This window comes from Segatella copri (assembly GCF_024330485.1).
Lineage (GTDB): Bacteria > Bacteroidota > Bacteroidia > Bacteroidales > Bacteroidaceae > Prevotella > Prevotella copri_L.
Map to the genome: position 1 here is coordinate 1 of NZ_JANDWX010000017.1, position 57,671 is coordinate 57,671.

The 57,671-nt window shown below is 47.2% G+C and carries 48 protein-coding genes and 1 pseudogene (1 of these 49 running past the window's edge); 15 read left to right on the forward strand and 34 right to left on the reverse strand.

Annotated features, from left to right (window positions below; all coding sequences use genetic code 11):
- Positions 1 to 155: 155 nt before the first annotated feature.
- The 5 genes from NNC77_RS10115 to rho form a co-directional block, all read right to left on the reverse strand.
- Positions 156 to 1,130, reverse strand: coding sequence for a site-specific integrase (locus NNC77_RS10115; RefSeq protein WP_118192640.1), 975 nt, complete (start codon positions 1,128 to 1,130; stop codon positions 156 to 158).
- A gap of 124 nt (positions 1,131 to 1,254) precedes the next feature.
- A complete protein-coding gene (locus NNC77_RS10120) occupies positions 1,255 to 2,187 on the reverse strand; it encodes a helix-turn-helix domain-containing protein (protein WP_254970774.1) in 933 nt (310 codons plus the stop codon).
- Between the two features lie 310 nt (positions 2,188 to 2,497).
- Positions 2,498 to 3,898 carry a tRNA uridine-5-carboxymethylaminomethyl(34) synthesis GTPase MnmE gene (gene mnmE, locus NNC77_RS10125; RefSeq protein WP_254970775.1) on the reverse strand — a complete coding sequence of 467 codons (1,401 nt, stop codon included), beginning with the start codon at positions 3,896 to 3,898 and terminating at the stop codon, positions 2,498 to 2,500.
- An 11-nt stretch (positions 3,899 to 3,909) separates the two neighbouring features.
- Positions 3,910 to 4,782: a nucleoside phosphorylase gene (locus NNC77_RS10130; protein ID WP_006846571.1), complete on the reverse strand. Its 873-nt coding sequence runs from the start codon at positions 4,780 to 4,782 to the stop codon at positions 3,910 to 3,912.
- A gap of 433 nt (positions 4,783 to 5,215) precedes the next feature.
- Positions 5,216 to 7,414 carry a transcription termination factor Rho gene (gene rho / locus NNC77_RS10135; RefSeq protein ID WP_254970777.1) on the reverse strand — a complete coding sequence of 733 codons (2,199 nt, stop codon included), beginning with the start codon at positions 7,412 to 7,414 and terminating at the stop codon, positions 5,216 to 5,218.
- A 150-nt stretch (positions 7,415 to 7,564) separates the two neighbouring features.
- Between rho and NNC77_RS10140 the strand changes: the two genes are divergently transcribed.
- The 6 genes from NNC77_RS10140 (at position 7,565) to NNC77_RS10165 (ending at position 13,768) form a co-directional block, all read left to right on the forward strand.
- Entirely contained in the window at positions 7,565 to 9,388 is a 1,824-nt protein-coding gene (locus NNC77_RS10140; RefSeq protein ID WP_118152428.1) for an ABC-F family ATP-binding cassette domain-containing protein, read from the forward strand.
- Between the two features lie 91 nt (positions 9,389 to 9,479).
- Positions 9,480 to 10,085: a ribosome biogenesis GTP-binding protein YihA/YsxC gene (gene yihA, locus NNC77_RS10145; RefSeq protein ID WP_022120663.1), complete on the forward strand. Its 606-nt coding sequence runs from the start codon at positions 9,480 to 9,482 to the stop codon at positions 10,083 to 10,085.
- A 29-nt stretch (positions 10,086 to 10,114) separates the two neighbouring features.
- Positions 10,115 to 11,098: a Gfo/Idh/MocA family protein gene (locus NNC77_RS10150; protein WP_118152430.1), complete on the forward strand. Its 984-nt coding sequence runs from the start codon at positions 10,115 to 10,117 to the stop codon at positions 11,096 to 11,098.
- A gap of 155 nt (positions 11,099 to 11,253) precedes the next feature.
- Complete coding sequence (locus NNC77_RS10155; protein ID WP_118152488.1) at positions 11,254 to 12,327, forward strand: DUF4421 domain-containing protein; 1,074 nt, start codon at positions 11,254 to 11,256, stop codon at positions 12,325 to 12,327.
- Between the two features lie 18 nt (positions 12,328 to 12,345).
- The gene (locus NNC77_RS10160) at positions 12,346 to 13,206 is read left to right on the forward strand and encodes an N-acetylmuramoyl-L-alanine amidase-like domain-containing protein (protein ID WP_119227526.1); all 861 of its coding nucleotides are present in this window, start codon (positions 12,346 to 12,348) and stop codon (positions 13,204 to 13,206) included.
- Between the two features lie 25 nt (positions 13,207 to 13,231).
- On the forward strand, positions 13,232 to 13,768 hold the full coding sequence (locus NNC77_RS10165) for a hypothetical protein (protein WP_117694203.1): 537 nt from the start codon (positions 13,232 to 13,234) through the stop codon (positions 13,766 to 13,768).
- A gap of 62 nt (positions 13,769 to 13,830) precedes the next feature.
- Here NNC77_RS10165 and NNC77_RS10170 read toward each other — a convergent pair whose 3' ends face one another.
- The 6 genes from NNC77_RS10170 to dnaN form a co-directional block, all read right to left on the reverse strand.
- A complete protein-coding gene (locus tag NNC77_RS10170) occupies positions 13,831 to 15,477 on the reverse strand; it encodes a tetratricopeptide repeat protein (RefSeq protein ID WP_118152434.1) in 1,647 nt (548 codons plus the stop codon).
- 4 nt (positions 15,478 to 15,481) lie between these two features.
- Positions 15,482 to 17,155 (reverse strand): DNA repair protein RecN, encoded by a 1,674-nt coding sequence (gene recN, locus NNC77_RS10175; RefSeq protein WP_254970780.1) that lies wholly within the window; start codon positions 17,153 to 17,155, stop codon positions 15,482 to 15,484.
- Positions 17,156 to 17,253: 98 nt separating this feature from the next.
- Complete coding sequence (locus NNC77_RS10180; RefSeq protein ID WP_082231212.1) at positions 17,254 to 18,183, reverse strand: DUF4835 family protein; 930 nt, start codon at positions 18,181 to 18,183, stop codon at positions 17,254 to 17,256.
- The gene (locus NNC77_RS10185; protein ID WP_153080250.1) at positions 18,119 to 19,375 is read right to left on the reverse strand and encodes a bifunctional phosphopantothenoylcysteine decarboxylase/phosphopantothenate synthase; all 1,257 of its coding nucleotides are present in this window, start codon (positions 19,373 to 19,375) and stop codon (positions 18,119 to 18,121) included. Before NNC77_RS10185 ends, NNC77_RS10180 begins: the two co-directional genes overlap by 65 nt.
- 81 nt (positions 19,376 to 19,456) lie before the next feature.
- Complete coding sequence (locus tag NNC77_RS10190) at positions 19,457 to 20,320, reverse strand: 3'-5' exonuclease (protein ID WP_022120655.1); 864 nt, start codon at positions 20,318 to 20,320, stop codon at positions 19,457 to 19,459.
- Between the two features lie 51 nt (positions 20,321 to 20,371).
- Positions 20,372 to 21,499 (reverse strand): DNA polymerase III subunit beta, encoded by a 1,128-nt coding sequence (dnaN, locus tag NNC77_RS10195; RefSeq protein ID WP_022120654.1) that lies wholly within the window; start codon positions 21,497 to 21,499, stop codon positions 20,372 to 20,374.
- Positions 21,500 to 21,709: 210 nt separating this feature from the next.
- On the opposite strand from dnaN, the gene NNC77_RS10200 reads away from it, so the two are divergent.
- Positions 21,710 to 22,156 carry a DUF3127 domain-containing protein gene (locus NNC77_RS10200; RefSeq protein ID WP_117727805.1) on the forward strand — a complete coding sequence of 149 codons (447 nt, stop codon included), beginning with the start codon at positions 21,710 to 21,712 and terminating at the stop codon, positions 22,154 to 22,156.
- A 112-nt stretch (positions 22,157 to 22,268) separates the two neighbouring features.
- Here the strand turns inward: NNC77_RS10200 and NNC77_RS10205 are convergent, their stop codons facing one another.
- From NNC77_RS10205 to NNC77_RS10215, 3 genes are all read right to left on the reverse strand, one after another.
- A complete protein-coding gene (locus NNC77_RS10205) occupies positions 22,269 to 23,444 on the reverse strand; it encodes an MFS transporter (protein WP_254986879.1) in 1,176 nt (391 codons plus the stop codon).
- Between the two features lie 44 nt (positions 23,445 to 23,488).
- Complete coding sequence (gene nudC, locus NNC77_RS10210) at positions 23,489 to 24,262, reverse strand: NAD(+) diphosphatase (RefSeq protein WP_254970784.1); 774 nt, start codon at positions 24,260 to 24,262, stop codon at positions 23,489 to 23,491.
- A gap of 72 nt (positions 24,263 to 24,334) precedes the next feature.
- On the reverse strand, positions 24,335 to 26,098 hold the full coding sequence (locus tag NNC77_RS10215) for a bifunctional metallophosphatase/5'-nucleotidase (RefSeq protein ID WP_254970785.1): 1,764 nt from the start codon (positions 26,096 to 26,098) through the stop codon (positions 24,335 to 24,337).
- Positions 26,099 to 26,246: 148 nt separating this feature from the next.
- On the opposite strand from NNC77_RS10215, the gene NNC77_RS10220 reads away from it, so the two are divergent.
- Positions 26,247 to 27,062 carry a J domain-containing protein gene (locus tag NNC77_RS10220; RefSeq protein WP_254970787.1) on the forward strand — a complete coding sequence of 272 codons (816 nt, stop codon included), beginning with the start codon at positions 26,247 to 26,249 and terminating at the stop codon, positions 27,060 to 27,062.
- Between the two features lie 157 nt (positions 27,063 to 27,219).
- Here NNC77_RS10220 and NNC77_RS10225 read toward each other — a convergent pair whose 3' ends face one another.
- The 6 genes from NNC77_RS10225 to NNC77_RS10250 all read right to left on the reverse strand — a co-directional run bounded on the left by NNC77_RS10225 (position 27,220) and on the right by NNC77_RS10250 (position 34,245).
- The gene (locus tag NNC77_RS10225) at positions 27,220 to 28,548 is read right to left on the reverse strand and encodes a zinc ribbon domain-containing protein (protein WP_254970792.1); all 1,329 of its coding nucleotides are present in this window, start codon (positions 28,546 to 28,548) and stop codon (positions 27,220 to 27,222) included.
- Positions 28,549 to 28,664: 116 nt separating this feature from the next.
- Positions 28,665 to 29,351: a GH25 family lysozyme gene (locus NNC77_RS10230; RefSeq protein WP_217326318.1), complete on the reverse strand. Its 687-nt coding sequence runs from the start codon at positions 29,349 to 29,351 to the stop codon at positions 28,665 to 28,667.
- Positions 29,352 to 29,467: 116 nt separating this feature from the next.
- Complete coding sequence (locus NNC77_RS10235; RefSeq protein WP_118080082.1) at positions 29,468 to 30,163, reverse strand: hypothetical protein; 696 nt, start codon at positions 30,161 to 30,163, stop codon at positions 29,468 to 29,470.
- Positions 30,164 to 30,263: 100 nt separating this feature from the next.
- Positions 30,264 to 31,574: a Na+/H+ antiporter NhaC family protein gene (locus NNC77_RS10240; RefSeq protein ID WP_117694173.1), complete on the reverse strand. Its 1,311-nt coding sequence runs from the start codon at positions 31,572 to 31,574 to the stop codon at positions 30,264 to 30,266.
- 19 nt (positions 31,575 to 31,593) lie between these two features.
- Positions 31,594 to 33,090 (reverse strand): UxaA family hydrolase, encoded by a 1,497-nt coding sequence (locus NNC77_RS10245; protein ID WP_254986880.1) that lies wholly within the window; start codon positions 33,088 to 33,090, stop codon positions 31,594 to 31,596.
- A gap of 90 nt (positions 33,091 to 33,180) precedes the next feature.
- Positions 33,181 to 34,245, reverse strand: coding sequence for a LacI family DNA-binding transcriptional regulator (locus NNC77_RS10250; protein WP_254970795.1), 1,065 nt, complete (start codon positions 34,243 to 34,245; stop codon positions 33,181 to 33,183).
- Positions 34,246 to 34,639: 394 nt separating this feature from the next.
- On the opposite strand from NNC77_RS10250, the gene NNC77_RS10255 reads away from it, so the two are divergent.
- The 5 genes from NNC77_RS10255 to NNC77_RS10275 all read left to right on the forward strand — a co-directional run bounded on the left by NNC77_RS10255 (position 34,640) and on the right by NNC77_RS10275 (position 41,199).
- Positions 34,640 to 35,662 (forward strand): sugar kinase, encoded by a 1,023-nt coding sequence (locus tag NNC77_RS10255; protein ID WP_118085816.1) that lies wholly within the window; start codon positions 34,640 to 34,642, stop codon positions 35,660 to 35,662.
- A 106-nt stretch (positions 35,663 to 35,768) separates the two neighbouring features.
- A complete protein-coding gene (locus NNC77_RS10260) occupies positions 35,769 to 36,440 on the forward strand; it encodes a bifunctional 4-hydroxy-2-oxoglutarate aldolase/2-dehydro-3-deoxy-phosphogluconate aldolase (protein ID WP_006846600.1) in 672 nt (223 codons plus the stop codon).
- A 23-nt stretch (positions 36,441 to 36,463) separates the two neighbouring features.
- Positions 36,464 to 39,838, forward strand: coding sequence for a sensor histidine kinase (locus NNC77_RS10265; RefSeq protein WP_254986881.1), 3,375 nt, complete (start codon positions 36,464 to 36,466; stop codon positions 39,836 to 39,838).
- 20 nt (positions 39,839 to 39,858) lie between these two features.
- The gene (locus NNC77_RS10270; protein WP_006846602.1) at positions 39,859 to 40,584 is read left to right on the forward strand and encodes a DUF5932 domain-containing protein; all 726 of its coding nucleotides are present in this window, start codon (positions 39,859 to 39,861) and stop codon (positions 40,582 to 40,584) included.
- Between the two features lie 27 nt (positions 40,585 to 40,611).
- Complete coding sequence (locus NNC77_RS10275) at positions 40,612 to 41,199, forward strand: AbgT family transporter (protein ID WP_118080090.1); 588 nt, start codon at positions 40,612 to 40,614, stop codon at positions 41,197 to 41,199.
- 95 nt (positions 41,200 to 41,294) lie between these two features.
- On the opposite strand, the gene NNC77_RS10280 is transcribed toward NNC77_RS10275, so the two are convergent.
- The 9 genes and pseudogenes from NNC77_RS10280 to NNC77_RS10325 form a co-directional block, all read right to left on the reverse strand.
- The gene (locus tag NNC77_RS10280; protein WP_254970796.1) at positions 41,295 to 41,846 is read right to left on the reverse strand and encodes a DNA-binding protein; all 552 of its coding nucleotides are present in this window, start codon (positions 41,844 to 41,846) and stop codon (positions 41,295 to 41,297) included.
- Positions 41,847 to 41,897: 51 nt separating this feature from the next.
- A complete protein-coding gene (locus NNC77_RS10285; protein WP_040552569.1) occupies positions 41,898 to 42,086 on the reverse strand; it encodes a hypothetical protein in 189 nt (62 codons plus the stop codon).
- Between the two features lie 344 nt (positions 42,087 to 42,430).
- Positions 42,431 to 42,652 (reverse strand): DUF4248 domain-containing protein, encoded by a 222-nt coding sequence (locus tag NNC77_RS10290; protein ID WP_117586186.1) that lies wholly within the window; start codon positions 42,650 to 42,652, stop codon positions 42,431 to 42,433.
- A gap of 16 nt (positions 42,653 to 42,668) precedes the next feature.
- A complete protein-coding gene (locus tag NNC77_RS10295; RefSeq protein WP_254986882.1) occupies positions 42,669 to 43,790 on the reverse strand; it encodes a CHC2 zinc finger domain-containing protein in 1,122 nt (373 codons plus the stop codon).
- Positions 43,787 to 45,118 carry a hypothetical protein gene (locus tag NNC77_RS10300; RefSeq protein WP_118415312.1) on the reverse strand — a complete coding sequence of 444 codons (1,332 nt, stop codon included), beginning with the start codon at positions 45,116 to 45,118 and terminating at the stop codon, positions 43,787 to 43,789. Before NNC77_RS10300 ends, NNC77_RS10295 begins: the two co-directional genes overlap by 4 nt.
- A 177-nt stretch (positions 45,119 to 45,295) precedes the next feature.
- Positions 45,296 to 45,673 carry a hypothetical protein gene (locus tag NNC77_RS10305; RefSeq protein ID WP_254986883.1) on the reverse strand — a complete coding sequence of 126 codons (378 nt, stop codon included), beginning with the start codon at positions 45,671 to 45,673 and terminating at the stop codon, positions 45,296 to 45,298.
- 432 nt (positions 45,674 to 46,105) lie between these two features.
- The gene (locus NNC77_RS10310) at positions 46,106 to 47,299 is read right to left on the reverse strand and encodes a hypothetical protein (protein WP_254986884.1); all 1,194 of its coding nucleotides are present in this window, start codon (positions 47,297 to 47,299) and stop codon (positions 46,106 to 46,108) included.
- A 248-nt stretch (positions 47,300 to 47,547) separates the two neighbouring features.
- Positions 47,548 to 48,126, reverse strand: a pseudogene (locus tag NNC77_RS10320) (RloB family protein); the annotation flags it as partial.
- A gap of 3 nt (positions 48,127 to 48,129) precedes the next feature.
- The gene (locus tag NNC77_RS10325; RefSeq protein ID WP_117694139.1) at positions 48,130 to 49,428 is read right to left on the reverse strand and encodes an AAA family ATPase; all 1,299 of its coding nucleotides are present in this window, start codon (positions 49,426 to 49,428) and stop codon (positions 48,130 to 48,132) included.
- Positions 49,429 to 49,945: 517 nt separating this feature from the next.
- Here NNC77_RS10325 and NNC77_RS10330 point away from each other — a divergent pair.
- Positions 49,946 to 52,030: a protein-disulfide reductase DsbD family protein gene (locus NNC77_RS10330; protein ID WP_254986885.1), complete on the forward strand. Its 2,085-nt coding sequence runs from the start codon at positions 49,946 to 49,948 to the stop codon at positions 52,028 to 52,030.
- 406 nt (positions 52,031 to 52,436) lie between these two features.
- Here the strand turns inward: NNC77_RS10330 and NNC77_RS10335 are convergent, their stop codons facing one another.
- The 3 genes from NNC77_RS10335 to NNC77_RS10345 are packed head-to-tail and all read right to left on the reverse strand — an operon-like array spanning position 52,437 to position 55,291.
- Positions 52,437 to 54,044, reverse strand: coding sequence for an OmpP1/FadL family transporter (locus tag NNC77_RS10335; protein WP_254970805.1), 1,608 nt, complete (start codon positions 54,042 to 54,044; stop codon positions 52,437 to 52,439).
- A gap of 29 nt (positions 54,045 to 54,073) precedes the next feature.
- Positions 54,074 to 55,060 (reverse strand): hypothetical protein, encoded by a 987-nt coding sequence (locus NNC77_RS10340; RefSeq protein ID WP_254970806.1) that lies wholly within the window; start codon positions 55,058 to 55,060, stop codon positions 54,074 to 54,076.
- A 15-nt stretch (positions 55,061 to 55,075) separates the two neighbouring features.
- A complete protein-coding gene (locus NNC77_RS10345) occupies positions 55,076 to 55,291 on the reverse strand; it encodes a hypothetical protein (RefSeq protein ID WP_254970807.1) in 216 nt (71 codons plus the stop codon).
- Positions 55,292 to 55,331: 40 nt separating this feature from the next.
- Between NNC77_RS10345 and prmA the strand changes: the two genes are divergently transcribed.
- Positions 55,332 to 56,204 (forward strand): 50S ribosomal protein L11 methyltransferase, encoded by an 873-nt coding sequence (prmA, locus tag NNC77_RS10350; protein WP_254970809.1) that lies wholly within the window; start codon positions 55,332 to 55,334, stop codon positions 56,202 to 56,204.
- A 111-nt stretch (positions 56,205 to 56,315) separates the two neighbouring features.
- On the opposite strand, the gene NNC77_RS10355 is transcribed toward prmA, so the two are convergent.
- Together NNC77_RS10355 and NNC77_RS10360 are read right to left on the reverse strand one after the other, a co-directional pair.
- Positions 56,316 to 57,167 carry a glycoside hydrolase family 25 protein gene (locus tag NNC77_RS10355; RefSeq protein ID WP_118080099.1) on the reverse strand — a complete coding sequence of 284 codons (852 nt, stop codon included), beginning with the start codon at positions 57,165 to 57,167 and terminating at the stop codon, positions 56,316 to 56,318.
- A 66-nt stretch (positions 57,168 to 57,233) separates the two neighbouring features.
- Positions 57,234 to 57,671: the 3' portion of a diphosphate--fructose-6-phosphate 1-phosphotransferase gene (locus tag NNC77_RS10360; protein ID WP_118139718.1), read on the reverse strand. 1,212 nt of this gene lie beyond the right edge of the window; 438 of the gene's 1,650 nt are visible here — the last part of the coding sequence; its start codon lies off the right edge, out of view — the gene reads right to left on this strand; its stop codon occupies positions 57,234 to 57,236.

Sequence of the window (57,671 nt, forward strand, 5' to 3'; positions counted from 1 at the left end):
CATAAAATGTTGTTTTTCAGAAATTAGATTTAACTTTGCACTCGAAATCAAAGCGTTCTTTGTATATTGCAAAGTTGTGAAAGAAAAAGAATATAGCTCGTTTCTAAATCGTTAGCAGTTACATTCTTTAAAGTACTTAACTTGCTGATATTCAATCAATAAAAGATTTTGTTGTGACTCAAGCAATGGAATGAAAATGGCTTGGTGATTCCTGCCTTCTTCAACCATGCTTTAAGGGGATGGTTAATCATGCTGCGCTTCAATCCCTTGAACACGATACCCGTGCTTGGTTCACCACATAGTTCGTATGCCTCGTTGCTGATAGGCAAGGTTGCCTCGGTCTGAGTCTTCTGGGTACGAATACGCAAGCAATAGCCTTGGTCGGGAGCTATCTCGAAGTCTTCCCAACGCAATTTTAAGATGTCGCTGATTCGCAATCCTGTGAGGCAAGCAAAGAGGGAGGCAGACTTCAGTACAGGTATATCGCAAGGAGTAGCTGCCAACTGCTTTACTTCATCAAGGGTAAGAAACTCCTTCTTTACATCTTGTGGCTCAATCTTGTCCAGATAGTCATTGATGTTCTCACGCAGCCACTTGTCACGATAGGCGATTTTTAAGAGACCACGGAAAGTAGAGTAGTAACCTGCTGCAGAGTTGAGAGATACCTTTTGTTTTGTTCGATTCAACTGATTTGCATTCAGAAGATACTCTCTGAACTTTTTGCAAAGTTCCACTGTCACATCCCCAAATGTACAATGACCTTGAACAAATTTGAAGAAATGCTTGTAGACACATGTCCACTTGTCATCTTTCTTATGTGTCATCTTCTCAAAGTATGCCAAAAAATCAGCTTTCTGTCGTGTTTTGTCCAAAAAACCAAATTCTTCATTGATGAGTGATTGGGTTCTGATACAACGGATGGCCTCTGCTTTGTTGAGCATATCTGTATTAAACTCACGTTCCATCTCATTCTTTGGATGAGCATAGATATAGATACCTAAATATTCCCTGCGACTCATTTGCATAGTCTCAGGGTTGCGTACTGGTGGATAGAAATCCAAATAAAGAGAAATACGGTCGTTTTTAATCGCTCTTTGGCGAAGAGAAACTCTTGTACATGTATTTACCATGATGTTTACTTTTTATAATGTGATACTTATGTTTCATATATGATCCCGTATTAAGAGATCTTTGAAATCGATTGCAAAATAATAGAGTTATGTAATGGGGTACAACTTAACCTTTTGATAACCGCTAAATAACCTTAGGCTTGCCGATAGCTTTCTCTAAATCTCGCTTGGAAATCTTGATATACTTGCCAATCTTCACCTTTTCAATAGCGTATTTCTTGATACGCTTATAAAGCTGGTCCTGACTTAAACCATACAACTTCATGGCCTCCGGTATTGTATAATAAAGTTGGTCTTCTACGGATTCACCTTTTGCCAATTGTACATGACGCTTGGAATACAGAACATTGTTACCTTCCATTTTTCTTGGAATAGCATTGTGACTAACGAAACTATATACGGCTGTTTTCGTCATACAATATTTCTGTTGAATATCCATAACAGTCATCCATTCACTGATGGTTGGATCTGGAGACAGGTGTGCAAAATAATCATCCACCTCTTTCTTGTTCCAATATACTCTTCCTTGTATGGATATTCTTGAAATCTTGACTTTCTTGACTATCTCATAGATGGCGGTCTCGTAAGTGTTGTGGACTTCTGCAATTTCCTTGGCAGAGTAATATTCTGGAACAGGTAGCTCTCGGTTTGCAAGAACTACTTCTTTTGAAGCACTTTTTTTTGTGGTGTATGGCAAACTATCAACAAGATAATCTATATCTCGCTTTCTGATTAAAGATAAACGAGAAGTAATCTTGGATGCTCGCAACTTACCACTATACACCATATTATATATGGTCTGTCTGCTTAGTCCCAAAAGTATAGCGACCTCTTGAATAGTGAGGTATTCTTTCACGAGGATTTCAGACATGGATTTCTCGGAAGCTTTTCGGTGGCTCATAGTCTCAGCCATCTTTACTTTCTCCTCACGTCTTGCTGCCTTATAGGCATAACTGTTGCATTGCTTGGAGCAATAACGAGTTGTGGATTTTGATGCATAAAAGCTCTTCCCACAATACTCGCAAATTTTTAGAATTCTTTCTTTGCTTGCTGTCATTTGTACGCTTTTTATACTTTTTTACTTAATTTATTGTAGAAAAAGTCGTCTGTCATTACTCCGTTTATTTTCAATAGTCTTATATCATCGTCCATCATTGTCCAAAACTCTCGGCAATCTTGCACTCATTTGCCAAAAATGGAGTCTCAAATTATTACTTTTGAAAAATGGAGGTACAAGAGCGGTACAAAAAGGTGCTAAAAAAGCCTTACCATTGATTATAACCAATAGTAAGGCTAAAAAGAAAGGTGCTCATTTTGAGCACCTTAACTATCATTTGTTGTCGATATTAATCGTTGTTTATCACGACTTACTTCCCGATGCAAAAGTGCTTGAAGATATTATTTAGCGTTTCCTGGCTACTGATCTGTCCGCCAGTGATTTCACCCAACTCTTCCAATACCATTTTCAGATCTTCGGCGATGATGTCGCCGCTCATGCCCATTTCCATCGACTCCAATACTCGGGAGAGGGAATCATGGGCACGGAGAAGGGCCTCGTAGTGGCGGGCACTCGTTATGATGACGTCGTTCTCGGTAATCTCAGGAATATCAGCGGCTTTTACTAATGCCTGCTCCAGGGATGAAACGTTCTCGCCTGTGCGGGCACTGATGAAAAGTGGGGCTTCTGCTTCGCTGGAATCTGAGCCGCAGGAATGGGTGAATTTATCGAACGCAAGTTTATCATTCTCAAGTTTATCCATCTTATTAAATACCACCAGCAGCTTCTTGCCCTGGTTCTTCAGCTTCATCTCCTCGATTTCTGAGGCTGACGGCTGCTCATCCAATAGCCAGATTACTATCTTCGCCTCTTCCATCTTCTGGAAGGTGCGCTCTATTCCGATGTTTTCTACCACATCATCCGTCTTGCGGATTCCGGCTGTGTCAATAAAGCGGAAGGTGATTCCGTCGATGAGGGTGGTGTCTTCGATTACATCTCGGGTGGTTCCGTGAATGTCGCTCACGATTGCCTTCTCCTCGTGGAGCAGACGGTTGAGCAGGGTGCTCTTGCCCACATTCGTCTTGCCTACGATGGCTACGGCTACTCCCTGCTTTAGGGCATTGCCGGTTTCGAAGGAGTGGGCGAGGGTGGTAATCTTGTGATTGATTTCTTCGGCTAGTGCCTGGAGTTCGCTGCGGTCGGCAAACTCCAGTTCTTCGTGGTCGCTGAAGTCGAGCTCCAACTCCAGAAGCGAAGTCATCTTTAATAATTTTTCGCGAAGGAGGGAGAGTTCGTTGCTGAAATGACCCTTCAGTTGGCTGAGCGCCATCTTGTGGGTTGCCTTGTTGGTAGAGGCGATGAGATCAGCTACGGCTTCTGCCTGAGAGAGGTCCATCTTGCCGTTGAGATAGGCACGACGGGTGTATTCGCCCGGTTCTGCCTGGCGACATCCTACCTCCGTAAAGCGATGGAGAACCTGCTGAAGAATGTATCGGCTGCCATGACAGGAAATCTCGGTGGAGTTCTCGCCTGTATAACTGTGGGGTGCACGGAACACGCTCACCAGTACATCATCGATGGTGTTGCCATCCTTATCCTTGATTTCGCCATAATGCAGAGTGTAGGGCTTGGCTTCTTCCAGGGATTTGCCGTTGGCAGACTGGAAGATTTTGTCGGTGAGGGTAATGGCGTCGGAGCCACTGAGTCGGATAATTCCGATAGCACCGCCGGCTGGGGTTGCCAGGGCGCAGATACATTCTTCTTGATTCATTTTTTTATTGTTTAAATTCTATCTAATACAACCTTGATGAGATTGTCGATGGTGCTCTTGTAGCCGGTGTTGGCGCTGAGGGCACGGCGGTTGGCGATGACCATGCAGCAGGTTAATGCCTTATGACCGAGGAGAAGGGAAAGACCGGCGAGGGCAGAACTCTCCATCTCGAAGTTGTTGACGCGCAGACCGTTATACTCGAATGCTTCAATCTTCTGATTAAGTTCCGGGTCGGCAAGTGGGGCACGGAGCTCGCGGCCCTGAGGACCGTAGAAACCGCCACAGGCTATGGTGATTCCACGAACCATATCATCGCCGGCTATCTGGTTGAGCAGTTCCGGATTGTTGTCTACACAGTATGGGTTGCCAATCTGGTCGTTCCATTTTACCTGGCGCTTGAATTCTGCCTCTGTTTCGAGGTCGCAGATTTCGTTGCGACGGGCATAGAAGTTGATGAGTCCGTCGAAACCGATGCTCTTCTGCGAGGCTACGAAGGTTCCGGCAGGGCAGTTGAGCTGCAGGCCGCCGCAGGTTCCGATGCGCACGAGGGTGAGCGTGGTGTGCTCGGGTTTCTCGGTGCGGGTTTTGAAATCGATGTTCTTCAGCGCATCGAGCTCGTTGACTACGATATCGATATTATCGCATCCTATTCCGGTGCTCTGCACAGTGATTCGCTTGCCTTTATATGTGCCGGTGATGGCGTGGAATTCCCGACTTGAAACTTCGCATTCCTTCTCATCGAAATGGGAGGCTACGAGGGCTACGCGACCTGGGTCGCCAACGAGGATTACTTTATCAGCCACTTGTTCCGGGCGAAGATGAAGGTGGAAGCAGCTTCCGTCTTCATTGATAATCAATTCTGATTCTGCAAAATATTTGCTCATGGTTCTTTTGATTTTAAGTTATACATTATTTATATTGGGGCTTTGCGCCCCCTCTGTGTTTAAGATAAGCAAAGATACGAATAAAAAATGAAATGCGATATTTTTTTAATGATTTTAAACAGTAAAAAAACACGAAGGGCAAATCCCGGAAATGGAACTTGCCCTTCTCTTTCAAATCTCTCTTCATTTATATACTAGTTTTTGCTCCACACGCCCTGAAAGGGCAGAAGCTCCTAGCCCAGGGCATCGCCCTGGGTAATTACGGACGCAAACCTGTCGCCCTGTAAGGGCAAAAGCTTTAAAATACCGGGCAATATACAAAGCTTTTGCCCTTACAGGGCGCCTTGCTAATTGCTATTATACCCAGGGCGTTGCCCTGGGCTAGGAGCTTTTGGGCCTTCAGCCCGTACTTAAACCACTTGCTAAACTTGGGTTATGAATTCATAGAGAGCAGGAACTCGTCGTTGTTGCGAGTATGCTGCATGTTCTTGTGGATGGTGCTCATCGCCTCGATAGCGTTCATATCTGACAGATACTTGCGCAGAATCCACATGCGGTCGAGCGTTGTCTTGTCCTGCAGCAGATCGTCGCGACGGGTAGACGAAGAAATGAGGTTGACAGCAGGGAAGATGCGCTTGTTGCTGAGTGAGCGGTCGAGCTGCAACTCCATGTTACCGGTTCCCTTGAACTCCTCGAAGATGACTTCATCCATCTTACTACCTGTATCGATGAGGGCAGTAGCGATGATGGTGAGCGAACCGCCGCCTTCGATGTTACGCGCAGCACCGAAGAAACGCTTAGGCTTCTGGAGGGCGTTTGCATCCACACCACCGGTGAGCACCTTACCAGATGCAGGAGCTGTGGTGTTGTAGGCACGGGCGAGACGGGTGATAGAATCGAGGAAGATGACAACATCGTGTCCGCATTCTACCATTCTCTTAGCCTTCTCGAGCACGATTCCGGCAATCTTGACATGGCGCTCTGCTGGCTCGTCGAAGGTAGAGGCGATAACCTCTGCATTCACGGTGCGGGCCATGTCGGTAACCTCCTCAGGACGCTCGTCGATGAGCAGCATCATGAGGTAAGCCTCAGGATGGTTGGCTGCGATGGCGTTGGCAATATCCTTCATGAGGATGGTCTTACCGGTCTTAGGCTGAGCCACGATGAGCGCACGCTGACCCTTACCGATTGGCGAGAAGAGGTCTACGATGCGGGTGCTGAGATTGGTGGTGCGGCGGTCGCCACAGAGATTGAACTTCTCATCAGGGAAGAGTGGGGTGAGGTGCTCGAAAGGAACACGGTCACGAACCTCTGACGGGTCACGGCCATTGATCTTGATGATGCTGGTGAGCGGGAAGTATTTCTCGCCCTCGTGAGGCGGACGCACCTTGCACTCGATGACATCGCCAGTCTTCAGACCGAACTTCTTGACGAAGTTGGATGCTACATAAACATCGTCCGGTGAAGAAAGGTAATTGTAATCGCTGCTGCGCAGGAATCCGTAGCCCTCTGAAATCACTTCGAGCACACCGTTGGATTTCACGAGATTGCTGAAATCGTAGGCTGGTGCTTCCTGCTTGTTCTTGGCTGCAGGGGCAGCAGGTGTGTGCTGGTGAGAAGTCTGCGGAGTGGTAGGACGGTCGAAGATATCGACAGTAGGAATGGCAGCCTGGTCTTCGATAGGAATGTCGACTACCAGGATGAAATCGGTTCCATCGCCCGGATCACCCTTCCAGGTTCCGTCTGCATCGAGTTCTACCTTCATACCTTCAGTATAGTGGATAGGAGCTGACTCCTGTTTCTTATCGGTTGCAGTTTTTTCAGTAGCTTTTTCCTTTGCCTCCTCAGCTGGAGCCGGAGCTGCTGCCGGAGCCGGAGCTGCTGCGTTCTGTGCATTCATCTTAGCCTGGAGCATCGCCTGCAAATCGCCGCTGATGTTAGCGCTCTCAGCGTTTCCGGCAGAGAACTGCTCTTCAGGAACGGCAACTTGCTCAGGAGCAGTCTGCTGGTTATCGGCTGTTGCCTCTTCCGGCTGTTCTGCCTCAGTAGCAGCCTGCTGGTTAGCCGTCTCCTGTGCATCTTTCGCCATCTGCGCTTCTAGCTCGGCTTTTACCGCCTGATGCTTTCTGATGGCAGCTGCTCTGGCTTCTGCAATGGCTTCGAGTTCTGCCTTACTTCTTCTGCCGCGGTGTTTCGGGAAGTTGGCAAGTACCTGAGCCTCGATGTCTTCGCCTGATTGGTTTAGAGTCTGCTTCTGGGCAGCTGATTGTAAACTCTGCTCTGCCGGGCTGAACTGGATTTCTTCCTCAACCGCTGGGGCTGGGGCAGTTTCGCTCATAGCCTGAGGAGCAGTCTCGCCGCCGTTAGGACCCAATACCTGGTTCTTCTGCACGTCGAAATTCTCTCCTTCATTACCGTGTACGGAATAAACACGGTCTTCTTTCTTGGTTGCAATGCGGGTGCGCTTGCGCTTAGGGGCTGCTTCAGGAGCTGGCTGTTCTGCCTGGGCGTCGAGAATGGCATAGACGATAGTTTCCTTGTTATCGCTCTTCTTTACCTTGACTCCCAGTTCCTTGGCAATGTCCTTCAACTGAACGACACTCTTTGCTTGTAATTCTTCTTTGCTATACATATATTATATATTGTATATTAATGATTTTTTTCTGAAATGTCGCGTTTCTGAATGGAAACACGGTATTGATTGATAAATTCGTGTGCAAAGATAATTAAAAAATTTGTTTCTGCCAAATATTTTGCCTATCTTTGCACAAAAAAAATAAAAATGGCTAGTCAAATACCCTATTTAGACGTTCAAAACCTCACCAAACGCTTTGGTGCACAGGTTCTTTTTGATAATATTTCCTTCTCTATCGCTGAAGGACAGAAAGTGGGACTCGTGGCGAGAAACGGCACGGGAAAGTCTACGCTCATGTCGGTGCTGATGGATAAAGAGGGACACGAGAGCGGAGACATCATCTACCGACGCGACTTGAAGGTGGGCTATCTGGAGCAGGCGCCGCAGTTTGATCCGGAAGAAAGTGTGCTGCAGGCGTGCTTCAATCATGAGGATGATCCGGAGAAGGTGCTGAAGGCGAAACAGATTCTCACCCAGCTGCACATTACCAACCTGGAACAGCCGATGGGACAGCTCAGCGGCGGACAGCAGAAGCGAGTGGCGCTGGCGAATGTGCTGATTACGGAACCCGACTTCCTGATGCTGGACGAGCCGACCAACCACCTGGACCTGGAGATGATAGAGTGGCTGGAAGGTTATCTGAACCGCGGCAACAAGACCATCTTCATGGTTACGCACGACCGATTCTTCCTGGACAAGGTGTGCAATACGATTCTGGAACTCGACGACCGCACCATCTACACCTACCGCGGCAATTATGCCTATTATCTGGAGAAGAGGCAGGAGAGAATGGACAATCTGAGAGCCGAAATTCAGCACTCGAAGAATCTCTACCGCAGGGAACTCGACTGGATGCGCCGTCAGCCTCAGGCTCGCGGACACAAGGCAAAATACCGCGAGGATGCTTTCTACGAGCTGGAGAAGGTGGCGAAGCAGCGCATCGAAGACAGGCAGGTAAGGCTGAAGGCTTCTACCGTTTATATAGGTTCGAAGATTTTTGAATGCCAGTATGTGAGCAAGGCTTTCGACGACAGGGGACAGAAGAAGGTGATTCTCGACAACTTCTACTACAACTTTGCCCGCTTCGAGAAGATGGGTATTGTGGGTAATAACGGAACGGGAAAATCGACCTTCATCAAGATGTTGCTGGGCGAAGTTCAGCCCGACAGCGGCAAGTTTGACATCGGCGAGACGGTTCGCTTCGGCTATTTCTCGCAGGAGGGACTGAAATTCCGTGAAGACCAGAAGGTGATTGACGTGATTACGGAGATTGCTGATTATATAGATCTGGGCGGCGGCAAGCACATGACGGCTTCGCAGTTTCTGCAGTTCTTCCTCTTTACGCCCGAGGAGCAGCACAACTACGTTTACAAGCTGAGCGGCGGCGAGAAGCGCAAGCTTTACCTCTGTACGGTGCTGATGAGGAATCCGAACTTCCTGGTGCTGGACGAGCCGACCAACGACCTCGACATCCAGACGCTGCAGGTACTGGAAGAATATCTTCAGGATTTTGCGGGTTGCGTCATCGTGGTGAGCCACGACCGCTATTTCATGGACAAGGTAGTAGACCATCTGCTGGTTTTCAAGGGCGAAGGCGAAATACAGGATTTCCCAGGCAACTATACGCAGTACAGGGAATGGAGCCGGATGCAGGCGAAGGACGAGGCGGAACAGGCGAAACCGGCAAAGAGCGGAAATGCAACGGCAGAAAACGACGGAGCTGGCACGGCCAAGCGCGACGCCAATTTTGAGAACAAGCGCAAGATGAGCTACAAGGAGAAGCGCGAATATGAGCAGCTGACCCAGGAAATAGATGCGCTGACCGAGGAACAGAAGAAGCTGGAAGAGGAACTCTGCAGCGGAAATCTATCGGTTGAGGAACTGACAGAGAAAAGCAAGCGCCTGCCTGAAATCAAGGATGAACTTGATGAGAAGGAAATGAGATGGCTGGAACTGGCTGAAATGCTCTAGACTTTGAGCTTTGAGCGTTGAACATTGAACTTTATGATCAGTTGATGTGTGGCCGTTAATAATAAATATTTATAAAAGAAAAATAGAAAGAATGGAAATTAAGAAATCAGAATTTACAATATCGGCTCCACGAGTGAGCATGTGTCCGAAAGATACGAAGGCTGAATATGCTTTCATTGGCAGAAGTAATGTGGGAAAATCGAGCCTTATCAACATGCTCTGCAACCACAAGGGTTTGGCTAAGACTTCAGCCACACCGGGTAAAACGCTGCTTATCAACCACTTCATCATCAACAATGAATGGTATCTGGTTGACCTTCCTGGCTATGGCTTCGCCAAGCGTTCGAAGACCGTACAGAAGCAGCTGGAACAAATGATAAGCAGTTATATTCTGCAGCGCCAGCAGTTGGCTAATGTCTTTGTGCTCATTGACGTGCGCCACGACCAGCAGAAGATAGACCGCGAGTTTGTAGACTGGCTGGGCGAGAGCGGCGTTCCTTTCTGCATCGTCTTTACCAAGGCCGACAAGTTGGGTCCGGTCAAGGCTCGCATGAATGCGGAGAAATGGATGCATGCGCTGGAAGACCGCTGGGAAGCACTTCCACCTTATTTCATTACCAGTAGTGAAAAGAAGATGGGACGCGACGAGGTGCTCGACTATATTGACGAAATCAACAAATCGCTCGCCGGAGAATAATCTTTCGGGAGAGAATAAACCAACAGAGAATGAAACAGATTAATTGGGGATTTATCGGCTGCGGAGAAGTAACCGAAAAGAAAAGCGGACCGGCTTTCAACGAAGTGGAGGGTTCGCAGGTGGTGGCTGTGATGAGCCGAAGCGAGAACAAGGCACGCAGCTATGCTGAGCGCCATCATGTGCGCAAATGGTACACGGATGCATCGGAATTGATAGAAGACCCCGATGTGAATGCTGTTTACATCGCCACGCCACCTTCTTCTCACGCCATCTTTGCCATCATGGCGATGCGTGCGGGCAAACCCTGCTATATAGAGAAACCGCTGGCAGCGAGCTACAACGACTGCATCCGCATCAACCGCATCAGCGAGCAGACGGGTGTTCCCTGCTTCGTAGCTTACTATCGCCGTTATCTTCCTTACTTCCAGAAGGTGAAGGAGATTATCGAGAGCGGAACCATCGGTAACGTGGTGAATGTTCAGGTGCGCTTCTCGGTTCCTCCGCGCGATCTCGACTTTCAGAGCGGCAAGGAAATGCCTTGGCGACTGCAGCCGGATATTGCTGGCGGCGGCTATTTCTACGACCTGGCTCCTCATCAGATAGATTTGCTCCAGAATCTGTTTGGTGTGATTACCCGTGCGCACGGCTATCCTGCCAACAGAGCGCATCTTTATCAGGCTGAAGATACGCTCTCGGCGTGCTTCTTCTTTGAGAGTGGAATTCCGGGCAGCGGAAGCTGGTGCTTCGTGGGACATGAGAGTGCGAAGGAAGACTGCATCGAGGTGATTGGCGAGAAAGGTTCGCTCTCATTCTCGGTGTTCACTTACCAGCCGATAGAAGTGATTACGAGCGAAGGAAAGAACTTGATTACGGTTCCGAATCCGCCTTATGTGCAGCTGCCGCTCATCAAGAGTGTGATTCAGCATCTACAGGGAATAGGAAAATGCGACTGCACCAGCGTTTCGGCTACGGCTGTCAACTGGGTGCTGGACCGAGTATTGTGGAAGAACTGATTTTTTACAAAATCATCATCAGGATTAGAGCGTAAGTTATGAAGAGATGTTTCTGTATAGTAGGATTTATCTGTTCCCTTGCCTGCACTTCGGCAAGGGCAGGGGAGTCCGTGGATTCTACCATGCTGGGAACGCTCTTCAACAAGACGATGTTCATGTCCAATTCCCAGGACAGCCTCGTGAAAGAGCGCCATCGCAAAACCTTCTTCCATCAGGTGGGAGATGTGTTCACCCGGTTCTTCAGAGAATTCAACAGTACGGATTCGGCTTATATAGAAGACCAGCATTACAATTATACGGTGATGCTGCAGAACACCAATACCTACGAGGAATATACGCTCAGAAACAGCGAAGGACAGAGCATTTCCTTCTCGCCTGATCCTTCTTACCGCCTGGGGCCTTATCTGGGCTGGCGATGGGTGTTTCTGGGTTATACGTTCGACCTGAAGCACATTAATTTCAGGAATAACCACACTAATAAAAAGGAGTTTGACCTGAGCCTCTACAGCAGTCTGCTGGGAATAGACCTGTTCTGGCGACAGACGGGAAATGACTATCATGTTCAGCGGATGAATCTGGGTGAGCACATCGATTGTGCCCCTATCCGCAAGGCTCCTTTCGACGGTTTCAAATCGAGCATCAAGGGATTCAATCTTTATTACATCTTCAACCATCGCCGCTTCTCTTATCCTGCTGCCTATTCGCAGAGTACGGTGCAGCGGAGAAGTGCCGGTTCCATGCTTCTGGGAATAGGTTACACGGAGCATGAACTGGAGGTGAACTGGGATAAATTGACCAATCTTGTAGATGAAAAGCTGAATAAAAATCTGACAAACGGGGGAACTCCGGAAGCCAAGATAGACAGTTCGCTGATGTTCAGCAAGGTGAAATACAGCGATGTGAACGTAACCTGCGGCTATGCTTACAACTGGGTTTTCGCCAAGAACTGGCTCTTCAACGCTTCGCTCTCGGTAGGTGTGGCTTACAACCGCTCGAAATCGGATAATGAAAGGGAACATCTGGACATTACCAACTTCAGTTTCAAGAATGTGAACCTGGATGGAATAGGCCGCTTCGGTATTGTGTGGAACAACACGCATTGGTACGCGGGCGCCAGCACCATCATCCATTCCTACAACTATAAGAAAAAACAGTTTTCTACCAACAATTCGTTTGGCTCACTCAATATTTATGTGGGTGTGAACTTCGGCAGGAAACGTCATCATTAACATATAAAAAGAGAAGAGATGAAAATATTTACGAAAATGGCAGCTGTCGTGCTGGCTTGCGTGCTGGCTGTTCCGGGAGAAGCCAGGGTGAATGTGGTTTATCAGCGGCAGGACAGTCTGCGGATTGTAGGACTGCTGCAGCAGGCAAGGGCTATGAAGAAGAAACCAGCCAGTTGGATGCTCTGGTTCGGCAAGCAGATGGCGGGCGTTCCTTATGTGGGCGGCACGCTGGACCGGACGAAGGAAGAGGTGCTCATCGTGAACACCCGTGAGCTAGACTGCACCACATACGTAGAGATGGTTACGGCGCTCACCCTGTGCGCCAAGAAGAACGAGACTTCTTTCTCGGCTTTCTGTGAACATCTCCGAAATGTGCGTTATGTGGGCGGAGAGATTTCCTATGTGAAGCGCCAGCATTATTTCACGATCTGGATGGATGCAAACGAGCGCGAGGGAATCGTGAAGAATATTGCGCCCAATCCTCCTTTCTCGGCTGTTCAGACCGTGAACATCAACTGGATGAGTACGCATGTTTCGAGCTATAAGATGCTTAAGGCTCATCCGGAATGGATATCGGGAATCAGAAAACTGGAACAGAGTGTGAACGGCAAGCGTTACCGTTATGTTCCGAAGGGCAAGATTGCCAACACGGCAGTTTTCCGCAACGCTATTCACGATGGTGACATTATCGCCATCATTACCAACAAGAAGGGTCTCGACACGACCCACATCGGTATTGCTTCCTGGCACAAAGACGGATTACATCTGCTCAACGCAAGCAGCATTCACAAGAAGGTGATTGATGAACCGATGACACTTTATACTTACATGCACAAACATCCGGTGCAGATAGGAATCAGGGTTTGCAGAGTTCAGTAAAAAAATATTAGAAAAGAAAAGATAAATGGAAGAGAAAAAGAATTTTGAAGCTATCTTCAAGGAAGATCTTTATCAATATCTGCTGGGTATTGATAAGGTAGATGCTCATTTGCCGGAAGCTCCGGATTTGGAAGAGCTGTGGCAGAAAGTAGGCGAGAGTTATCTGCCTGATGCGATTCGCGAGTTTGCCAAATATCCTACGGTTTCATTGGGTTGGATCATGTATGTAGGAATGGCGCTTGCCAAGTATTGGGATGAGGATTGGGAACTCTACAGCAAGGTAGAGAATCATTATGAATATCTTCGTGATAGAATAGATTTCGACCACATGGATGATTACATCTGCGAAAAGGTTCTGCTGCTGAATGAGGAAGCGCATAAGGCTGTTACGAATGTAGTGGCAGAATGTGCTTCGCGCTCTTACAGCAAGCTGATTCATCTGAATCTGCAGCCTGGAAGCGAGGAAGCCTTCCGTGGTTTCGTTGCTGCCCTTCACCAGATGTTCCTCATGGGAATAGCCGTAGAGCTAAAAATGCTGGGTTACCACATGACTAAAATGTAAAAGAAAGTCCGTAGGCGTTCTGTTAAAATGCCTACGGACTTTCTTACTTATTACTAAAATAATTACTTCATTTTCTTGAGATATTCTCCAGCGCGGGAATCGCCGAGTTCCTGGGCTTTCTTCAGGTTCTTGATGGCCTCTTCCTTATTTCCTTTCTCCTTCTGGAGCAGTCCTAAGAGAAGGTAGCCGTCAGCATATTCAGGAGCCAACTCTATGCAATGGGTGGCTGCGCTGATTCCTTCATCATAACGCTTTACACGCAAGTCGAGACTTGCCCATTCTGCAAAATAAGTAGGCTCTTTAGGAGCCAGGTAACAGGTGCGGGCAATATCAAGCAGGGCTGGCTGCCACATGCGTAACTTGGTTTCGCATTGGTAACGGGTGTAGAAGAAGGCTGGCGAAACAGGACGGGCAATGGAATCGTACATATTATAATCCTGAATAGCGCGGCGGAATTCACCCTGCTCCTTCAGAAATTCTCCACGTGCCAGATAATAATTCGCAACCATTCCGATCTTGTTTCCAACGCTTACCGCACTATCGAGCAAAACCTCAATCTCCTTGGCTGGAGCCTTGAGATTCTTCTTAGCCTGGGCAGCCTCAAAATAGAGTTCGCCGCTGAGAAGTGAAGTATTGGTCAAATCCATGAAAGTATCGTACGCTTTCTGATACTCACCCTTTACAAAATTAATCTGCGCTTCCTGATGGCGGTAAATAGGCTGAGCCTTGATTTCGTATGCCTTTTGAGCCTCAGCTATGGCCTTATCAAGCGTCCAGTCCTTATAAACAGAATCGCCCTTGTAAATAATCTTCTGATAAATCAGGTCGGCATAGTTGGAATGAGCCTCATCCTTGGCAGCCGATTTCTTAATGCCTTCTTCCATCAGTTTGGCAGCTGCATCATATTCGGCCTTATCCGTCAGATAAGCGGCTTTCTCCTTGTAACCGAAGGCTGAAGTAGGGAATTTGCTGATAAACTCATCGCTATATTTCGCATACTCATCAGCTGTAGTCTGGCCTTTCTTCAGAGTCATCATCGTCATCGCTTCGTTCTCTGTATCAGGAAGAGCTGTACGGATGGTGGTTTCGCGAAGTGCTGCGTCAAGACTCGAAAGACCGGTTACCTTCAGCTGCTTGGCGTAGTTGGCGTCGATGGCCGTTACCTGACCATTGCTGTGCATCAGACCGATGACCTGGCCGTTCTTGTTGGCAAACGGACAACCTACTGCATTTTCGGGAGCACTATTCGAGAAGATGTAATAGTTGTACGTAGTCTTGAACTTCTCCACGCTGCTGATGTCCTCCTGCTGGTAAGCCGGCTTCTTGATAGAATAAGGAACCAGCCAGACCTTGTCACCAGCAGCCGATTCCTTGGTTGCGATAGGGGCTGCAACTGTAGAGGCGTTGATGCGGAATTTAGCCACATCATAGAGTTCATCGGCTCCCATGATGGCCTCAACAGGAATCGATTTGCCGGAAGCGTCAACAACGCTAGCCTTTACAGCTCCGACAAATGGTTTGAAGGTGCTGATAGCCGTTCCCTTGTTGTCGATAAAAACACCTTGTGTAGAGGCGATAATGTCGCCTTTCTGATTGAAAGTAGTCAAGGTGAAAACGCTCTTAGCCAGTTTCTGGACCGAACCCGGCTGGGCATAGAGGGACGATGCTCCGAGCATCAGTCCCATCATGATCATATTTATTTTTTTCATAATCTTATTTGTGTTGCTTGTGTTTATTGAGCAACTCCTTAGCATTTGCCAGGGCAGCAGGCGTAATGTCGCTTCCGCTGAGCATCTGGGCGATTTCTTCTATGCGCTGCTGCTCGTTGAGTTCCTTCATGTGAGAAAGAGTTCCCTCTTCGGTTTCTTCTTTCAGAACCTTGTAATGATAGGTTCCCATGGAAGCAATCTGCGGCAGGTGGGTGATGGAAATAACCTGGCGGTTCAAATTGCCCATCTCTGTCATGATTTCCGCCATCTTTTCAGCAATCTTACCGCTTACTCCCGTGTCGATTTCATCGAAGATGATGGTTGGCAGTTTTACGGCGCCGCTGATCATGGCCTTCAGAGAAAGCATGACGCGGGCGATTTCTCCACCGGAAGCAACCTGACTCACCGGCTGGAGAAGCGTGCTCTTGTTGGCGCTGAACAGGAAATTGACCTTGTCAACACCATCAGAACTGAGCGGCTTGGCGGAGAATGAAATTTCGAAGCGGACGTTTGGAATTCCCAGAGGAATGAGACGTTTCTTCATTTCTTCTTCTATCTTTCTTGCCGATTTCGTTCGGATGGCAGTCAGTTCACCAGCCAGCTTTTCAGCCTTGGCAAGCAGAAGGCCAACTTGCTTTTCCTGTTCTTCTATGTCTTCATCTCCATTATCTATGTGCTGCAACTGTTCGTTGATTCGCTCGCGAGTGGCGATGAGTTCCTCTACATTTTCCACATGGAATTTCTGCTGGAGCGAGTAGAGCTGGTCAAGCCGGGAATTGATGGTTTCAAGCCGGTTCGGGTCGAACTCTATATTGTCAACGCTTCCGCTTATTTCCTGGGCAATATCCTTGAGTTCTATATAGCTGCTCTGCATTCGCTCAGCCACCTCTTTCACATCCGGATAAACCTCCTTGATGTTGTCAATCTGCTGGGCTGCATTCTTCAGTTTGTCGAGAATACTGCCGTCTTCGCCCGAGAGTGCATTATCTGCCTCATAGAGCGCAGTCTTGATGTCTTCAGAATGGCTCAGGGTTTCTGCTTCCTGTTCCAGTTGCTCAAGTTCGCCTTCCTGCAGGTTTGCGTCATCCAGTTCCTTAAACTGGAAGCGCATGAATTCCTCGTTCTCCCTGTTCTTTGCGATTTCTGCTTTCAGGTCTTCCAGCTGCTGCTTAGCCTTTTTATAGTTCTTGTATTCGGCAAGATAAGCCTTCTTCTGCTTTTCATCGTGGGCAATAATGTCGACCACGCTGAGCTGGAAGTCTTCCTTCTGCAGTAGGAGATTCTGGTGCTGCGAATGAATATCGACGAGCTGTTCGCCCAGTTCTCTCATCTTGCTCAGGGGGACGGGCGTGTCGTTGATGAAGGCACGGCTCTTTCCGGCAGCAGTCAGTTCGCGGCGGATGATGGTGTCTTCTGCATCATAATCAATATCGTTAGCATCGAAGAAATCCTGCATTCCGTATTTTGACAGGTCGAAGTGGGCTTCAATCACGCATCGGTCTCTTCCTGCCTTGATGGCCTTGCTGTCAGCACGGTTGCCCAGGAGCAGTCCGATGGCTCCGAGAATGATGCTCTTTCCGGCACCCGTCTCGCCCGTGATGACTGAGAATCCTGGATAAAGAGGAATGTCCAACTCGTCAATCAACGTGAAATTCTTGATGTATAATTGCTTGAGCATAATTTATTATCTTATTGTTTTAAAGGAACTTAACCTATCTAGGAAGAATCTTTGCTTTATCATCCGAGAAGTTGCCTCGAATCATTCTGCATGTAGCCTTATTCCTTGATTTTGTCCCAATATGAGTTTTGAGAAGGATTGATGGAGAAGAGCAGCTCATAAATGCTTTCTTTCTCTTTCTGAGTGCCATGTTTCTGATAGATGTTAGCAAGCTCGTCCTTCTTATAGTCTGTCCAGATTTGTGGCAGCAGACTGAGCGGTCTGTCCGTACGTGCCTTCTTCAGATCCTGGAGCAGGGTGTTGGTGATTTCAGTTCTGCCTCGTTCCACATTATTCGCCATTTCATCGAGCCCTTTTCTGTAATAGTTGTATTGCAGCATTCTGAAAGGTTCCATGGCTCCGTCGAGATAATCGGAAATGATGGCGAACCGGTTTCTGTTGTCACTAAACGCTTTCCAGCCCGGAAAATCAAGATTCTGGGCGTTGTTGGTGAGGTTCATGCAACGTTGCAGAATGTCTTCACCACCTTTAGGTGCAAAACTATCAAGATCTAAACCGATGATGAGGTAAGCATAGTAGGCGAGCAGAGCCGTTAGCTGGTTGTCAATCCGCTCTTCGGTAAACTCCAGCTGATCGAACTCGGCAAACTTGAACGTGAAGTTTTCATCCACATTATTATATAAGGTGGACGTATAGGCTGAATTGTAGACGGGACGGTTGGCCTGGATGAGCGCCTTGCAGGTAAAGATATTCTGGTCTTTATCATACTTGCTTACCGTGATATTGAAGTTGCACACGATGCGCTCGTTCTTCCTGAATTGAAGATTCGTCCATTGCCTGTCGTTCACAAACTGCTCAAGAGTTTGCTGCAGATTATCGAATACCCGGTTTTCCGTGCCCTGAATCTGTGCATGGTTGATGGTAATCTTAGCCTGCAACTCCTGAGCGGCTGATGTGATGGGACTACAAGAGATGAGCCAGCTCGTTGATAATGTCGCGAGCCACTTCAGTTTTCGGTTTCTTCTCATATTCTTTCTTACCCTCTTCAGAAATAATCGTTATCTGGTTATCATCCGTACGGAATGTGGTTCCCGGATTGCGAGTAGAGTTAAGCACGATGAAATCGGCATTTTTCTTTTTGCGTTTTTTCTGTGCATTAGCCTCTTCATCGTTGGTTTCCAGGGCGAAAGCCACAATTCGCTGATGTTTTTGTTTCATTTTGCCAAGGGCTGCGGCAATATCGTGAGTAGGGACGAGGCGGAGTTCCAGATCATCTTTCTCGCGCTTGATTTTCCTGTCAGCAATCTCGCTTGGCTTGAAATCAGCAACAGCAGCACAGAGAATGGCTGCATCGGTAGAGGCAAAAGCTTTAGTGGCTGCCTGATACATTTCCTCGCAACTTTCTACATCGATGCGATGAATGGCTTCGGAACAGCTGAGCGAAACCGGACCTGCAACCAGCGTAACCTCAGCACCACGGCGGCAGCACTCTTCAGCAAGGGCAAAGCCCATTTTGCCGGAAGAATAATTACCGATAAAACGTACCGGGTCAATCTTTTCGTAAGTTGGTCCGGCTGTAATCATGATCTTCTTGCCTTTCAAATCGAGCTTATCGCTTTCTTTTTCCTTGCAGTTTTCTGATGCAGCTTCATCGGTCTCTGCATTCTGCTGAGCCTGTTCATCGAAGAATCTGTCAAGGCATTCTACGATAATATCAGGTTCTTCCATGCGTCCCTTTCCTTCCAGTCCGCTTGCCAGGAATCCCACTTCGGGTTCTATGATGTGATTTCCATAGCCCAGAAGTGTTTTCATGTTGGCTTGGGTAGAAGGATGCTTATACATGTCGAGGTCCATGGCTGGAGCGATGAAAACAGGCGCTTTCATCGACAGATAGGTTGTGATGAGCATGTTGTCAGCAATTCCGTGAGCCATCTTTCCCATGGTAGAGGCTGTGCAAGGAGCGATGAGCATGGCGTCGGCCCACAGACCTAAGTCTACGTGCGAATTCCAGGTTCCATCGCGCTGCGAGAAGAATTCGCTTACCACAGGCTTATGCGTAAGAGCTGAAAGCGTGATGGGAGTGATGAACTCCTTTCCTGCAGGCGTAATGACTACCTGCACTTCGGCTCCGCGCTTGATGAGACCTCGTATGATGAGGCAAGACTTGTAGGCTGCAATAGAGCCCGTAATGCCCAATACGATTTTCTTTCCTTTTAACATGAATTTTTCTAACTGTTAAGAAATAAATCCGAGTTTCGCAAGAGGTTTGTTCTTCAACCGCTTGCGAAAGTCCGGTAACAATTATTTTCCCATTCTCTTGTTGAATTCACGAAGGCGGATGCGGGTAAGTACCTGCTTGGTATTGTTGGTGAAATCGCTTCCCAAGACCCATGTAAAATAACCCGGATCTTTGGTCAGAATCTCAGCCACATCCCATCCTTTGTATTTGCCGAAGTTGAATACTTCGTGCTTCAAAGGATTTCCGTTCTCATCGTTTACAACGTTGCCCTGGGCGTCTTTTACCTCTTCCCAAACGATGCGTCCGGCGAAATCTACATTATCCTTCTGCTTAGAGAAATCGGCAAGTTCATCCATGTTGTTGTTGAGCACGCGCTCAGGTTCATCCTGCACGCCTGGAGCATACTTGTCGAGCTCGCCCATGAGCACGCGGTAAGTAGCCTCTGTATCCTGATCTGCACGATGAGCTTCGAAATCTTCCTCCATCTTTCTGCCGCAATAGAACTTGTAGGCAGCAGCCAGGTTACGGCGTTCCATCTTCATGAAGATGGTCTGCGCATCGATGAGACGGCACTTGTTGAAATCGAAGTCGATTCCAGCACGCAGGAATTCTTCTGCGAGCATAGGTACATCGAAGTGGTTGGAATTGTAGCCTGCGAAATCGCAACCTGTAAATTCCTTCTCTAATGTGGCAGCCAGCTGCTTGAAGGTTGGCGCATCTTTTACATCTTCGTTGCTGATGCCTGTAAGGGCAACTACTTCGGCAGGAATCTCCTTGCAAGGATTTACGTAGAGGTTCTTGCGGTCTTCAGTTCCATCAGGCATTACCTTGATGTAAGAAATCTGTATAATACGATCCTTGATCATGTCAAGACCCGTTGTCTCCAGGTCGAACACGATCAGAGGCTTTGTCAAATTGAGTTTCATTTTTGTAGAAATACTTTTCTTTTTGTTGTTTCAGAGAAAGCCCGTGCTCCTTTAGTCGTTAAGGAGCATAGGCATGATGAGCATCAGAATATCTTCGTTCTCAGGCTGTTCTGCTGGTACGATGATTCCGGCACGGCTTGGGTCTGCCAGCTGGATGATGATGTTGTCGCTGGTAAGATTGCTCAGAATTTCCATCAGACTGCTTCCCTTGAAGCCGATGCTGATAGGAGAGCCGTTGTATTCGCAAGACAACTGTTCCTTTGCAGATGTTGAGAAGTCAATATCCTCAGAAGAAACCTCGAAACGGCCTGACTCGATGTGGAAACGGATGAGCTGGCTGCTCTCGCTTGCAAATGGCAATACGCGGCGCAAAGCACTCTGCAAGCCTCTGCGGTCTACTGTAACCTCGTTAGGGTTGTTTGGAATGACAGAGTTGTAGTTAGGGTAGCGGCCATCAATCAGTCTGCATCTCATAACGCCGTCAGTAAACTGGATTTCTGCGCTTCGGTCATCAAACTTGATGATAGCGTCGTCGCCGTCTTTGCTCAGAATGTTCTTCAGCAGAGAAGCTGGCTTCTTAGGCAAGTTGAATGCTGAAGGAGATTCGCTCTTGATAGTGAAGTTCTTGCTGCGAACCAGCTTGTGACCATCGCTTGCTACGATAGCGAGAGCATCTGCTGTCAGGTCGAAGTAAATACCGTTCATGACAGGGCGCAACTCATCGTTGGCTGTAGCGAAGAGCGAGCGTGAAATGTTGTTAATCAGCATTTCTGTAGGCAAAGAAACGGTGGTGCAAGCATCGTTCATGCTCTGTGTGCGAGGATATTCCTCTGCGCTCTGACCTGTGAAGTTGTAAAGACCGTTCTGGTAAACAATCTTGATGGCAACGGCTTCTCCGGCAGCATCCACATCGAAGTGAAGAGGCTGCTCAGGCAGTTCCTTCAGCGCATCGAGGATAACGCGGTTAGGCACACAAAACTCACCTTCTCCATCGTGGTCGGTAAGAGCGAGTGTACTCTTGATGACATTATCACTATCGCTAGCCGTGATGCTCATTTCACCGTTAGCAACTTGGAAAAGGAAACAATCGAGGATTGGCAACGAATTCTTGCTTCCAATCACTTTTGCGAGCATGTTGAGCTTGCTGCTCAATGCAGAACTTGATACTGTAAATCTCATGAGTATTTTATTTAAATTTTATTTTGTTTTCTGTTTCACCTTAATTTAATTAGGCAATATCACCTAATTGAGCACAAAAATACAAAAAATATCGCTGATAAGCAAAAATAATTGGAGAAAAGTTCTAGTTTTTGAACTATTTTTAGTAATTTCGCAGTCAGAAAGAAAAAAACACCCTTTAAACAAAGGAAAAACTTTAAATATTATCATATGGAATTACAAGGAAAGGTTATTGCCGTTTTGCCTGAAAGAAGCGGCGTCTCTGCAAGAGGAGAGTGGAAAGCTCAGTCGTTCGTAATTGAAACCCACGAGCAGTATCCAAAGAAATTGTGCTTTGATGTTTTCGGAGCAGACCGTCTGGCTCAGTTCAACATTCAGAGTGGTGAGGAACTCCTGGTTTCTTTCGATATTGATGCTCACGAGTATCAGGGCCGTTGGTTCAACAGCATCCGTGCCTGGAACATCCAGCGTGTTGACCCTAACGCCGTAGCTGGTGCTATGGGCGGAATGCAGCCAGGTGCGTTTCCTCCAGTAGGTGCTCCTGTAGCTCCTGCTCAGCCAGCAGCTCCTGCTAATGGTGCAACTGCAGCATTCCCTCCAGTTCAGCCTGCAGCTCCTGCAGCAGAGGGTGGTAGCGCAGATGATCTTCCTTTCTAAAAACAGAAAAGTAAGATAAAAATAAGAGCACTTCGCCTGAGACTTTCTTCAGTCTCGGATGAAGTGCTCTTTTTTTATTCGTAATCTTATATTTCTTTTTATCAACAGTTTTCTATTCTCTGCGTCTCTTCTCAAAGAATTGTTTCGAAGCGGCAAAGAAGAGGAGAACGGAAGCTGCATTTTCTATAGCAACCATCCAGAATGTTCCGTTGTAACCGAAATGTTCTGCCACAACTCCGCCTAGCAGACAGCCGATTCCGAAGCCCAAATCCCATCCTGTAAGAATGCTGCTGTTTGCCGTTCCACGCTGGTCGTGACGAGCCACATTAATGAACATGTTGAGAAAGGCTGGGTAAAGATGACCGTTGCCCAGGCCGATGAGACAGGCAGAAAGATAATAGGCTACCGGGTGCTTGACGGCAACAAAGATGATGAAACCGACAAGCGAAAGCAGCATTCCTTCGGCCGCATTCTGGGTAAGTTTGCCCTGGCTCAAGGCTTTTCTGCCTTGCAGTCTTGAGAGGAACAGACCCATGGAAAGAAGGGCGAAATAAGTGCCCGTTCCACCCGTAATTCCGAGTTCCTCCTTGCTGTAGATTGCAAGATAATTGCTCAGAACGCCCCAGCAGAAACCGAACATGGCGATGTTGATGGCAAGGAGCCAGGCACGCGTCAGGAAGAAGCGGTCGAGAGAAAGCTTCTCCTTGTTCTTAACGATTTCCTTTTCGGGGAGGCGGATGGTTCCTGCAATCACAACTGAGGCTATCGCCACGATGAAAGCTATCCAGAAGAGAATCATGTAACTGTCTACCGCATTATGGAGATAGATTCCGATGGATGGAGCAATTGCCATGGCAAAATTGTTGCTCAGTCCGTAGAGTCCGATTCCTTCATTTCTCCTACTTGCCGGAAGAACGTCGATGGCGCAGGTGCTGTTGGCAACCGTTACTGCTCCGAATGGACCTCCGTGCAAGGTTCTGCAGATGGCAAACATCAGGATGGTGCTGGCTGCAATATAGCCGGCAAAGAAGATGGCGAAGGCCGAGAGACAGACCATCAGAACCTTCTTGCGCGAAAAGCTGTCAACCACATATCCGCTGAACGGACGAATGATGAGGGCGGCAACCGTATAGCCGCTCAGCACAATTCCAATCACATCTTTCGTGGCTCCAAAATTTTCGCTCAGATAGAGAGGGAGCAAAGGTGTGAGCAGATAGAAGGCGAAATACAACAGAAAGTTGGTAGTCATCACCTTGATGTAGTTTGTATTCCAAAGTTTCTCTTTCATCATTTTTTAGAGTTTATCCTCACTTTTAGAGTTTGTCCTCATTATTAGAGTTTGTCCGCCAGCCAGGCGTCGATGAGTTTTCGGGCGATGGAAAGTTTCTCTGGGAGAATAGGGAGATTCTCTTTCGTGAACCATTTACCACGAGAGAGTTCTTCTTTCTGAAGATGAATTTCTCCATCTACATATTCTGCCGAGAAGCCAATCATCAGACCGCTCGGATAAGGCCAAGGCTGGGAACCGAAATATTTCAAGTTCTTGATAGTCAGACCGGTTTCTTCCATTACTTCACGATGAACCGCCTCTTCCAGATTCTCGCCAGTCTCTACGAAACCAGCCACGAGACTGTCGAAATTTCCCTTGAAATTGCGAGCGTGTACCAGCAAGACCTGATCATCTTTCTTAATCAGAACGATGATGGCTGTGGCAAGCGAAGGCCAGACCTGTTTGCCGCATTCTGTACATTTCTTACTGATGTCGGTTGCCATTTTCATCGGAGCTCCGCAAACGCCGCAGAATTGGGTATTCATGTCCCAATAGTTGAGTTCCTGACACTTTCCTGCTTTCTGGTAAAGGGCGGAAGAGAGTTTGTAGAAACTAGGGCGCAAGCCGCACATTTCGTACTTCGGATTGCCGGTAACAGGCTCAGGAATGGTGAAGGTCTTCACCTCTGTTCCGTCTTCCATCGGAGTAATGTTGAGAATGTGAGTCCAAGGCTTTGTTGGGATTGGACTCTCTTCTGAACAAGGAATCGTATAGGTTCCGTCTTCTTTCTTTTCGAGCAAGAGATCAGTCTTACAAAATATAAACCAATACTTCATTCTTTATTTTGAACTTATTTACTTTTTTGCTTTGAACTTTATAATATGCTTTTCCAGAAGCGTTCCGAGGAACTATTTCTTCTTACCGAACAGCAATTCGAAATCGCGCTGGGCAGCTGGCTTAGTCCATGCTTCCGGCACAAACTTCCAGTTGTTGTTTGGTTTTGCATCAACCGTTCCCATCTTTTCAATTTCTTCCATCAGATAGTAGCGCTGGTCGAGCTTGCTGCGGTAGATGATTCGGCTGTCAAGACTGTCTTTCGGGATTCCGGCACCCTTGGTAAGGAGTTCGCCGCCGCCATTTCCACGATAGCTGTTAACGGCTACCTTGTACCATTTTTTCTCATCGAAAGGTTCGCCGTTGCTCATGCGTAGAATCTTCACCTTCTCGCCATCTGGCTTCGTTACGTCAACTTCGTAATCGATTCCCGCAGCACTATCAAAGTTGAACGAGAGATTCTTGAAACCGAGGCGTTGCTGGTCGCCAACGGTCTTCTCATCGAGCAGCAGGAGATGGTCGTCCGGGCTCTTCATGGTGTTCACCCAGAGGTCGTAACTCATTTCCAGATGCTTTCTGATTTCTTCGCCCGTCATGCGCATTACGTAGAGCTGATTCTCGTATTTATAGAGATTGAACATGTCGCTCACACAGATTGGGCCGGCTTTCAGAACCGCGTTGAACTGAAGGGGAGCGTTGAACGAAATGTCGGCTTTTGTAATCTGCAACTGGAGGTTGAGGATGAAATCGTTGAAGGCAGAACTGTCGAAGAACTGGTCGCGGCTGTAGATGGTAGTCTTGAAGTTGCCAATCTGCTTGCCCACATATTTCTTTACTTCTGCAATCTGAGGTTCGAAAGTCTTCATGAAATCCTCGTCGATAGGACAATCTGTCACATCCACAATCTTGCCTGTCACCTTTTTGTCAGTTACTACCAGCTGCTTCTTTCCGTTCACCTTTTTCTTGTTGAGGGTGAGGGTTATTTCAGCATCAGCCACGCTAATGGCGTTGTTGGCAGGATCCAGGCAAACCACCTGCTTTCCATCAGTATTGGTTACGGTTTCGTTGTCGCGCGTATGGTCGTGGCCGAAGAGAATGAGGTCGAAGCCCGGCACTTCTTTTGCCACCTTGATAGAGGCGTCTTCATCATATTCGGCAGTCTGAATGCCTCCGTCTTTTCCGCTGTGGAAGAGGCCGATGATAACATCCGGTTTTTCATTCTCCTGGAGATACTTCACCCATTTGCGGGCGTTTGTTACCATATTTTCAAATTTCAGTCCGCTCCAGAGATTCTCCGTGAGCCAGTTTGGAATGGCAGGAGTAATCATTCCCAAGACAGCCACCTTCACGCCTTCGCGGTTCAGGATGAGATAAGGCTTAACGTATGGCTCGCCTGTAGAAGTGCTGATGATGTTGGAACCAAGAACTGGGCAGTTGAGTTCTTTTATCCATTTGTCGTAAACTGGATGACCCGTTTCAACATCATGATTGCCAAACACTTGCGCATCATACTTCATGTAGTTGACCACATCGGCAGCCACGTTTCTAGCCTCTGTGTTTACATAATTATAATAATAACAGGTAGGCTGTCCCTGCAGAATATCGCCATTCTCCAAGAGGATGAGGTTATCCTTGTAGTCTTTTCGCAAATTATTGACGTAGGAAGAAACGCGCGCCAAGGTTCCTGCTTTTGGCTTACGGTTGATGAAATCGTAAGGGAAGAAAGAGCCGTGCACATCGCTTGTCTCTATCACTCTCAGTTTTACGGTACGTTGTTGTGCCATCGCTTGTGAATTGAAAGTTAGCGCCAGAAGAAGCGCAGCAAATAATTGTTTCATATTAATTAATGTATATCTTTTGAGTAATGAAAGCCCATCAGTTGAGCTCTGTTTCTTATTTTCTCTGCAAAAGTACAAAAAAGAACTTAAATAGGCATACTTTTTGTTGGATATTTTTTAAAAACTAAAAAATAGGAGGTTTTATAATATGGCATTTGTTGATTATTACAAGATTCTCGGCGTAGACAAGAACATTCCGCAGAAGGATGTGAGAGCTGCGTATCGTAAACGTGCAAAACAGTTTCACCCAGATTTGCACCCTAACGACCCGAAGGCGAAGGCTAAGTTCCAGGCGCTGAACGAGGCGTATGAGGTGATTTCTGACCCAGATAAGCGTGCTAAATACGACCAGTATGGCGAACAATGGAAGAATGCTGATGCATTCGGCGGTTTCGGCGGAGCTGGTGGCGCAGGCGGTTCCGGAAGCTATGGTGGAGCCGGTGGAAATCCATTCGAGGGTTTCGACTTCAGCCAGTTTGGCGGAGGCGGAGGTTTCTCCAGCTTCTTCGAAAATCTCTTCGGAGGTCGTGGCAGAAGCCAGCAGTCTGCTGATGGATTCGGTTCCGGCAATTTTGGCGGTTTTAATGGTTCTGACGGTTATGGTAGCGGCTTTAATGGGGCTGGCTACGGAGCTGGTGCTGATTTCGGTACTGGTGGTTGTGGCGGCGGTTGCGGCCAGAATGGTCGTGCCAATAACGGCGAAATGAACATGAATGTGAATATCGACCTTTATACGGCTCTGCTGGGCGGCGAAGGAATCATTAAATTGAGTAATGGTTCTAAAATCAAACTGAAGATTAAGCCGGAAACGCAGAATGGCACGAAGGTTCGTGTTCGCGGAAAAGGATACGACCGAGGTGACGGAACCTTTGGCGACCTGATGATTACTTACAACGTGAAGTTGCCAACCGGGTTGAATGATAAGCAGAAAGATTTGCTCCGTCAGATGAAGGATGCAAAGTAATTTCTAAAAGAAGGGAACGGGTTCTCGGACATGAGACCTTTCCCGAAACATGAAGGTAAAAAGAAACGCCCTGCAAGAAGGGAACATTCAGAAATGAAGTTCCTGGTCTTGCAGGGCGTTTTTTTATTCTATTTAATCTTGCAGGGCGTTTTTTATTCTATTCTGCGGCATTAATCTTCGACATGTTGAACGCAGAAATCTTGCCGTCTGGCGAAACGGTTGCGTTGATTTTGAAATGGTTGGTTTTCTTAGTACCATCGGTAAGCTGAACTTCCTCACGTGCTGAGAACTGAACCTGATATTCATAATCTTCGTCACCCACCTCGCGCTTCTTAATCTTATAATCGTTTGTGAGGAACCAGTTCAGGTTGGTCACATCTTCCTTATAAAGCTTATTCATAAAGGTAACAACATCTGCCTTGGTAGCAGAATTCTTACCCAGAAGCGAAGAGAGAATGTCCTCGCATGAAGCCTGCAAACCATCAGCATCGCGGGTATTGATGCTTTGGAAGAAATGGCGGAACAGACTGCTTACCATATCTTTCTCTTCTGGCTGCAAATCTCTGCTCTTGGCTTTCTTCATCGCATTCTCAGCCTCTTCGATATGGGAACCGTTAGCATGAGCGGCGAGATAAGCTTGGTAAGCTTCTACATTATCAGCATTCTTGGCCACATTCCAGTCGATGGAATCTATCTTGTTCAAAACTTCCTGCTTGTGCGGACTGTCTGGGTATTTGTCGAGATAAGCCTGCAGGGCCTCTTTCGAACCGCTTACTACGGCGTTGGTCCAGTCCTGATCCGTCTGTTTCAGAAGTTCGAGGTGAGCCATGATGGAATCACGATGCGCCTCGTCAGCATCTTTGTAAGTATCTAGGTAACTCTGCAGAACCATCGGGTCGCTACTCTGCATCGCATACTCGTAAGCTTCCAGTTCCTTATTCTTATTGGCGCTATCATAGAAATAGTAGAAAATGCCACAAACGAGGAAGGCGAAAATCAGAGAGATGATGATGACGCCACGGTTGCTTTTTTTCTTTTCCTGGGTTCCCTCGCCGTTTCCGCCGTTCTGAGAATTAGATTGCTGTGGGCGAACCGGAGGAACGGGTGGAGTAGGAGGTGTTGCTGTTCTGACAGGTGTCTGAGGACGAGCCTGCTGCCTGAGAGCGTCCTGTCTGAGAGCGTCCTGACGGCGGATTTCTTCTTGTCTGATTGCTTTCTGTCTGGCTGCGTTTTCTGCTTCTTGCTGCTGAGTCATAGAAGCCTGGCTGGCAGGAGTCTGCTGGCTCATTCCTGTCGGAGGCGTCATTCTTGTGAGCGAAGGATTCAGCTCATGGCAGTTAGGACACATTTCCAGGTTGCTGAAATAAATCTCGCCACAATTTGGGCATTTGGTAATTTTGCCTGCTATTTCTACTCCGCAACTAGGGCAGGTAGGTGCTTTATCGCTAATTTGGCGTCCGCATTCCGGACATTTTATAATTGCCATAATTCTATTTTGTGTTTATTAATTTACTTATATAATTCATGCTTCTCTACTTCCAGACCTTATCCACTCTTTACCTTGAAGCTAATCATAAAGTTCCAAGTTCAGGGTTCCAAGTACTATCGATGTCTGAATCTGATTTCCCTGAGCTTGTGGCGCCCCATGAAACGGCTTTTGTCAACATAGCCGTTTATTCCGTTGAGTCTGCCCTTACCCGTATATTGCCACATTTCGAAATCTCTACCATCGCGCAATACAGGGATGCGCTTCGTATACTGGGCAATCATCAGCTTGTAGCTGTCTAGCTTGCCCAGAAGATAGTTGTCATAGAAATTGGCTCCCGTATAGATGAGGGGTTTCTGCTTATATGCTTTCTCTACGAGATGCAGAAACTTGAAGAGCGAATCGCAGAATTCTTCTGTATTCATGCCGCTTTTCGTCTCCACATCAATCATAGGCAAGAGGTCCTGATCTCCCGGACGGCATTGGGCCTTGAAATTTTCCAGCTGCGTCTGCTGTGGGATGCGGGGTCTGTAGAAATGATAAGAACCTACTTTCATTCCGTAGCGATGAGCCAGGTCGATATTCTTCTTGTATTTGCTGTCGATGTTGGTTCCGCCCTCGGTAGCTTTCAGATAAACGTAAGCCATCTTAGAGTTGTCGCCCACGGTTTCCCAGAACACGTTGCCCTGATAATGACTCAAGTCGATGCCGTGAACGTGCCGACAAGTGTCTTCGCATTGCACCTGGGCATGGGCTCCCAAGGCAATAATGGATGCTATAATAGAGATAAATAATTTTTTCATAGATGCAAAGATACGAAAATCAGATGAAAATCGTACTACTAAGAGATTAATTTTATAGATATTTTACTCTTCGTCCTGATGAATCCCAGATTAACCCCTTCAATCCTTACTGAAATTTACTCTTCAATCTCAGATAATGAACGGAAGAAATTGTTCATGAAATTGCTCATGGTTTCTATCGGAGCGTATTGCAGATAGCGCATGCTGCGGCGCAGATTCTTGCGCATGGTTCCCCCCGTGGTGCGTACAAAGCCGCTGCTGGTCTGCTCAAACTGAATGGCCTGCTGGTCCATGATATTATAGTAGAGCGAACGGAGCGTCAGTTTGTAGGCGCCTCTTTCTATGTGATGAACGAACGGGATTTCGTCCTGTTCGAAATCGAAGAAGGTGATGAGCACGCTTCCTTCCAGCTGGGCGATGCGCTGGATGCGGAGCTTGGCAAGCCACTTCTCCAGTTTCACGAAATCTACCTTGTCGCCTCGGGTTCTCAGGTAGTCTCCCAACTGGATGATTCCTCTGAGATTGATTCCGTTAGCCAACATTCCATTTACGTTTGCCACGATGATGCGCAGCAAATAAATGGTCTCGATAGAGGTATCGATGGCGTGGCGTTCATCTTCCTGAATCTTGCTGAGCCGTCGGTTCAGAAAACCGTTGTTCATCTTCACCTCTCCGGCAGGAACATCATTCACGTTCTTGAGCATCTGAGCTATCTTTTTCTTCTTAAAGGTAGTCATCGGTTCCATTTCTTCCTTGATGCCGAAGTTGTCGGCACGGAGCTTAGTAAAAAGGTTGCGCTGAAGAAAATTCATATGCCTTGTTCTTATTAATAGTCAATAATAAAGTTTTGTTCTTCCTGTCAAGAAATCTCTAACGCAGAAGGAGACCCTCCTCTGATTTTTAGAAGTCTTCCTAACTGTATCTCTTAGGATAGCGCAAGAGGATGGCCAGCAGGGCTGCCACACCTATCGCCAGCGGATAGTAGAGATAAGGAAGAATGTCCATCGGACTGAGATTGGCCAGACCGGCTGCCAGGAGCATCTGCACGCCATAAGGAATCAATCCCTGAACCATGCATGAGAAGGTGTCGAGAATGCTGGCTGCCTTGCGGTTGTCTACGCCAAACCGGTCGCCTATCTTTTTTGAAATATTTCCTACTGTCAGAATCGCTACCGTATTATTTGCCGTACAGATGTTTACCATCGAAACGAGGGCGGCGATAGAAAGTTCGGCTCCACGCTTGCTGTTTACGTGGGCTGTAATCTTGTTGATGATGAAATCGATTCCGCCGTTTTCGCGGATGATTTCGAGCATACCACCTGCCATCATGGCGATGATAATGAGTTCGCCCATGCCGATAATGCCGTTGCCCATGGCTGAGAACCAGCCAAAGAGGTCGTAGCTTCCGGAGGCACCCAGAAGATGACTGCCTATGCCGATGGCGCCACAGAGTAGGGTGCCCAGAGTGAGAACAGCCATTACATTCATGCCGGCAATAGCGGTAATGAGGACGGTGAGGTAAGGCAATACTTTCATGTATTCTACCTCGTTGATGTGGGTTGGGGCCTGAAGACCGACTCCCATGACAGAATAGGCGATGAGTACGAGTACGGCGGCCGGAACCACAATCATGGAGTTGACCTTGAACTTATCGCTCATCTTGCAGTTCTGCGTCTGCGTAGCAACAACTGTCGTATCGGAGATGAACGAGAGGTTGTCGCCGAAATAAGCGCCACCTACGATGATGGCGGTCATCATGCCTACGTTAGCATCCATCGAGTGGGCCAGTCCGGCGGCTATCGGAACCAGAGCCACTACGGTTCCTACACTTGTTCCGATGGATACGGAGATAAAGCAGGCAGCCAGGAAGAGTCCTGGCAGAATCATGCTGGCTGGCAGGATGCTGAGCGCCAGGTTGACGGTTGCATCAACGGCTCCCATCGCCTTGGCTGATGCGGCAAACGAGCCAGCCAGCACGTAAATCCAGAGCATGAGCATCAGGTTGTTGGCGCCGGCACCCTTGCTGTATGTGTCCACTCGTTTCCTGACAGGCATTCCGCCGGAAATAGCCACGGCATAAATGCTCGAAATCATGAACGCTACTGTGAGCGAGAGGCTGGTGTCCTGATGGCTGCTGTCTACCGAATATACGGTAAAAGCCACGATGAGGACAATCAGCAAAAATAATGGCGACAACGCCAGCAAACCTTTTTTATTACTCATACTTCTTTTTTCTTTTTAATTAAAGAGTTACTCCATTCTTGAAGATGGAGATTTCACGATAGCCATTATACTCGTTGCGAGCCTCCTCGCCACTTGCTACGGCTATAATCTTATCAATAAACTTGCTTACCAAGTCTTTCATTTCTACACCTTCTACCAGAGCGCCGGCGTTGAAGTCAATCCAGTTTGGCTTGTTCTTGGCCAGATTGCTGTTGGTAGAAATCTTCATCGTTGGCACGAAGGTTCCGAATGGGGTTCCGCGACCTGTGGTGAAGAGAACGAGCTGGCAACCTGCTGAAGCCAGAGCTGTGGCTGCAACAAGGTCGTTACCTGGAGCAGAAAGCAGGTTCAAACCGGTTGTCTCCAGACGGTCGCCATACTGGAGCACGCCGCTTACCGGAGCACGGCCGCACTTCTGGGTGCAACCCAAAGCCTTATCTTCGAGGGTTGAGATACCACCAGCCTTGTTACCTGGAGAAGGGTTCTCGCCAACCGGTTCACCATGGCTCAGGAAGTACTCCTTGAAGTCGTTAATCAGGTGAACGGTCTTGTCGAAGAGTTCCTTATTTTCGCAACGGTTCATCAGAATGGTTTCTGCGCCAAACATTTCCGGTACCTCTGTCAGGATGCTTGTACCGCCCTGAGCTACGAGCCAGTCGCTAAATTCACCTACCAATGGGTTGGCTGTAATTCCGCTGAAGCCGTCAGAACCGCCACACTTCAAACCTACGCGCAGTTTGCTTACCGGAACTTCCTCGCGCTTGTCTTCCTTAGCCAGGGCATAGAGGTTGCGCAGAATCTTCATGCCTTCCTCTAGCTCATCGCCTTCAACCTTCTGTGTTACAAGAAGTTTGATGCGGTCGTGATCATAGTCGCCAAGCATCTTCATGAAATCATCTGGCTGGTTGTTCTCGCAGCCGAGCGAGAGAACGAGCACGGCACCTGCGTTTGGATGCAGACAGATATCGCGAAGCACCTTGCGGGTATTCTCATGGTCACCCGAGAGCTGTGAGCAACCGAAGTTGTGGTGCCATGCGTGGATGGCGTCGATGCCTTCGCAGCCTGTTTCTTTCTTGAGGAGTTCTACCAGTTTCTCAGCCACGCCGTTAACGCAGCCCACGGTAGGAACTACCCATACTTCGTTTCTTACGCCTACTTCGCCATTCTTGCGAACGTAGCCCATGAAGGTGCGGTTTTCCTTAGCGATGTTCAACTGCTCCTCTACCGGGTTGTAGGTATATTCGAGTGTACCTGCCAGATTGGTCTTGAGGTTGTTCTCGTTAACCCATTCGCCCGCCTTGAGGCTGGTCTTTGCGTGACCGATAGGGTAGCCATACTTCAGGATGTCTGTACCCTCGGCAGCATCGTTGATGAGCACCTTGTGTCCTGCAGGAGTATCCTGCAATAATGTGATGGTCTTGCCATCTACTTCAATCGTTTCACCCTTCTTCATAGGGCGCAAGCAAACCACTACCGAGTCGGCAGGGTTAATCTTGATAAAACTTGATTGTTCCATACGTAGTCTGTCTTTTATTTATTGTTTATAATTTATAATGTTCCTGTATGAATTGTCTTCCATGCGGAAACCCTGTTCTGCCCGATAGCCTTAGAGCTGGGTTCTGCGATAGAAATCTACGTTTTCCTTCATCAGCAGCTCGATAGGCATATAGTTTACCGGCGTAACTTTCTTCTTCAGCACGATGGCCTGGAAGAGCGTGTCTACGCAGGAGTAACCCTGCATGTAGGCGTGCTGGGCGATGAGGAAGGAGATGCTTCCTTCGCGCAGACAGCGGGCATTTTTCTCTACCATATCATAGCCCATGATCTGAACGTCGCGGCGGTTGGTTTTCAGCAGGAAGTCGCCCACGATGTGCGCCTTCGAAGTCATGGTGATGCAATGGTGGATGTTCGGATGCTCGGCAAAGAACTTCTCCAGCATTTTGACGAATTCTGCACGTGTGCCGCTCAACGGCAGGTCGAGCATGGTAATCTTCACGTTAGGGAAGTGATCGTGCATGTAATGGCGGAATCCTACCTCTCGGTTATCCTGCTGCTTGCTGACCACTCTTCCGTCTTTGGTTTGCCTCATGAGCAGGATTTCATCTTCCTTTGCGGCAAGCATCATCAGCATCTTGGCTGAGAAGAACCCCGAACAGAACGAATCCTGGCCGAAGAAAGAGAGCGGACGCAGATCGGGCATGTAGGAGTCGAGCAGGATGAATGGGATGCTTTTGTGATGCAACGCCTCGGTAAACTCGCGGGTTACATCGAGCGATGAAGGCACCACGATAACTCCTTCCGGACTGGCCTCAAGAATCTTGTTGCCTTCTTCGCGGAACGATTCCTCGGTGGAACGCTCATAGAAACGAATCTCTACATCGATATGGAAGTCACGTCGGGTATCTTCACATTTTTTTGCGCCTTCCTCTATTTCCTCCCAGTAAGCCTCCGATTCATGTTTCGGAATCAGTAGGTAGAAGGTATAGGATTTGTTGTAAGCCAGAGCGCTGGCGTACACATTAGGCTGATAATTCATTTCCTTGAGGGCTTTCTCGACCTTGTCGCGTGCAGGTTTCGACACGTTTGGACGGTCGTGCAGAACTCGGTCTACGGTTCCAACGGATACGCCAGCTCTCTCGGCAATATCCTTGATTCTGATTTTTTCGGCCATTGTTTTTTAGCATTACGGGTCTGGTTGCCTCGCGTGTACTTATTATATAAGGAGCCTCTCCTGGGGGCTACGATAGATAAAACGTCGCAGGTACTTCCAAGCTGTGCACAGACCACAATTAGTATTAAGCAATTCTGTTGTGTGCGACCACAAGTACGAATTTTGCCGCAAATATACAACAATTTTTTGAATTGTGCGAAGACACAGCAACTTTTTTGCACGAAAAACAAAAAAAAATGCGATTTTATTTCGTTATTCGAGAAATTATGGTTATTTTTGCCCTCGAAATTGAACGACAACTGATAATTGAACTTCATTTCTCTACTGAAAAGTGGAATTTAATTTGTTACTCATAACAAACAAAATAAAAACAAAAAAATTAAAACTATCAAACATGGCAAAAATTGTAACATTAGGCGAGATCATGCTTCGTTTATCACCAGAAGGCAATGATCGTTTCATTCAGAGTGAATCACTTCGCATCATCCCTGGTGGTGGTGAGGCTAACGTAGCTGTAAGCTTGGCTAACTATGGTCATGATGCTTACTTCGTATCTAAACTCCCTAAGCACGAGATCGGTCAGATTGCTGTCAACGGTCTCCGTCGTTACGGCGTTAATACAGAGTTCATCGCTCGTGGTGGCGACCGCGTAGGTCTCTACTATGCCGAGACTGGTGCTTCTATGCGCCCATCCAAGGTAATCTACGACCGTGCACACAGCGCAATTGCTGAGGCAGATCCATCTGATTTCGATTTCGACAAGATTATGGAGGGTGCCCAGTGGTTCCATTGGAGCGGTATTACTCCAGCTATCAGCGACAAGGCTGCTGAGCTTACCAAGTTGGCTTGTGAGGCTGCTAAGCGTCACGGCGTAACTGTTTCTGTTGACCTCAACTTCCGCAAGAAGCTCTGGACTTCAGAGAAGGCTATCTCTGTTATGCGTCCTCTGATGAAGTATGTTGATGTTTGTATCGGTAATGAGGAAGATGCTCAGCTCTGCCTGGGCTTCAAGCCAGATGCTGACGTAGAGGGCGGTAAGACTGATGCTGAGGGTTACTACGGAATCTTCAAGGGCATGATGGAGGAGTTCGGATTCAAGTATGTTGTTTCTACTCTCCGCGAATCTCTCTCTGCTACACATAACGGCTGGAAGGCTCTTATCTATGATGGTAAGGAGTTCTATCAGAGCAAGCACTACGACATCAACCCTATCATCGACCGCGTTGGTGGTGGCGACTCTTTCTCTGGTGGTCTGATCCACGGTCTTCTTACTAAGGAGACTCAGGGCGAGGCTCTTGAGTTTGCGGTAGCTGCTTCTGCTTTGAAGCATACTATCCCTGGCGACTTCAACCTGGTATCTGCTGACGAGGTAGAGAGCCTGGCTGGCGGTAACGCTAATGGTCGAGTTCAGAGATAATTATAGTTTAAAGTTTATAGTTTATAGTTGATAGTTTATAGGCAGTCTTGCTTACGGCGTAGCTCTTATAAACTATAAACTATTCATTATTAATTCATATAAGATAATGGCAAAGTTTAGCAAAATGCAGGTTATGGCAGCCATGAAAGAGACTGGTATGGTACCTGTTTTCTTCAACAAGGATGTTGAAATCTGCAAGAACGTCATCAAGGCTTGTTACGAGGGTGGCGTACGTGTTTTCGAGTTTACTAACCGTGGTGACTTCGCTCACGAGATTTTCGGAGAGTTGGTAAAGTGGGCCGACAAGGCTTGCCCTGAGATGATCTTGGGTGCAGGTACAGTTGTTGATGCCGGTACAGCTTCTCTCTATCTCCAGCTCGGCGCTAACTTCATCGTAGGTCCTAACTTCAACCCAGATATTGCTCCAGTTTGCAACCGTCGTCTGGTTCCTTATTCACCAGGTTGCGGTTCTGTAACTGAAATCAATAATGCTCAGGCTGCCGGTTGCGACGTAACTAAGGTATTCCCAGCAGGTAACGTAGGCGGTCCTTCATTCGTCAAGAACGTAATGGCACCTTTGCGTTGGAGCAACATCATGGTAACAGGTGCCGTAGAGCCAACAGAGGAGAATCTTACTCCTTGGATCAAGGCTGGCGTTCTCTGCGTAGGTATGGGCTCTAAGCTCTTCCCTAAGGAGACTGTTGCTGCTGGCGACTGGGCTGCCATCACAGCCAAGTGTCAGGAGGCTCTCGGTTACATCGCGAAGGCTCGCGCTTAATTTAGAGACTATTTTTCATCTAGATGCAAATTTCAGCATCTTTCTTTTTCATGTCGCCATCATCACTTCTGGTGGTGGCGACTCTTTTTCTTTCAGCTTGTTCTCCTGCGAATAAGGCAAGGGTAGATGAGCTGAACGAGCAATCCTATGCTTATCATTATCGCAACCTCGATTCAACTAAAGTGCTGGCTGAGAGGGCTTTGAAGCTTTCAGAAGATTATTCCTCAGGCCGTGCTGAAGCCTATAACAACCTTGCCTTTGTCTGTATAGCCAAGATGGATTACAAGGGTGCCAAGGGATGGCTGAGGAAAGTTGAAGAGGAGAGCGATAATCAGATAGAACTCGCTATTGCCGATGTTCAGAACATGCGACTCTGCCAGAGAGAATCGCACAACAAAGATTTTTATGCTTATCGCGAAAAGGCGATGAGGCGTTTGCGCAGAATTCGCGAAGAGGTGAATTCCATGCCCCCGAGAGAAAGCAAACGCGTGATTTATGCGAAATCTGAATTCAGTATTGTTGCCGCCACCTATTTTTATTATGTGGGCTTAGACGAGCCGATGCTTCAGGAGCTTAACCGTCTGGACCCAGATGAGCTGGAACAGGATTCGGCACAATATCTCAACTATCTTTATAATATAGGTTCGGGCGGAGCTATCGTCAAGGAAACCGAAAACGAAATCAATCAGGCGGAATTTGACCGGCTGATCAGCTGCTACATGCTGGCTAGCGACCCTGCCCATCCTTATCCTTACTGGCAGGCTAACGCCCTGCAATCTATTAGCGAGCACCTCAGAAAAGGAGAGGTGAGCGATTTCCTCATACGCAACAACCTGCCTGCCTTCCAGTATCTCAACATCGAGCAGATGCCAAACAATCTGCTGGCAGGCAACTTTGCCCAGCGTGCCCTCAACATCTTTTCGAGCTACGGAGATGTTTATCAGACTGCCGGAGCCAACCGTACGCTGGCTGAATGTTTCTGGGATATCCATGATTATTCTTCGGCGCTCGACTGCCTGAATCATGCCCTGAACGACAACAAGGCGATAGAGCAGGCACCCGATCTCGTAGCGTCGATACGTGAAAGACTCTGCCTGGTTTATTCGGCTATAGACGATAAGCAGCAGAGCGATTACAACCGCAATATCTATCTGGATTTGCAGGACCGTTCGCGTCAGGATCGCCAGCTTGAAGCACGTGCGGCTGCGCTCGACGAAAACGCCCGGCAGCTCAACCTGATGATTGCTGCCGTGGTGGCGATGATTGTGCTCGTGGTGGTTCTGCTCTACGTTTTCGACCACATGAAACGCAAGAAGATGAAGAACCAGTCGATGGATGAACTGCTTGCACCTTTGCGTGAGTGGAGCGAGAATAACACTAAGAAAATCAAAGAATTAAAAGATAAGCAGGAGGAAGTTCAGGATGAACTGAACGTAACCCGACTGCACATCGAAGAAAACAAGAAACGCAATCTGGAACAAAGGGCTAAGATTTCGCTCGTAAACAGCATTACGCCTTTCATCGACCGCATGATTCACGAGGTAAACCGACTCTCCGAAGGGGGCGAAAGCGATGAGGTGCGGCAGGAACGTTACCAGTATATCGCCGAACTCACGGATAAGATTAACCAATATAACAACGTGCTTACGGAGTGGATTCAGATGCGCCAGGGCTCACTCAACCTGCGTATCGAAAGTTTCCCGCTCCAGCAGCTTTTCGATATTGTAAGCAAGGGCAAGATGAGCTTCCAGATGCAGGGCGTGAAACTCGATGTAGAACCTACAGATGCCGTGGTCAAGGCCGACCGCATCCTTACGCTCTTCATGATCAATACCATAGCCGATAACGCCCGCAAGTTTACACCTGAAGGCGGAAAGGTAACCATTAGCGCCAAGGTTTCTGACTTAGTGGAAATCAGCATCTCAGATACCGGAAAGGGTATGGACGAGGAGCAGCTGGCGCATGTCTTCGACCGGACCTATACGGGCGGTCACGGCTTCGGACTGCTCAACTGCAAGGGCATCATCGAGAAATATAAGAAGGTGAGTTCGCTCTTTGCCGGCTGTCAGATTAAGGCAGAAAGCAAGTTGGGCGAGGGGAGCCGCTTCAGTTTCCGTCTGCCTAAAGGCATCGCCCGCCGAACCCATCAGCTGCTGGGCATCTTCATCATGCTCTTCGTGCTGCTGTCGGCTTCGGTCCAGCCTTGTGAGGCAAAGAAGACCAACGGCATCCGCCAGCGCCACAATCATCTCAAGACGAACGTAGATGCCAATCTCCAGCGTGCCGACGATTTTGCAGATAGCGCCTACTTCAGCAATATCAACCGTACCTACCAGCGTACCCTGGCCTTTGCCGATTCTTCGCGCCATTATCTCAACGCGTTCTATCTGTCGAAATATCCCGACGGCAAGTATCTCATGGTGGCTCATCCGGAGGTGGGAATGGCGGCAGAACTCTTCTGGATACGCTCCGGACTGCCAACCAATTATCACGTCATCCTGGACCTGAGAAACGAGTGTGCCGTGGCTGCCCTGGCGTTGCACCAATGGTCGCTCTACCAAAGCAACAACAAGGTTTATACCCAACTGTTCCGCGAGATAAGTGCTGATAATACGCTCGATAATTACGTGCACACGATGCAGCAGAGCGAGAACTCGAAGACCGTGGCCGTGGTGCTGCTCATCCTGTTGCTGCTGCAGTTGCCGCTGGCTTATTATCTGCTCTATTACCGCCACGTGCTGAGCTACCGGTTTGCCATGATTGAACAGACCAAGGCTAAGCGAACCGACGAGGCTGAGCAGGAATCCCTGAAACTGGAGCTGCTGACCGATGAGCTGCATAGGGCAGAATATGAGAACGATAAGCTTCATATCTCCAATTCCGTGCTCGACAACTGTCTGTCTACGCTCAAGCACGAAACGATGTATTATCCGTCGCGCATCCGCCAGCTTATCGATTCGCAGCCCGATGATGTAGATTCGCTCAAGGAACTGGTAGATTATTATAAATCGCTCTATTCTCTGCTCAGCGCCCAGGCGATGGAGCAGGTAGAAGGCAACATCAAGGCGGATGATTTCCTGAACCGCTATCTTGTTTCTCTGATGCGCGGCAATTCCAAGGATTACCATACCGGAGTGGCTGAGATTCCGGGTACTGCCTACGTGAGATATTGGATTGACCAGCAGGATGTGGCCTATGATGCTGCGCTCCATGCCCAGCTCTTCACCCCTCTGACGGGCGATTTGCGCTATCTCCTGTGCCGGCAGATTGTGAGGGAACTGGGCGAGATTACCAATCTGCGCGGCTGCGGCATCAAGGCCTGCCAGAGCGATAAGGGTTGCCTCAGGATAGAGGCCGTGCTGCCGGCACGCATCAAATGGAAAAGTTTAAAGTCATAAGAAAATAAAAATATCAGAAAATGGAAAATTTTAAAGTCATCATAGTAGAAGACGTGCCCCTGGAACTGAAGGGCACAGAGGGTATCTTCAAGAATGATATTCCCGAGGCTGAAATCATCGGTACTGCCGAGAGCGAAATAGCCTATTGGAAACTCATCAAGCAGCAGTTGCCTGATCTGGTTCTGCTCGACCTCGGACTGGGCGGTTCCACCACGGTAGGCGTAGAAATCTGCCGCCAGACCAAGGAGCAGTATCCTGACGTGAAGGTGCTCATCTTTACAGGAGAAATTCTGAACGAAAAACTCTGGGTAGATGTGCTCGATGCGGGCTGCGACGGCATCATTCTGAAGAGTGGCGAACTCCTTACGCGTGGCGATGTGGCGAGCTGCATGGGAGGTAAGAAACTGGTGTTCAACCAGCCTATCCTTCAGAAGATAGTAGACCGTTTCAAGCGGAGCGTAAACAGCCAGCTGATGCGTCAGGAGGCTCTGGTGAATTATGAGATTGATGAGTATGACGAGCGTTTCCTGCGCCATCTTGCGCTGGGTTACACCAAGGAGCAGATTACCAACCTGCGCGGAATGCCTTTCGGCGTAAAGAGTCTGGAGAAGCGACAGGCAGAACTGGTTCAGAAACTCTTCCCTGACGGCAACCACGGCATGGGCATCAACGCCACCCGCCTGGTGGTAAAAGCCTGCGAGCTCCGCATCCTGGATATCGACCATCTGCAGGCAGATGAAGAATAATTCGTTTCAATAAGTGCTTTTTAAAGAATGTATAAGAAAGTATTGGCCTATCTGGCATTATCGTTGGGAATAGCCGAAGTAGTGGTGATTCTGGTTTCGTGGCTGCTTACAGCTGCGATGCCCGAGTCGTTCACCCATTCGCTTACCAGCCCCGAGGGCATCCGCTGGTTTATGGGCCATTTTGTAGACCATCTCACCTCTGTATGGCTCGTATGGCTGGTGCTCATCAGCATCACCATCGGGGTGGTAAAGCAGAGTAGGGTGCTCCATTTCGACCATACCCAGTATCGCCAACGCACGGCCTTGCGCCTGATGCTCATCGAGTTGTGCATCTCTGCAGGTATCATGCTGGCGCTCACACTCTTGCCCCATGCCATTCTGCTGAATGCCGTAGGAACCCTTTTTCCGGGTCCGTTCACGCATAGTCTCATTCCGTACATCTGTTTCTCGGTCATGGTGATGAGCATGAGTTACGGCATCATGAGCGAGAGCATCAAGGGCATCAGTCAGGTTTATGATGCGATGAATCAAGGCATCCGTCTCCTGTCGCCCTGCTTTCTTTTCTACATTCTCGTGATGCAGCTCTATACATCCATCCTCTATGTAATGGAGTAAAATAAGAGCCCCCGATGCTCGTTTCCTTGCATCAGGGGCTCTTTTCTTTCTGTGGTAAAATCAGGGATTCCTGTTCGGTTTTTCGGGGAGTTCGCTTACTCCAAGCCGTCTCCCTCATTACCGCCGGTGGTTCCGCCGCCTTCAGTATTTCCGCCGCCCGGGGTGTTATCCGAACCGCCGCCACCTGGGTTATTGTCTGGGTCTTCCACATCGCCCTTATCGTCGGAAGTAACGTTTTTCACCACCTTGCCGTTGCGGTCGTAACAGGTAATCTGGATGGAGGTTTCCTGCAGCTCGCGCTTGATGTCAACGCTTGGGGTGAAGATTACACGGCGGTTGGTAATCAGACTGGTAGCCACTTCGCTTACGGTAGGCACACTCTTGGCTCTTACGCCGAATCGCATGGTTCCCAATCCCGGAACGGCTACGGAATGGCCTTCGGTACACCACGCCTTGATAACCTCGCCTGCTGCATCCCAGCAAACCTGCATCACGCCCACGCTAACGCCGCTTCTGATAGCAGCCTCCTTGATAACCTTGCTCTCTGAGAGCTTGTTGTAAAGTTCGGTACCGAGGATGAATCTGTACTGACCCTTCATTTCGCCTACTTGGATAAGGGTCTCCTTTGCTTTCAAATTAATTGCCATAATCTTTTGAATTTTAAATTGTTATAAACTATCAACTGTTAACTCTATAAACTACCTGATGGTGATGGTTGGCACGTAGTAGGTAGAATCTACTTTGGTGGAGATGTTGTTCTCCTGATGTTGCCGCTGGTTCTTTCCGATTACGAGTCCTGCCGTGCAGGAGCTGGATAGGAAGGTGACGATGGCTGAGCAAATCGCCACGATGAGATACCGGATGAATGCCTTCATGTTCTGGTTCATGATTTTTTTTCTGCCCCCTGCTAAGTTTCGTTTTTTCCTCTTTCCTCAGATTTCTCTTAGAAGAAGTACTTTGCGAAACGACTCGTTTCGAGGCTTGGAGTCTTGTTTTCATTACTTTTGTTTTCTTCTGGAAAGCCTTGCCGTGAGAGAATCGTGGTTGTTCTCTTGTTTTCCTGTGCTTCCTCGTTCTCTTCTTCAGGCCTTTTTATTTTCCCAATTAGGGAGATATTTTTCTCCAACTGGGCAAGTGATTTTGCGCGCTTTCTGAATCACGATGCAAAGATACGAAATCCCGATTTATCAGGTGTGCGATAGCGTGCGATACCTTGCGATACCGGAACATTTTATCCCGGTTCCCCGAGGTTATCGATAATAGCCTTCACCTGCTTGGGCGTGAACGACTTGCAAGTCTTTTCATACCCCATCTCCTGCAATTCATCCCAGAGCGGTTGGCAACGGCGAATCCAACTCATGAGATGATTCACGGCCGTGCGTGGCATACTCTCGGGAAAGTACATCAGTCCCAGTTCCTTCTTCGTATACGTGCGGTTTATAAAATCTTCCATAATCTTAATTTTTTTATCATTTGTTTTTCGGCTCCTTGCTCCCGGAAGTTGCAGCAGCCCCTAAAAGATAGTATTCGCTGAAATCCTTGCAGCCCGGTGGCAACTGGTGGTGAACCAGCTGGGGGAGCATCTCCCTGAGTTGCATGAAGAGGCTTTCGCCCGGCACATCCTGATCAGGAAACATGTGGAATTCCACCTGATACAGTCTTCCGATATTCGTCAGCAGCTGCTTATCCTCGGGCTTGAGAAGCGTGGCAGAAGGGATGGCTATCGCCTTATGTCCGGCAGAAAGCATCGCCCAGCAATCGCTACATCCCTCCGTAATAAACAGCCTCTCGCCCGGTTTCAGTCTCTTCACAACCGGCAGGTTATAGATGCTGCATCTTGCGCCGTATGGGAACCGGAAGCGGGGAGCATCCTGCTCCTTTTCTTCGCCCGGACTTTTTTCTTCAGAAGAAACATTCCCCTCAGAAGAACAACCTCCCGATGAAGATTTTTTCTTCTTGTAATCCAGGTTTCGGTTCTGAATACCAATAAGCCGCCCATCGGTATCGAAGTAAGGAATCTGCAGCCAGTTGATGCCCTTCTTATCCGTCCATGAAGTCAGTCGGCACCAGTTCACCACTCTCCAGTCAATCTTCCTCTCCTCGAAGAGAAATCTTCTGGCCGCCTGGTTGAGCCAGGGATGTTCGAAGAACCTAGCATACCTGCTTGCATCGAAGGAAGATTTCCCCGAATTATCACCCGAAGAAGAATCACCGGATGAAGAGCCCGAAGAAAAACCACCGGATGAAGAGCCCGAAGAAGCCCCTCTGCCCGAAGAGCCCCCTAAGGAAGAGCTTTTCTCCGAAGAAGAATCCTCCTCCAGCTGAATCTGATGTTCCTCGGCGAGCCATCGGCAAGCCGCTGGGAAATCCTTCCCCAGGTATCGCATCGCCAGGTCGATGGTGCCGATAGAACTCCGCATGCATACATAGCATCTGCAGCTGTTCTTGGTCTTGCTGAACATAAGGCTGGCGTGGTGGTCGTCATGGAAGGGGCAGAGCGCCTTATGGTGCTCCACCTTCATCCCCATCTCTTTCGCAACCTTCTCTATCGGAAGTTCGCGCAGTTTCTGAATCTCATATTTCTCCATCATTTCTGTTTCCCTTTCTTTTTCTTAGCCGGTATACCCGTCAGATATTCTGCAGTCTTGGTATAGAGTTTCGTCTGGCTGTTATAAGTAATAAACTGGCGGTTCTTCCATACGTTGAGCTGATGCTTGGTACCTTCCTGATTCTTGCCCAGACTCAGGCGCAGGGTTTCCAACTGCAGCTCGTTGAAGGAATTCTCCAGCTGGTCGAGCATGTTTTTCGGTCCGCTTCTCTGAGCCTCTTCCTGCCCATCGCCCGCTTTAAACATGTCGCCGAACACCTTTACCTTCGACCACAAATCGTAGTAGCAGAACCATTCAACGAAGTCGCCGATGGATTTCGACCAGCTCTGGTCGTTCAGAATCCACAGCACGGCTCCCTTCTTCCATGCCGAGAAGATGCTGCGGTGGGAGAGTTCCCAGAGCGTATCATCATCAGCAAGGTCGGCAAGGCGTGCCATTTCCTCTGCCAGCTTGTCGGCTATCTTGTTGAGCTGCTTCACCACAAAACTGCCTTTGCAGTTGTCCAGCCTCAGCAGGTAGCCATCGAGCTTTTCAAGGAAATCTTTATTGTACGTTCCCTGTCGCGGAATCTTTCCGCTTCGCTCGCCACGGGCTTTGTAGGCGAAAGGTATGCGCCCGAAGAAACCATTGGTCAGGTCTTTCTTGTAGAAGAGTCGGGCCGCCTCGGGTGTAGAGGTAAAGGTGAGGTTCACACGGAGCAGAGGGTTGCCCGTTACGCCATCAGCCGTGGCGCGCAAGGCTCCAGCCCTCTGACAGTCGAAGATATTTCTTACCATCTGGCTCACCTGCTTATGCCCTCCACACATTCTGTCGGCCATCTCCACCTCAGGCAGATTGATGTACTGGGTTCTTCCGCCCAGCTGTTCGCAAGCCATAGCGTTCTGGATGAAGGCAGGATTGGTGACATCAGAAGGTGGAAACCAGAAACTCACGTCCGGACGCTCCGGTTTTTCCTTGTTGGCGCCCTTGGTTTTCATCTGTCGCTGCCAGTCAACCAGTTTCTTGAACTCAGTCTCATCATGCTTTCTAAAAGGTCTCATGATGGCCTCTACAAGATGACCCAACTGTGCCTTTCCGATACCCGATGGACCTATTAGATGGCCCATTTGCCCGCACATTTCGTAATATTTGTTGTCGGAATACATGAATCTTACGTCTGTGAGATGAGCTGCTAATGCCGGAATAGCCATCGGAATGAGCACTTCCTGCATGTCTTTTGATGCCTGAGAGATGGCAAATTTTACAAATTCAGTACCCTTGCTGGGTTTTGGCATCGCCGGAGCGATGTTGCTAAAAATATTATAATCCATTGCTTTTTAGAGAGTTAAATCAAATTTCATGTTCATTTTTTCATGCTTGCAGTCTCAGTCTCAGAGTCTCAGTTGTTTTTTTTATGGTCTCGCTTCCTATATATATTATATATAACTAATTAATAATCAATAAGTTATAAAGCTTTAAGAAGCGGGTTTGAAGTTGGATTGTGACATTTATCCTAACTGAGACTGAGATTTGAGACTGTCATCACTCTTGCCGCTAATGATGCGCAGCTCGTCGGCGGCACCCTGGCAGAAGTCCTGGAAGGTGAAGCGTTCTGAGAACTGCGGGCGGTTGAAGGTAGGGTAGAGCGTACCGTCTTTCTTCCGGTTCACGTTGATGTAAGTTCCTTCATACACGTGCGGATTTCTCTGCACCACCTTCTTCAGTTTCTTCTCCTGGTCATTCTGTACGAAGGTGAAGTGATCTTCGCCATCGTGCGTAATGGCTCCATCCAGATACTCGCCAACGTCCATGCGCCCTGGCTCCTTAGTCATCAACTTGAGGTCGATACCCAATTCTGTGTTTGGGTAGAAAATCATTTTAGACATAATTGTCGTCTTTCCGGTTATTCCCTCCGTTTCGATGAGAGGGGACCTCCATTCCGCATCAGCCAAATTCGAAACAGGCTTCGGTCTGCGCTTGCCCAGGTCTGATGTGGTTTGGTGCTGCAAAGGTCGGGATTTTGGGAGAGATAACCAAGAAAAAAAGTAGATAGAAGTGAACTGAATAATATTTACACTTTTCGAAATATAGATGTTTATCTGAGTTAAAAAGTAGATTATAAGAAAGCAAAGTAGATTATAAGAAACAGAAAAGTAGATTAGGAGGTTACCGGGAATCTACTTTTCTCAAAAAGTAAATCTGTTTTACTTGGAAAGTAGATTACCATTTGAAAAACAAAAAAAAAAAGTGTATCAGCCATTAATCTGATACACTTTTTATGAGTTTCGAGTCTTTTCGCCCATAATTAAATCTACTTTTTAAGCACTAAAATCCATCAGTTCAGCATTATTGCTATTTGCAAAAATTACATTGATGCCTGCCGTAAAATCTTTTACCATTTTAGAGTTCTTGTCATATCCCAGACTATGCTTGTTTACTGCGGCATATTTTACGGGTTTGTAGATTCCGTTGTAATGTTCCAGGAAGTAATCTACAGCCTGTTTCACATTCTCAGGCAAGGCCCATTGACAGAAAATATATTCATACATTCCCATCAGTTTATGCTTGAATCTTGCTGGCAGCAGTTCATCGAAGTGGCTTATTACATATCTGATTTTCTTTATGGTTTTCGGATTGTTGCCCCAAAGCACTTTCTCTTTAATGGTAATATCATCATTTTCTGTCACAGCTTCGATAAGGCAAAGATGATCCATAGAAGCGCAGTTCTGCTTATGGAATTCTCCTTGTGCAAATCCTTCCTCCGAAGCATATTGCTGGTATGCCTGATATGCTGGAGTTGTAGCCTTGAGATATTCTATGGCATCTTCGGAGATAAGCATAATCATATTTTCCATACGTTTGTATGCATTCTGTCTGTATTTATCCAATATGCATTTGCTCTTAATGGGGTCTTTGCGTATATCCCGTTCCTCTTCTAGTATTTCTGTGCAGATATCCATGCATTCCTTTTCAGCCTTGAAGAATTTTATCATCTCGTTATACAGCCCCTGTACTTCTGCCGGAAAACTATCGAGTTTAAACAAATCAGCCTCATAAACTTCATCTCCAAGTAATGATGCATCGATTACCGATTTGGGCAAAATCTTATAGGTCTCACATTCTTGAACTGTAGGATGTTTTCTTGGGCAGAATTTCTTGAGAATGATTTTCAGAGGGGACAGATGGCTTCTGATATGTCTTAGAACTTCGCTTACAGAATTATAGTAGTTATTGTGGTCCGTAGCAAATTGATTATTGAAAGTGGGTTCAAACTTTTTCAGTCGTTCCAGTTCTTTTTCCATTTTTTCGCGGGCTTGAGCTATGAATTCTGAAAGCTTTTCTATTTCGTCTAGGTCCTTGTGCTTCATTTCGAGTGCACAAGTGAGGCGATTTGCTCCATCCTTTTCAAAATTAGAGACTATGTCCTTTATCTGATTCAGTCGGTCTAGTGTAGGCTCGATATCAGTATGGTAATATGCCTTGCAGCATTTTTCTTTCTGATCTGTTGTCATATATTAGGAATTTCTTTTATTTTAAATATTTTTTTGTTATACTCTCCATCCACTTCTATCAGTCCTTTGTCAACGAGCATTTCGAGATAATCTCGTGTTCTTGAAACTTTGAGACCTGTGGCTTTAGAAATGGATTTCAAATCAGTTTTTCCGCTATTGACGATGAAATTGATAATCTCCTGCTGGTTGTCTCCGATTGGGATTTGTTCATTCGGTGTGACGATTTCCTTGCAGGTTTCATCATGATTCATCGATGCTAGCAACTCGAAAACCCGATGCATCTGGGTATAGGCAATCTTATCTTCTGGCGTAGCCTCGCTTAGCCGGGAGAGCTCCTTGGCGTAGCTTAGAGCCCGCTGAAGGTCGCCGTTTTCCGTGAGATAATTGTAGAGCTTGTTCTTGCGGAAATATCTTACGGTCTTTTCGTAGCCAGGCATGTAGCGCTGAAGCTCAGGAATGAGCTGCTCGTAACTGTCGTAATGCTTCACGGAAAGTTGAGGCAGGAAATGTAGCAGAAACCAGAATTCCGTGCATGGATTGGTCTCCACCCACATAATCTTACGGCTGCTCTTCTTGCGTATCTTGGAGTAAGTTTCCATTTCTTTTGGATTCTGCAACAGGCGATCCATATCAACAAGGCAGATTACATAGTCTGTTTCGCATTTTACATACGATTCTGCCAATTTTGCCATGTGAGGAATATCGGAATGTTGTGGAAAATCGGGCGCTACCTTAAAGGGGTAGCGGCAGGCGATGCGGAGCGAATCAAAGTAGAACCACTCCGTCTCGCCCTCACCTATGATAGCTATACTTTTCTTTACTGCCATATTCTAATCCTCCTTATCTAGATAAATACTTCCAAGGAATGGTAAATCCACCAGTTTGCCTTGCTTGTAGGCATGATATGGATTCATCGTCTTGTGCAGGCCCAGCGAACTGAGACGCTTCAGCTGGGTGGCGCCTTCACGGCTCTTGTCTGTAAACCATACCACATCCCGACGGATGTAGTCTTCGTTCAGCAGATTGATGTCGTGGGTGGTCATGAGCAGCTGGCTAGAACCTTCGCTGTTGGCAAGAAACAACTTGATGAAGTAGGAGAGAAGCTCATAATGAATGCTTGTTTCCACCTCGTCGATAGGGATGAAGTTGTTGTGGTGGAGCACATAGTAAAGCACCACCGACATGCCCAGAAACCTGTGGGTGCCTGCCGATTCCAAACGCTCGTGTAAAGTATATTCGCCGCCGTCGCCCGTATGCTGAAAGAGAATTTCATCATGCTTAAGCGTGCCACGGCGAAGCATTTCTACCTTAGCTTCCTCTGGGATGGGAGCACTCTTGATGGTTTTCTCCATTTCAGGAGTGATATTCTCTTCGCTCTCATCTAGCGAAAGGTCGGTGATATTGAAGTCGCTCGCTTTCAGCATCTGTAACAGAAAGCGCTTTTTCTTGTCCTCCTTGTCATGACGTAATTCGTCTTTCACGTTAAATGTCAGGGAGTCGCGCGGGCTCAGCGTATCTCGCATTCCCGAATAGAAGAATTCTGCTACGGCGTTCAGTCGTGATGTGGCTGCATTCGATTGTCCGAAGGCGGCCATAACCGTGCAGTTGTTGGTAGTATTGCCGGCGATGGCTCGCTGGGTGGCTTTGTTGATGCCCGATTTGCTGCCAAAGGTAACTTCCGAGTGGTCTGTTTCCTGCTGATAGCTGCGGCTGTATAACTTGGTAGGGCGTGAACTTGTATAAACCATCAGCATCTCCTCGTAGATTCGCTTTTCGTCGAATTCCAGGCTTAGGATGTATTTCTCCCGGTTGAGCCAGAAGGTCATCTGCATAGAGGAGTGTTCTTTGCGGCTGTGATTATCCAGAAGAAAAGGAACGTACCCCATTCCCATATTCTTGTTTTCCGGCTTGTAGAGCATGGTGCGACGGAAGAATGCGAGGGCATCGAGCAGCGTGGTTTTGCCGCTGGCGTTGCTACCATACACGATACCAATTTTGAGGAGTTCAACACCTTCTGCCACTTCGTATAGGTATTGGCTTCTCATCTTGTCATCATTAGTAGGAAGGAAGCTAAGCGTTTGCCTTTCCCTGATGCTGAAGAAGTTCTGTATTTGAAATTCCTGTATCATAGCTGTTCTTTTTTTTATTGTGGTGCAAATATACGATAAAAAAGCAGAATTACAAAATGAAAATTTGTATTTCGTGAAAAATTCACGTTATTTAATATTAAAAGCCGTGTTTTCCGTAGCTTTTTCTATTTTAAAGAGGTTTTTCATTCAACAGTTTTTAAATTGTTTTCATCGGTTTATGCATATGTTGACCGAAGTCAGAAGGTTTTGAAATGAAGAAAATGAAAAATATCGGATTGAAATCATGAGTGGCTAACAACGGAATATTTCCTCCTTTTTTTACTTTCCTCTTTTTAATTCTAACCGGTATTATGGTAAATAGGCGTTATGAGAAAAAGAATTTTGGATTGCTTTATTCTGTCGGCATAATTACATTAAAAGTACGAAATAGCCATGTTAAACTTAGAAAATTAGCATTTTTTCTTAAAAAAATTAAAACCGAGTACCCTTAAGGCCATCTGAATACGTAATATGAGTAGTTTTTAGTAACTTTGCAACATAAAATTAAAAAATAGAAATGAAAAAAGTATTTTTAATCTTTCAATTACTCCTTGTAGTAATGCTGGCTCAGGCGCAGATGATGAACCCTGTAAAGTTCACCAGCTCGCTGAAAACAGACGGAAGTGCTGTGGCCGAAATCGTGTTTAGCGGAAAAATCCAACCGGGATGGCACGTCTATTCTACCGGTTTGGGTGGCGACGGACCTATTTCCGCTTCGTTCAACGTAAACAAGCTTGAAGGAGCTGAACTCGTAGGAAAACTTCAGCCACGCGGCAGAGAGATTGCAAAGTTCGACCCTCTCTTCGAGATGAAACTCCGTTATTTTGAGGGTAGCGTTACCTTTGTACAGAAAGTGAAGTTTACCCAACCAAATTATCATATTGATGCCTATCTGGAGTATGGCGCCTGCAACGACCAGAACTGTATGCCACCAAGCGAGGCTGGTTTTAAGCAGAGTGGCAAATCACCAGCCGTTGATGCTCCTGCAGCTGGAGCAAAAGATGCTCTGAATGCGAAGGCGATTGACCCTGCCCTTGCAGCCAAGATGAAGGCCGATTCGCTTGCCAAAGCCGCAGCCCTGGCTCAGACCGACAGCGCTACTCAGCCCGTAGATTCCGCAGCTTTGGCATCTGCTATGGAAAATCTGAACGTCAAGGACTTATGGAAACCGGTTGTTAAAGAACTCCAGGCATTTGGCGGAGCTAACGACATCGCCAACCATTCGCTCTTCTATATCTTCTTCATCGGTTTCGTGGGCGGTCTGCTTGCGCTCGTCATGCCTTGCATCTGGCCTATCATCCCGATGACCGTAAGTTTCTTCCTGAAGCGTGCTAAGAACGATAAGAAGAAAGGTATCCGCGATGCGATTACTTATGGTTTGAGCATCGTAGTCATCTATCTGGTTTTGGGTCTTGCCGTAACAGCCATCGCAGGTCCTAGCACCCTGAATGCGCTCAGCACAAGTGCCGTTTTCAACATCATCCTCTTCCTCCTGCTTGCCGTTTTCGCCTTCTCGTTCTTCGGTTGGTTCGAAATCAAATTGCCTGACAGTTGGGGAAATGCGGTAGACAACAAGGCTTCCAGCACCACGGGTATGATTTCTATCTTCCTGATGGCTTTCACCCTGGTATTGGTCAGCTTCTCATGTACAGCTCCTATCATCGGTTTGCTGCTGGTTCAGACCGTTACATCCGGCGACTGGCTCGCTCCTACCGTGGGAATGTTCGGTTTTGCGCTTGCTCTGGCGCTCCCATTCACCCTCTTCGCCCTCTTCCCATCATGGTTGAAGTCGGCTCCTAAGTCGGGTTCGTGGATGGAGACTATCAAGATTGTGCTCGGCTTTATCGAGCTTGCCTTCTCTCTGAAATTCCTCTCTGTAGCCGATCTGGCTTACGGCTGGCACATCATGGACCGCGAGGTATTCCTCTCTCTCTGGATTGTCATCTTCGGTCTGTTGGGTCTCTATCTCATCGGCAAGCTGAAGTTCCAGGTTGATGCAATCGGGGGCGACATCAACAAGCCTATGCCTGTAGCCTGCATCATGTTGGGTCTCTGTTCTTTGGCATTCTCGGTTTATATGATTCCAGGTCTCTGGGGTGCTCCTTGCAAGGCTGTGAGCGCATTTGCTCCACCTATTAATACACAGGACTTCAACCTCAACACCAAGACCGTAGAGCCTGCTTACAAGGATTATGAGTTGGGAATGGCTGCTGCCAAGGCTGCTGGCAAACCGGTATTGCTTGATTTCACGGGTTATGGTTGTGTAAACTGCCGCAAGATGGAGGCTTCTGTCTGGACAGATCCATCGGTTGCCGATAAGCTGACAAAGGATTATGTTCTCATCTCACTTTATGTAGATGACAAGACTCCTCTTGCTGAGCCTATGGAGGTAACGTTTAATGGCGAGAAGCGCACCCTGCGAACCGTTGGCGACAAGTGGAGTTATCTGCAGGCAAGCAAGTTTGGAGCCAATGCCCAGCCATTCTATGTGGCTATTGACAACGATGGCAATCCTCTTGCAGCAGCCTTCAGTTTCAAAGAAGATGTTAGTGCTTATCTCGACTTCCTGAACAAGGGTCTGGATAATTACAGAAACAAATAATATATGATTTAATAGTTCAAATAAGGCCGGTATTGGTTTATTCAAGGTAGATTTATTTAGGATTATTACTTTCCCCCGACAGGTATGGTTTCCAAGCCATCCTGTTGGGGGATTTTTTGTAAAAGCACAAAAAAATAGGGCCTGTTTCACAACAGACCCTAAACATACTTACTAAAACTAAATTAACCACTAAAAAAACTAATATTTTTAAATCCTAGAAAATAAGGTGAATAACACCTTTAATCTAAAAACCTAATCTATGACACGAAATCATCCCGATTTCTTGATTGCAAAGGTAGGATTTTTATATGAAACCGCCAAACTTTTTCCCAACTTTTTTTCAAAGAACTGGCTTTTTCATAGGGATTTCACATTATTTAATCAATAACTACCCTACCTTCACATTTTAGAACCTATAGCCAACGGTCATCAGTAACTGGTGGCGCTTGTTGTCAACCTTGGTTGCATTAACAGAGCAGCCCATATCCGTAAAACTTTCGAATGGATAGAAATCTCCCTTTTGAGAAGAATACTGATAAGCCACATCTATAGCCAAATTCTGGTAATTGAAACCTACACCTAAAGTAAAACGGTTTGTCGCCTTCCAGTTGGTATAATCAGCAGAAGAAGCGATGTAAACGCCATTACTGTCAAATGTCTGATCGCGCAAAGCATTATCCTTGTACATTGGCGATACATAATTATAACCTAATCGGATTGACAACATGTCAACAGGCTTAATCTCTGCACCTAACTTCAAGGTACTTACACCTTGCAGGTTCAATTGAGTATCGTGATTCATAGCCTCATCACTACTACTGCTCTCATAATAGTCTCCCCAATAGGAATCATAATAACCACCATCCTTCACACGGTTGTCCATATGATCGTACCAGGCATATTCATAAGTTGCACCAAGTGCCAGATAATTTCCTATAGTATGACCCAAGCTGGCGCCCACTTTCCATGGTGTATTAAGCCGGAAATCATAATCTATACTCTGTCCCCTACTACCCTTGACATAACAAGGCTGCTGACTTCCATCTTTTTCCTCATAGATAGCAGGATCATAATTCCCCGAAATAGTAATATCATTATCGCCACTAACTGTGAGATCATAGAAGATAGGGCTATTAAAATAAGCACCAATACGGAAAGGAGAATCCTTGACTGGACGGAAGATAACACCCGCCTTCACATCAAATCCTGTTCCAGTAATCTTCAATTGCTCAAATGAATCCATTATATTGCCATCAACGAAGTCTTCAGAATAAAGAGAATTACTATTGTAATGAACATCATGAAGTCCGACTGTCAAACCAAGCCAAACCTGATTATTAAGCGAGCCACTAATGTTGAAATCATAGGTGCCAATATAACCATGCTGATACTGACCAAACAAATACTTATCAGCCTCAGCATAAGCCAAACCACCATCAGTAGGAACAGTAAACAAACCAGGCTGATAGTTTCCGGAATTATCCTTATATCCACCAAGGTTGGCGTCCTGACTGGTCCACCCAGCATACTCCTTGAAATTCTTAGCTGCGGTTATCTTATTAAGAGAAACATTCTTTAAAGCTCCAGCAGCATTCAGAATCTGTCCAAAGTCGGCACTCTTATGATAATTGAAAGCCAGATTCAGCCAATTGGTACCTTTGTTTTTCGGACTCCATACGATACCCACCTGGTCAAAGGTAGGATGACTCTTTTTACCATTAAAAGTAATACGAGCATCATTATACTCCGTATAATTCTCTGCATCTGTCTGGGCGATAACTCCTGCAGTAAGAGTTATTTGGCTTTTACGGAAAAGACCAATACCAGCAGGGTTACTGCTGATAGTGGAAATATCGGCGCCCAAAGCTTCCATAGCACCACCCATACCCACATAGCGGGCAGTACCTGTAAGCTGGGGTGCAGCCAACTTAGCGTCCTGATAGGTTTCTTGCGCAGCAGCAGTCATGCTAGCCATGAGCATACTGGCAAAGAATATATGTTTTAATTTATTCATAATCTTAAATACTAATTGTTATTATCAATTTATCTTCTTCCACCGAAGCTGCCGCCACCAGAGTGACCACCGCCGCCTCCGAAGCTACCGCCACCGGAACGGCCGCCACCGCTGAAGCTGCCACCTCCGAAATTACCGCTACTGTTACTAAAGCCAGAATTACTACGACTACCCCAAGAAGAGTTATTATTAAAGTTGCCAGTATTCTGACGCTGGCCAAAGCTACGGTTAGAACCACTACGGCGTGAATAAGTATTACGGTTATTACCGCCAACACCTGTATACTGGTGATTAGAACCATCAATACGACCTGGGTTGTTATAGCGAATGTTGCCAGCAAATCCACCATAGCTTACATGTCCGTATATCGGACCGCCCCAATACCAAGGATTGTAGTAGCCGCCCCAGCCATAATACCAAGGGGCGTACCAGCCACCATACCAGCCGCAGTAACCATAATACCATGGATCGTACCAAGGGTCGAACCAAGGATCATACCAGCCGGCATAATAGCCGTAGCGCCAAGGATTGTGCCAGCCCCACATGCGGCTGCGCCAGTAGTAAGGACCGTAACCATAATAATCGTAGAACCATGGATCATAGAATCCGTCCCATCGGCTCATCTCGCGTGTGCGTACGAAATCCTCATCCCTGTCAGCATACTTCTGGGCGAAGTAAGCATCATCATAAATGCTGTCGGGCGCCACCCCCTTGCCCACATGGAACTGGATAATGTCGTTGCCCAGGGAATCTTTCCCTACATTCTCATAATGGCTGAAGATTCTGCCGCCTCGATTATATTCATCTACCGAACGGTCGCTTCCGCTCCAAAACAGCCGATAAATACTATCTCTACGTGCCCGCTGTTCAGCATACTGGCGCTGGAGCAGAGCCCGTCTTTCAGCCTTTTCCTTGGCCTCCTTCTTCGGATTGAAGTAGAGGTCATCGTCCTGTGCCATCGAAGTGAGTGGCATCGCAGCTGCGATAAGGACTGCAAGAAGATACTTTCTTTTCATATTCTGTTCTCCTATTTATTTTTTCTCCATATTTCTCTTTCCAGATTCATCATAAACCATCAAGAAGAAGGCTCCAGAAAGAGCCCTTTTCTGATTATATAATAATCTGGATGCAAAAATATTGCTTATCTTTATGCAAAAATACAGAATTTCCCTAAATAATTGTAGGTTTTCCCCTATTTTTTTATAATTTTGCAGAAGATTTAAAACAAATCTAGCTTTTTTGAACATTCGAAGGCGTTTTTAGACAAGAAATTAATACAAATTAAATATGAAATATTTAGTAGCAACATTCACTATTGAAACGACTGCCGACTTGATGCAGGCCTCTCAAGATCTGCTTGCCGATGGTGCAGCCGAAGCCGGATTTGAATCTTTTGAAGAAACAGAAACCGGACTGGAAGCGTATGTGCAGAAAGAACTCTTCGACAAGGAGATACTGGATGCCTATATTGCTGATTTCCCTATCGGGGATACGAAAATTACCTACGAGGTGAAAGATGCAGAAGACAAGGATTGGAACCAGGAATGGGAAGAACAGGGATTCGAACCAATTTATGTGGACAACCAGGTGGTGATTTACGATGCGAAACATCCCGAACTCTATCCCGATACGAGCAACAGACCCGACATTATAGAAATAGGTATTGAGGCGAAACTGGCGTTCGGAACAGGAAACCACGAAACCACACGCATGATTATTTCGCAGCTGCTCCACATGCCTATCAGAACCAAGCGCATTCTGGATTGCGGAACGGGTACGGGAATCCTTGCCCTCACCTGCTCAAAACTCGGAGCGAAAGACGTGGTAGGCTACGATATTGACGAGTGGAGCGTGGAAAATGCCAAGCATAATGCCGTGCTCAACGGCGTAACTAACATGGAAGTACTCTTTGGCAACAGTCAGGTAATCAACCACATCAGCGGCGTTTTCGACCTGGTTCTTGCCAACATCAACCGCAACATTCTGCTCAACGACATGCGAGCTTTCCGTAGCGTGATGAACATCGGCGGAACCCTGGTTCTGAGCGGCTTCTACGAAGAAGATATTCCTGTACTCCTGGAGAAAGCAGAAGAACTGGGAATGCATGAAATAAGCAGACAGATTGACAACAATTGGGCCTGCCTTGTTTTAGGTTCATAAAGATTCTTTTCTGATTCTAAACATTCAGAACGAAAAATCTGAAATCAGAAATATCAGATTAAAACATACGAATAAAGGTTGGATTTTCGCATATTGCCAAAAGTCCAACCTTTATTCCATGAATTTCTTCTCATTATTATTGCTTCCTATGCAGAGCTGCTTGAGCTCATAATAACTGCCGTTGTAAATATTGAAATCTACGTAGCCTTTAATGCCCGGCAACTTGCCCACATCCGTATGCTGCCAGAACTTCCATTTGCCCTTATACTGAACCTTGTCAACATAATAGTGGGCTATCCAGTAAGGATAATCTTCGAAGACAGGCGCACTCAGATATTGCTCCTTGAATTTATAATAGGTGTAGATGATAGGTTTAACATGATACTTATCCTCTACAATATGCAGCCAGGTAAGCACATCACGCTGGAAATCCTCCACACTCTTATCTGCCGGCTTATGTTCAATATCCAGTACCGGAGGCAAATCGCCATCCGTAAGATGAACCTGATCTAGGAAATAATAAGCCTGTTCTCGGGCTGTCGACTTATTGCTCCAGAAATGATAAACACCCCGGATGAAACCGAAATCGCGAGCCTGATTAAAGTTCTCGCGGAAATTCTCATCGAGCCGTGAAGAACCTTCCGTACTCTTGATGATGACGAAGCGCACAGGACAACCCTTGATCATCGCATTCTTGAGCTGTTCCCAGTCTATCTTGCCCTGATAATGCGAAATGTCGATTCCATGAATTTCGAAACCTTCAGGATATTCAGCATCGCCATAAAGCGCACGCCATCGGAAACCAGTTGGACCTACAAAGAAATGATAGAACAGAAAGACATAGAGCACGATAACCGCCGTTCCGCCTATCCACCACGCCCAACGGGGATAGCGTTGCAAAAAAGAAGACGAACGCCTTCTACCACGGGAGCCGCCACGCCGAGGAGTTTTCTTTCTCGCCATGGCACTCTTTTTCTGTGAAGAAGCCGTTCGTCTTGTTGACATATAAAAAAATATTTATTCTATTTTTTACTTAGCCTGCTCCAACTGGAGAGTCTTTGTGGTCTGGTCGCAAACCTCAGAAGGACCCCAGTACTGGATAGGACCTGGATAAACGTAAGATGTTTCCTTAGCCCACTCATCGCGCTTAGAAGCGAAGAACTTGAATGGAGCGCCATCCAGCTCAACGAGAGCCTTGCGGATAACTGGCTTGTTAGCACCATTACGACGCTCGATGTTCATCATCATAGTGATTGGCACACCACCTGCAATCCATTCTGCTGCAGGAGCAGTTGTGTTCTTGATGATTGACATGTAACCGGTCTTGCCGTTAGCGATGAGGCGTGAAGCGTTGAAACCGAGTGAGTAGCAGTAGTCAGCATCGTAGTTAGAAGGAGCTGCGCAACGTCCCTCGTAACCAAAGAAGTGGTGCTGTGCAGAGAACTTACCTACGTACTTACCCTCCTT

What these genes read in the sequence shown, in the direction of transcription:
- NNC77_RS10250 (WP_254970795.1), bottom strand. Translation starts at nt 34,245, where the DNA reads ATGGCCGAAAAAATCAGAATCAAGGATATTGCCGAGAGAGCTGGCGTA.
- NNC77_RS10160 (WP_119227526.1), top strand. Translation starts at nt 12,346, where the DNA reads ATGAAAATATTTACGAAAATGGCAGCTGTCGTGCTGGCTTGCGTGCTG.
- NNC77_RS10225 (WP_254970792.1), bottom strand. Translation starts at nt 28,548, where the DNA reads ATGGCAATTATAAAATGTCCGGAATGCGGACGCCAAATTAGCGATAAA.
- NNC77_RS10200 (WP_117727805.1), top strand. Translation starts at nt 21,710, where the DNA reads ATGGAATTACAAGGAAAGGTTATTGCCGTTTTGCCTGAAAGAAGCGGC.
- NNC77_RS10165 (WP_117694203.1), top strand. Translation starts at nt 13,232, where the DNA reads ATGGAAGAGAAAAAGAATTTTGAAGCTATCTTCAAGGAAGATCTTTAT.
- mnmE (WP_254970775.1), bottom strand. Translation starts at nt 3,898, where the DNA reads ATGAATCAAGAAGAATGTATCTGCGCCCTGGCAACCCCAGCCGGCGGT.
- NNC77_RS10155 (WP_118152488.1), top strand. Translation starts at nt 11,254, where the DNA reads ATGTCCAATTCCCAGGACAGCCTCGTGAAAGAGCGCCATCGCAAAACC.
- NNC77_RS10305 (WP_254986883.1), bottom strand. Translation starts at nt 45,673, where the DNA reads ATGTCTAAAATGATTTTCTACCCAAACACAGAATTGGGTATCGACCTC.
- NNC77_RS10185 (WP_153080250.1), bottom strand. Translation starts at nt 19,375, where the DNA reads ATGTTAAAAGGAAAGAAAATCGTATTGGGCATTACGGGCTCTATTGCA.
- NNC77_RS10220 (WP_254970787.1), top strand. Translation starts at nt 26,247, where the DNA reads ATGGCATTTGTTGATTATTACAAGATTCTCGGCGTAGACAAGAACATT.
- NNC77_RS10260 (WP_006846600.1), top strand. Translation starts at nt 35,769, where the DNA reads ATGGCAAAGTTTAGCAAAATGCAGGTTATGGCAGCCATGAAAGAGACT.
- NNC77_RS10275 (WP_118080090.1), top strand. Translation starts at nt 40,612, where the DNA reads ATGTATAAGAAAGTATTGGCCTATCTGGCATTATCGTTGGGAATAGCC.
- NNC77_RS10310 (WP_254986884.1), bottom strand. Translation starts at nt 47,299, where the DNA reads ATGACAACAGATCAGAAAGAAAAATGCTGCAAGGCATATTACCATACT.
- NNC77_RS10280 (WP_254970796.1), bottom strand. Translation starts at nt 41,846, where the DNA reads ATGGCAATTAATTTGAAAGCAAAGGAGACCCTTATCCAAGTAGGCGAA.
- dnaN (WP_022120654.1), bottom strand. Translation starts at nt 21,499, where the DNA reads ATGAGATTTACAGTATCAAGTTCTGCATTGAGCAGCAAGCTCAACATG.
- NNC77_RS10335 (WP_254970805.1), bottom strand. Translation starts at nt 54,044, where the DNA reads ATGAATAAATTAAAACATATATTCTTTGCCAGTATGCTCATGGCTAGC.
- NNC77_RS10140 (WP_118152428.1), top strand. Translation starts at nt 7,565, where the DNA reads ATGGCTAGTCAAATACCCTATTTAGACGTTCAAAACCTCACCAAACGC.
- NNC77_RS10340 (WP_254970806.1), bottom strand. Translation starts at nt 55,060, where the DNA reads ATGAAAAGAAAGTATCTTCTTGCAGTCCTTATCGCAGCTGCGATGCCA.
- NNC77_RS10330 (WP_254986885.1), top strand. Translation starts at nt 49,946, where the DNA reads ATGAAAAAAGTATTTTTAATCTTTCAATTACTCCTTGTAGTAATGCTG.
- NNC77_RS10290 (WP_117586186.1), bottom strand. Translation starts at nt 42,652, where the DNA reads ATGGAAGATTTTATAAACCGCACGTATACGAAGAAGGAACTGGGACTG.
- NNC77_RS10270 (WP_006846602.1), top strand. Translation starts at nt 39,859, where the DNA reads ATGGAAAATTTTAAAGTCATCATAGTAGAAGACGTGCCCCTGGAACTG.
- recN (WP_254970780.1), bottom strand. Translation starts at nt 17,155, where the DNA reads ATGCTCAAGCAATTATACATCAAGAATTTCACGTTGATTGACGAGTTG.
- NNC77_RS10130 (WP_006846571.1), bottom strand. Translation starts at nt 4,782, where the DNA reads ATGAGCAAATATTTTGCAGAATCAGAATTGATTATCAATGAAGACGGA.
- NNC77_RS10245 (WP_254986880.1), bottom strand. Translation starts at nt 33,090, where the DNA reads ATGGAACAATCAAGTTTTATCAAGATTAACCCTGCCGACTCGGTAGTG.
- NNC77_RS10240 (WP_117694173.1), bottom strand. Translation starts at nt 31,574, where the DNA reads ATGAGTAATAAAAAAGGTTTGCTGGCGTTGTCGCCATTATTTTTGCTG.
- nudC (WP_254970784.1), bottom strand. Translation starts at nt 24,262, where the DNA reads ATGAAGTATTGGTTTATATTTTGTAAGACTGATCTCTTGCTCGAAAAG.
- NNC77_RS10115 (WP_118192640.1), bottom strand. Translation starts at nt 1,130, where the DNA reads ATGGTAAATACATGTACAAGAGTTTCTCTTCGCCAAAGAGCGATTAAA.
- NNC77_RS10170 (WP_118152434.1), bottom strand. Translation starts at nt 15,477, where the DNA reads ATGAAAAAAATAAATATGATCATGATGGGACTGATGCTCGGAGCATCG.
- NNC77_RS10325 (WP_117694139.1), bottom strand. Translation starts at nt 49,428, where the DNA reads ATGATACAGGAATTTCAAATACAGAACTTCTTCAGCATCAGGGAAAGG.
- NNC77_RS10255 (WP_118085816.1), top strand. Translation starts at nt 34,640, where the DNA reads ATGGCAAAAATTGTAACATTAGGCGAGATCATGCTTCGTTTATCACCA.
- NNC77_RS10205 (WP_254986879.1), bottom strand. Translation starts at nt 23,444, where the DNA reads ATGAAAGAGAAACTTTGGAATACAAACTACATCAAGGTGATGACTACC.
- NNC77_RS10265 (WP_254986881.1), top strand. Translation starts at nt 36,464, where the DNA reads ATGCAAATTTCAGCATCTTTCTTTTTCATGTCGCCATCATCACTTCTG.
- prmA (WP_254970809.1), top strand. Translation starts at nt 55,332, where the DNA reads ATGAAATATTTAGTAGCAACATTCACTATTGAAACGACTGCCGACTTG.
- NNC77_RS10300 (WP_118415312.1), bottom strand. Translation starts at nt 45,118, where the DNA reads ATGGATTATAATATTTTTAGCAACATCGCTCCGGCGATGCCAAAACCC.
- yihA (WP_022120663.1), top strand. Translation starts at nt 9,480, where the DNA reads ATGGAAATTAAGAAATCAGAATTTACAATATCGGCTCCACGAGTGAGC.
- NNC77_RS10230 (WP_217326318.1), bottom strand. Translation starts at nt 29,351, where the DNA reads ATGAAAAAATTATTTATCTCTATTATAGCATCCATTATTGCCTTGGGA.
- NNC77_RS10150 (WP_118152430.1), top strand. Translation starts at nt 10,115, where the DNA reads ATGAAACAGATTAATTGGGGATTTATCGGCTGCGGAGAAGTAACCGAA.
- NNC77_RS10295 (WP_254986882.1), bottom strand. Translation starts at nt 43,790, where the DNA reads ATGATGGAGAAATATGAGATTCAGAAACTGCGCGAACTTCCGATAGAG.
- NNC77_RS10285 (WP_040552569.1), bottom strand. Translation starts at nt 42,086, where the DNA reads ATGAACCAGAACATGAAGGCATTCATCCGGTATCTCATCGTGGCGATT.
- rho (WP_254970777.1), bottom strand. Translation starts at nt 7,414, where the DNA reads ATGTATAGCAAAGAAGAATTACAAGCAAAGAGTGTCGTTCAGTTGAAG.
- NNC77_RS10120 (WP_254970774.1), bottom strand. Translation starts at nt 2,187, where the DNA reads ATGACAGCAAGCAAAGAAAGAATTCTAAAAATTTGCGAGTATTGTGGG.
- NNC77_RS10345 (WP_254970807.1), bottom strand. Translation starts at nt 55,291, where the DNA reads ATGTTCAAAAAAGCTAGATTTGTTTTAAATCTTCTGCAAAATTATAAA.
- NNC77_RS10235 (WP_118080082.1), bottom strand. Translation starts at nt 30,163, where the DNA reads ATGAATTTTCTTCAGCGCAACCTTTTTACTAAGCTCCGTGCCGACAAC.
- NNC77_RS10215 (WP_254970785.1), bottom strand. Translation starts at nt 26,098, where the DNA reads ATGAAACAATTATTTGCTGCGCTTCTTCTGGCGCTAACTTTCAATTCA.
- NNC77_RS10355 (WP_118080099.1), bottom strand. Translation starts at nt 57,167, where the DNA reads ATGGCGAGAAAGAAAACTCCTCGGCGTGGCGGCTCCCGTGGTAGAAGG.
- NNC77_RS10180 (WP_082231212.1), bottom strand. Translation starts at nt 18,183, where the DNA reads ATGAGAAGAAACCGAAAACTGAAGTGGCTCGCGACATTATCAACGAGC.
- NNC77_RS10190 (WP_022120655.1), bottom strand. Translation starts at nt 20,320, where the DNA reads ATGAAACTCAATTTGACAAAGCCTCTGATCGTGTTCGACCTGGAGACA.